Source organism: Bacteroides sp. AM32-11AC, assembly GCF_003603515.1.
GTDB lineage: Bacteria > Bacteroidota > Bacteroidia > Bacteroidales > Bacteroidaceae > Bacteroides > Bacteroides uniformis.
This window is the reverse complement of the sequence record NZ_QTNH01000010.1, coordinates 147,762-205,432: the sequence shown is the minus strand read 5'-3', so window position 1 is coordinate 205,432 and position 57,671 is coordinate 147,762. Positions and strand designations below refer to the sequence as shown.

Here is a 57,671-nt window from a genome sequence, read left to right as displayed (position 1 = left end):
ACGAAAAAGAAAGGCTGGCTCAGGTAGATGGAGTAGTCCATGTCCGGATTGTAGAGGGGATGGGTACTGGCTTCTACGGGGAGCAGAAAGGTCTGTATCTGTTCTCCGCTGACTCCCAGAGCTTCGGCCTGCATCACGATGGGCGAGAGCGCCACGGGGGCAAGCGTATTCTCGAACGCCGCCATCAGCTCGCTGCCTACCGAAAGAAGGGCATAGTGGTAATAATAGGTGAGCGTTGCGCCAGTTCCCGTCACCGCCTTCTGTTCGAAGCGGGGCGGGATGACGAGGTAGCCGTATATGTCCTTCTGTTGCAATGCCCGGCGGGCGTCGGCTTCGTCGGTGAAGTGCTCCGTCACACGGAAGGTGGGGGCGGCAGAGATGCGCCGGGAGATATTGCGCGAAGTGGCAGTGTTGTCCAGGTCGACGATACCCACGGGAATGTTCTCCATCTGTCCGTTTCCGAAGATGGTGGCCATGAAGAACAGACAGAGTAAGGGTAGCACGACGCAGACGCCGAGGTATAGCCGGCGGGAGGTCATGCGGTGCCATTCGCGACGGATAACCATGCGAAGCGCTTTCATTGCGCAGCCAAATTCTTTATCTTTCATTTTTCATTCTTCATTTTTAAAAGTACGGACATCCCCGGTCTCAATCCCTCTACCTGCTGTGTGGGACGTGCGTGTATCTCGAACGTCTGCATGTCATAGCTGCCCGTCTGTTTGGTGGATTTCCAGGTGGCGAAGCTGCCCAGCGGACTGATGTAATAGATGCGGAATTCAATGTCCTTGCCGTCGATGGCGGGGACATCGACACGGAAAGTGCCTCCCATCTTGAACTGCGGCATCAGGTCCTCGCGTATGTTCAGTACCACGTGTGCATCGTCCATCACGACAAGGCTCATGATGGGAGTGCCGGGGGCCACCAGCTCTCCGCGTTTGGGGAAGATGGTGGCTATCTGGCCGTCTTCGGGAGCAGTCAGGCGGGAGTCGACGAGGAGGGAGGAGACTTCATCGACGGTGCTTCGCGCCGCTTCCACCAGGCTGCGGGCCGAGGCGCGGTCCTCGCTCTGCGCTCCGTCCACGGCCATCTGGTATTGCTCGTAGGCGGCACGTTCGGCGGCTTGGGCGGCTTTGTACATGGCTTCCATCTCGTCACGCCGCTGGGAGGTGACGACACTGTCCTTATAAAGCGTTACAATGCGCTGGTAAGTGGTCTTGGCGAGGGCAAGGTCGCTCTGCGTCTTGTTCCAGAGTTGCCGGGCGGTGGCCACAATCTGGCGGCGGGTACCGGCGTCTATCTTCTTGTTCTGCTCCTGGGCCACCTGCTCCAGGGCATTCACCTGGCGGTATTTGGCTTCGATGGTGGGGCTGTTGATGACGACAAGCGTATCGCCTGCCTTCACCCAGTCGCCCTCTTGTACGAGGAAGGAGTCCACACGTCCGGGTAGCTTTCCGCTGATACGTATTTCCGTTGCTTCCACTTGTCCTTGCAGGACCAGGGGCTGCCGGCTCATGAGTAACATGCCGGCAAGTGAAATGATGACCGTTGCAGCCAGGATAATGACGAATGCAATGCTGATGCTTTTATTATTGATTTTCATAAAGGGTAGGTTTTAATAAGTTGTCTCGAAATATTTCTCGAACCGTTCCGGCGTTCCGCAGATAGCCAGCAGGTTCATCAGTGCCACATCATATTCGTAGTAGGCTGCCAGACGCGCCACGCGGACGGTTGCCAGCATCGTTTCCGCATCTACGACCTCGGTACTGGTTGCCATGCCTTCGGCAAAGGATTTCTTGCGGATTCGCACCAGCTCTTCGCTCAGCTCGATGGTGGTATTCAGGGCGCGTACGTTGTCTTGTGCCTTTTGCAGTTGGGTGTAGAGCTTGTCGATGCCTACGCTCAGGTCTTCTTTGGCTTTTTCTTGTCCCAAGGCGAGGGTTTGCTGGGCTATCTTCGACTGGCGGATGCGCTTCTCACGCGCCAGTCCGTCGAACAGGTTCCAGGTGAAGCCCACACCTACGATGGTGCGGGGGACAAGATTGCTTTGTATGCCGTGGGCATAGAGGGTCTGCTTGCCGAATACGGCGATGTCCGGCAGGTAGCCGCTCTGGTCGATGCGGAGCTGCTGGCGGGCAATCTGTGACTGCAGTTGCAGTTGGTTCACGGTGTAGTTCTCCACCCGCATGGCTTGCAGGAACTCCTCTTTAGCGGGCAGTTGGTCGTTGATGAAAAGCTCCGAAGTAGGATGGATGCTGCATGTGTCTTGCAGGTTGAGCAGGGTGCGCAGGGCACTTTGTACGACGGAGGCCTCCTTCCGGGCAGCCTCCAGTGAACGGGCAGCTTCATCCATATTCACTTGGGCAAAGAGCCGGCCTGCCTTGTCTATCATGCCGGCAGCTTCCAGTTTAAGGGCATTCTGGTAATGGCGTTGCAGGCTGTTGTAAGTCTCCTGCCGCACGCGTACTACCTCTTGCGCAAGTTTCAGCCCGAAGTAGCTTTCTGCCAGCAGGGTGCGTTGCGTGGCATCGGTCTGTCCCCGGTTTTCGCGGGCAATGTCTATCATGGTGTTGCCTATCTTCGAGGCCCGGATGCGCTTGCCGCCGGAGAATACGACCCATTCGGCGGTCAGGCCGACGGAAGTCAGGTTGCGTGGAGCCAGTGGAAAGGCAAGGGTATGGGAGCCTATCTGGTCGAGTATGCTGCTGATGAATTGGTCGTCCGGCACGATGTTGTGCACAAAGTCCTTTGCCGGGTCGGTGAACTGGGAAAGGGGCTGTTTTACCTCTATCTTTTCGGAAAGATGCACGAACGTACCGGCACCTTGCAGGGAGGGGTACCAGAGGGCATTCAGTTTGTCACGTTCCGCACGGGCGGCTTCAATTCCCTTGTCAGCTATTTTCAGGCTGCGGTTGCCGTTTTGCATCTGCCTTAGGGCATCACCGAAGCTAAGGGGAAGGGAGGTTTGTGCAGCCACTTCACCGATGGCAAGCAGCACGCAGGCAGCAACCGGAAAAAATCTCCGGCATGATAGATTATTCATAAGTTCGTTCGGTTTAGGGGTTCTTGTTTCTCTAAACAAGAGGAGGTGGGAATTGTTCAGTAGTCATCTTTTTGAATAGAACGTTACAAATATAGGAATAGTTTCCGAAGATATGGCTTATGAATGGGAGAGATATTCGGATTTGCACTATCTTTGCATTCGCTAAAGTGGAATTTATGGAGAAACTTCATCCGATTATGTTTGCCGGGACGGGCAGTGATGTGGGAAAGAGCATCATTGCTGCCGCCTTCTGCCGCATCTTCAAGCAGGACGGCTATCAGCCCGCACCGTTCAAGGCACAGAATATGGCGCTCAATTCATTTGCCACTCCCGAAGGGCTGGAGATAGGCCGTGCCCAGGCTGTGCAAGCAGAAGCCGCCGGAGTGCCTTGCCACACGGACATGAATCCGCTACTGCTGAAACCACAGTCGGACCATACCTCGCAGGTTGTTCTTAACGGGCGTCCTATCGGCAACCGCAATGCTTATGATTATTTCCGCAAGGAAGGACGCGACGAACTGCGCCGGGAGGTTTGTGCTGCCTACGACCGCCTTGCCGCCCGCTATAATCCCGTCGTGCTGGAAGGCGCGGGAAGCATCTCCGAAATCAATCTGCGGGATACCGACCTTGTCAATCTGCCGATGGCCCTGCATGCCGGAGCCGATGTAATTCTTGTGGGCGACATTGACCGTGGCGGTGTGTTTGCCAGCGTCTACGGTTCGCTGATGTTGCTTCGTCCCCATGAGCGGGAGCGAATTAAAGGAATTCTTATCAACAAGTTCCGGGGGGATATACGTCTCTTCGAGTCGGGCATTACGATGCTGGAGGAGCTTTGCGGCATTCCCGTTGTCGGGGTGGTGCCTTACTACCGTGATATCTACATTGAAGAAGAAGACTCCGTGGCGCTTGCCGCAAAGTCTGTCCGTGCCGAGAAGGGAAAGGTGAACATCGCCGTCATCCTGCTGCGCCACCTCAGTAACTTCACCGATTTCAATGTGCTGGAGCGTGACCCGCGCGTACATCTGTTCTATACCAACAATGTGGATGAGCTGGCAAAGGCCGACGTCATCCTGCTGCCCGGCTCCAAGAGCACGCTTGATGACCTTTACGAATTACGCCGTAACGGTGTGGCGGCTGCCATCATCCGTGCCCACCGTGAAGGTGCCACCGTGATGGGTATCTGCGGCGGCTATCAGATGATGGGGCAGGAGGTGCTCGACCCTGAGCATGTGGAGGGGGACATTGAACGCCTGCCCGGACTGGGGCTGTTGCCCATCAGTACCCGCATGTCGGGAGAGAAGGTGACCCGCCAGGTGAAGTTCGGTCTGTGCAGTCCCCATTCTCCATCTTCCACTCTCCATTCTTCATTAATGCAGGGTTATGAAATCCATATGGGAGTGACCACCCCCGTGGAAGGTACTCCCGATTCTCCCCTGAATCTTTTGGAGAACGGCTCTACCGACGGTTACTGCGTGGACTCCACCTGCATGGGGACCTATATTCATGGCATTCTCGACAATCCGGAATTCATAGATTTCCTGCTTGCGCCTTTTGCAGACAAACTGTCCGGGAATGCCGGCGCTTTCGATTACCATACATTCAAAGAAGAACAATACGATAGGCTTGCCGAGCACGTGCGCCGCCACGTCAACCTGCCGCTTATCTACCAAATATTGACAAAGAACCATGATTGAAGGACACGGAGACGATTCCTATAAATACAGCCGTCCCATTACGGCAAACTTCAGCTCGAACGTTTACAGCAGGGTAGACCTCTCTGCCTTGAAGGCGCATCTGTGTGCCCGGATTGACGGCATCGGCAACTATCCCGAACCGGAGCCTTACACGTTTGAGGCCTGCCTTGCCCGCTGCCACCGTCTTCCTGCCGAGGCAGTGTGCGTGACGAACGGAGCTACCGAAGCCATCTATCTTACCGCACAGACTTTCCGCGGGACAAACACCGCCATTGTGCAGCCCACTTTCAGTGAATATGCCGATGCCTGCCGCATGCACGGCCATCGGGTCACTTCCCTCTACCGGCTTCCTGCGGAGAGCGAGGGGTATCGCTTGCCGGAAGAGGTGCGCATGCTGTGGCTGTGCAATCCCAATAACCCTACCGGAACGGTTGTGGAGAAGGAATATCTGGCAACACTTATCAGTCATAATCCGCAGGTCTGTTTCGTCATCGACCAGTCCTACGAGTTTTTCACCTTGCGTCCGCTTTTCTCTGCTGCCGAGGCTGCGGAGTTTCCCAACGTCTTGCTGCTGCACTCCATGACCAAGCGTTATGCCGTTCCCGGTCTGCGACTGGGATATGTCACCGGCGCCCCCCACCTGCTGCACCGTCTGCGTACCAACCGTATGCCCTGGTCGGTCAACCAGCTTGCCATTGAGGCAGGGCTCCATCTGCTGGAACATGATGTTCCCAATCCGCTGGATGTGGCGTCTTACTTGCAAGAGGCTGCCCGCCTGCGCAGTGCGCTCGAGGCATTGGGAGGACTGGAGGTATGGGCCACCGAAACCCATTTCATGCTGGTGTGCCTCCGTATGGGTAGGGCTTCCGCTTTGAAAGACTATCTGGCAGGGGAGCATGGTATCTTGATTCGGGACGCCTCCAACTTCGACGGACTGAATGAGCATTTCTTCCGTATAGCCGCCCAGAGCCGGGAGGAGAATGACAGGCTTGTAAAAGCAATAGGACAATGGCTTGAGGAGGAATAACCGATGGAAGAAGATGTGCTTATACTTTTGGGTGTCGCCTTCAACTTGAACCTGCCGCTTCTCACTGCCTGGCTGCTCGACCATTGGCTGGGCGACCCGGCGTGGCTACCCCATCCGGTGGTGGCTTTCGGCAAAGCCATTTCTTTCTGTGAGCACCGGTTGAACCGGGGCGATTCGCGTTTCCTGAAAGGTGCGTTTGTGGCGGTGTCTCTTGTCTTGGGGGTATATGTCATTACGCTTTTGTTGCTCCGCTTGGCGGCACTCTTTTCTCCGGGCATGCTTCTGACGGTGCAAATATTGCTGATATTCTATTGCTTGGCGGGCACTACGCTGGTTCGCGAGGTGCGTATGGTGTTCAAGGCGGTGGACCGTTCCTTGGAGGAAGGGAGGATGCAAGTGGCACGTATCGTTGGGCGTGATACGTCTGCGCTCTCGGCGCAGGAGGTGAGAACCGCGGCATTGGAGACTTTGGCAGAGAATTTGAGTGACGGGGTCGTTGCTCCCTTATTCTGGTATCTGCTGTTGGGAGTTCCGGGCATGCTTGCCTATAAGATGGTGAACACGTTGGATTCCATGGTCGGCTACAAGAACGAGCGCTATCGTCGGTTCGGCTGTTTCGCCGCCCGTCTGGATGATGTTGCCAATTATATTCCTGCTCGTCTGACAGCCTTTCTGATGGTACTGGTTTCCGGTCGCCTTTCCTTGTTTGCTTTTGTGGGCAGATATGGCAGCCAGCATGCCAGTCCCAATTCCGGTTATCCGGAAGCCGCCCTTGCCGGTATTTTGAATTGCCGTTTCGGGGGGCCGCACAACTATTTCGGCGAGGAGGTATGGAAACCTTATATCGGTTCTAATGAACGGCCTCTGAAGACAGAAGATATGCGTGTGGCTGTCCGCATCAACCGGCGTGTGGAGTGGTGGATGGTAGTTGCCGTAATAGTGACATCGACCTTGGCTTCCTTTTGTTTTTAAAATGTTGTTATTTTAACTGATTCTTTGTCCGTTCCAAAAAGATATAATATCTTTGCAAGACCGCGTTGCATTAAAAATGTAACTTTTAAAGCAGACAAAGTCTTATAAATGAGGATAAAGCAACTATATATATTCCTTTTCTTTATTTGGTTCGGGAGCACAATAATTGCATCGGCAACAGATAAAGCGGATTCTTGGACTAAAGAAAAGGAAAGTATAGTCCATGAGGTCATCTCCACTTTTCACAACAGCCTCGGTTTCGACTATCTGACCCGGGAGGAGTGTGACTCGCTGAATGCCGACGGCCTTTTGTCCCAATTGGATGAATCCCAGCGCTATTACACCTATTTCGAACTGGAAAGAATACTTATAAAATCCTCCCTTTTCCGTGGAGAAATCCGTATGGCTATTGCCCAGAGCGACCAGATGTACTCCAAAGCCCGCGCGCTTGCCTACCCCTTCGGCAATGCCCTTGCGCTGAATGCCATGGGAGAGGTGTACAGCTATACCGGCAGGCTCCGGGAAGCCGGTGTCGCTTATGAAGAGTCCTTGAGACTGCTGGATGGGATGGACGGGGAGGATGTGCATATCCGTATGCTACTGGTGGAACTGATAGATTATAACCTGCGCATACGGAATGTAAACGGTGCCTCGCGTTATCTTGCACGTCTGAACCTCTATCCGGAAGACCGGCTTTCTCCGCTGGAGCTGGCCATGCGTCACATCTCCAATGCTTCCTGCCAATTATTCAAGGGTGACTTGAAAGCTGCCAGCCATTGTCTGGTACAGATAGGCCAGCTTGAAACGCAGCTGATTCCGGAGATACGGCAATACCTTCTGATTATAGATGCCCGTTATCTGGTGGCCACCGGAGAGCATGAGGCAGCCTTGACCGCCTACAATGATTTCCTTCAAACCGAATATGCCCGGATAAACCATAACATCTACAAGGAAGCTCTGCTCGAAAAGGCGGATTTACTGGTGAAGATGGGAAATAAGGAAGAAGCCTACGGACAGTACGGCAAGGTCTTTTCGTATATCAAGACTTCGTTCGAGAAGAACTATCCCAAGGAGATAGACCGGCTCTGTACCCGTTTCCAGGCCGACCAACTGGCCTACCAGAACGAACGCGACCGCATTGTATCCATGCGTTTCTATCTGGCAGGCATCATTGTGTCCGTACTGTTTCTGATATTCCTCCTGGTGCTGGGCTGGAAGAAGATATTCCGTTTGAAGCGTTCCCAGATGCGGCAGGAGGCGATGAAGGAGAAAGCGGTGCAAGCCATACAACGGAAGAATATGTTTCTTTCGAACATGAGCCATGAGGTACGTACGCCGCTGAATGCCATTGTCGGATTCTCGGCGGTACTGACGGATGAGGACGAGTCGTTCGATGACGAATCGCGCCGGGAGTTCTCCGAAATTATCAAGGTGAATTCCTTTCAGTTGCTGAAACTTATCAATGACATTCTGGATTTCTCGGATTTCGAGAATGACAATATAACCTTCAACATCCGCACGCATGATGCCGTGAAGTTGTGTAATGAGGTCGTGGAGACCGTGATGGCCTCGCGCAAGCTGGAGGTTGAAATGCGTTTTGACACGGATTTGTCCGTCCTGATGCTGGATACGGACGATGCGCGCCTCCGCCAAGTCTTGATAAACCTGCTGGTGAATGCCACCAAGTTTACGGAACAAGGCTCCATCGTGCTGGAACTGAAGATGGCTGATGCCGGTACGGCACTTTTCTCCGTGACGGATACCGGATGCGGCATTCCACCGGAGAAGCAGCACTTGATTTTTGAACGCTTTGAAAAGCTGAATGATTTTGTGCAGGGAAGCGGACTGGGCCTTTCCATCTGCCAACTGATTGTGAAATATATGAACGGCAAGCTGTGGGTGGACAGTGGGTACACCCGTGGCGCGCGTTTCTGTTTTACGCATCCTTTGAAGTATAATCCCGCATTACACGGAGGAACGGCGCAATGAAACGAATACTGATTCTCATCCATGTTTTGTTTTGCGGATATATCTGTCCGCTGCTGGCAGAAGACACGGGGGCTGTCCGGTATCAGGACAGCATCCTGAAGGTTGCCGATACCCTGCCGGCCACCCTTGTCCGGCTGACGTATCTCCGTGACATGGCCTACAAGCACCAGTATGCTCCCTATAACATGACTTTTTCCACCCGTCTGTACGAGGAGGCGCGGCGGCAGAAGAACGCTTTCTATGAGAATATGGGCGCTTACTATCTGGCGGCATGTTATGACAAGAAACACGACCCGGACAGTCTGTCGTATTGGGTGGATGTGCTGAAGGATTTTGTCCCCCAGGTAGGCACTTACGATTATTATCTGGAGCAGAAGGCTGCCATCAGCCGCGCCCTGGCTTCCAAGAGACAGATAGAGAAAGCGGTGTATGTGGCTAAGGAGACGTTGGAGGAATCAAAACTCCGCCATAGCAATAACGGGATGATAGCAGCGTATAACAGTCTGGGATGTGCCTACGGAGTGTCCAGCCGCCCGAATGAGGCACTGGACTCTTTCTTGGAGGCTTACCGGAATTTCTCTCCCCAGACAAAGGCCAGCCTGAAGGTGGATATACTGTCGCGTATTGCCCAGGTATACGGCAATGGCGGTAAAGACAGCCTGAAGCTGCCCTATTTGCATGAAATGGACACGACGTTGCAGGCGGTCATTTCCAAAGAACCCGAGACACGGAAGAACTGGAGCAATTTCGAGATTGACTGCGAAGTGAAGTATATCCTGCACTACATGAACCAGAAGAACTTTACAGTGGCGCACGAGCATATCGAGAAAGTAAAGAAACTGCTTGAGCCGCATGTAGATCCCGTCTTCTGGCTGAATGTCCAGTTGATACAGCTTCAATATTATGCCAAGACCGATGAGTATGACAAAAGCATCGCATTGATAGACGAGGTGACCCCTACGGTACTGAACAACTACGTCTCCACCTTTGCCACTTTGATAAACTACAAGGCGAGTACGCAATATGACAAGGGGGACATTGACGGGGCCATCGAGACCCGGCGCTACCTCATACGCAAGCAGGATTCGCTGAACAATGCCTTCTCGGCCAACCAGTTGAAGCAGGTGAAGGAGATTTACCACATTGACGAGCTGTTGCTGGAGAAGCAGAAGATTCAGGACATGAATTACCGTATAGGATTTATATTCCTGGGTGTCTGCCTGCTGCTGATGCTGCTTTTCTATCTGTATACGCGCTATGTCTCCGGAAAGATTGCTGTCGTAGAGAAGAAGACGGCTGAAGCCGCCTTGCAGGCAGAGACGGACAACATCGCGAAGGAGCGTCTGAAATCGGAAATCAGCCATGATATACGTACCCCGCTGAATGTGGTGGTGGGCTTTGCCGAATTGCTGATCGGGAAAGAGGAGCTGGATAAAGAGACTAAGAAGGAGTACGGACAGATGATTCAGACCAATGCGGAAAGTCTGCTGAATTATGTCAACAGCATTCTGGAGTTGTCCCGCTTGGAGTCCGGCAAGATTCAGTATGAGGACGAGGAGTGTGACGTTATTCAGTTGTGCAGTGAGGTGCTGGATAAAGTGAACGGTCGTGGGGAGAGCACTGTGTCTGTCAGCCTGCAGACCGATCTCAAGGAACAGCTTGCAAGGACGGACCGGAGGTGGTTCGATACATTGCTTGTCAGCCTGCTGACTCCGTCAGAGAATGACACTTCCCGTTATGAGGCGATTATCCGCATCAGACGCGACCGGAGTAAACCGCTCCTTTATTTCGACGTGGTCAACGCCCCGTTTGCAAAGGTACATTTTGAGAATAAAACGAGCTTGATTCGCCATGAAATCAATGCCCATTTTATTCATTATTTTGGAGGTATCTACAAGGTGCAAACCGAAGCGGAGGAAGGCCCTACTATTTCGTTCACTATTCCTTGTCGAGATTGATGCGGACGATGCCGCCGTAGGGCGTCAATGCGTCGAAGGCTTCTTCGGCTTTAAGGATTCCGGCATAGAGTTGTGCGCAGATTAATACGCCTCCGTGTGCGAAGATGGCAACGCGTGTATAGGGCTTCTTCTTTAATTCGTCCAAAAACTGGCTGACACGCCGGTATTGCATAGCAAAAGATTCTCCACCGGTAGCTGCCACGTTTATGTAGTCGGCATACCATTCCTGCAGGCGTGGGTCCTCATTCTGCTCGAACGGCTTCATCTCCCAGTCGCCAAAATTGATTTCCATAATCCGTTTGTCCCGTTCTGCATCGGGATAGCCGCAATAGGTGGCGAGGCGCACGCAGCGGGTCAGGGGACTGGTGTAGACGTGGTCGAACGGAAGGTATGCCTTCAGGTTTTCTGCTGTCACGGCGGCTTCCGCTTCAAACGTGGGTTTCAGGGGAACATCGGTCTGTCCGTAGCATACGCCCGGAGGAACATCTACCGAAGTGTGTCGAATGAGTATTACTTCCATCTTTAATTTTTGGTTTTAATTTATAATTAGGATAAGGCTTCCCAAGTAGAAGGACAGTTCGCATAGCAGGAAAGTAGCCCCGCAGCAGTCCCCCGTATATCCTTGCAGGCGTCGCTTCATCAATCGGTAGAGCAGGAAGAAGGTGAGCAGTGGGAAGAGGGTGGCAATCCACAGTTTTATAGGCAGCAGCAGTACGAAAGGAAGCAGGCCGCAAAGAAATCCGGCCAGTAACTCGTGCCGACTCATGCGGTTGTAGACGGTTTTGCTTTTGCTGTCTTCCTCTTTCCGGGCATAGGGCAGGTAGTTGACAATCTGGGAGGCACAGAACTTGGACCAGCAGTCACCGCTGAGCACAAGGATGCAGAGAAGTCCCAGTGGCAGGTGATGAAGTTGGAGCAACAGCAGGAAATAGCATATCAATCCGATGACACCGTAGCTTCCGATGTGGGAATCCTTCATGATGGCAAGAGTCCGTTCTCGGGTGGTGCCGCCACCAAAGCCGTCGAAAAAGTCCGCCAGTCCGTCTTCGTGCAGGCAACCGGTGACAAGCAGGCGTGCGATGAGGGCAAGAATCCATGCCAATGACACCGGCATAATCTGTCCGGCAAGCCACAGCACTGCCGCCATCACGCCTCCCGTCAGCCAGCCTATAAGCGGCCAATAGGGAACCACATGCTTGAAACATTCTGCCGGTACTTCCTTGATTTTCCAGAAGGGCAGTCGGGTGAGCATTATGAATGCAGCCAAGACATTGTTCATGTTAAAAGTATTTGGTGATGGAGGCATGTACAAAGTTATCCATTTCATTGAGCATCCGCACGGCCGAGTCGACAATGGGATATGCACAGATGGCCCCTGTTCCTTCTCCCAAACGCAGCCCCAGATTCAGCAGCGGACGGGCATGCAGGGCGTCGAGCACCAGTTTGTGGCCCGACTCGTCTCCGCAGTGTCCGAAGATGGCGTAATCCGTCACTTCCGGGTAGAGCCTGGCGGCGGCAAGCAGGCAGTTGGTCATGATGAATCCGTCAACAAGGATAATCATCTTCAGCTCGGCAGCTTGCAGCATGGCGCCTATGGCCATTACCATTTCCAGTCCACCAAAGTAGCGGATGATGTCCCGGGGAGAGCCGTCGCCTTTGTAATTCTCCATAGACTGTTTCAGCACTTCGTATTTGTGGCGGATGCCCGCGCTGTCGAGTCCGCTGCCTGCGCCGACACATTGTTCCAGAGGAATACTGGTAAAGCAGGTCATCCACAGGGAGGATGAAGAGGTGTTTCCGATACCCATTTCACCGAAGCTGAGGACATTGCTGCCTTCTTCATGGCATTGGCGCACCACCTCGGCACCCCGTTCCAGGCACATCTCCATTTCCTCTTCCGTCATGGCTGCCTCGTGCAGATAATTTCTGGTACTTTTGCGCACTTTCATATTGATGATGCCTTTCTCGTAGGGGAGGTCGTAGTCTACTCCTGCATCTACTATTTTCAGGGTAAAGCCGTGCTGCCGGCAGAGGAAATTGACACCTGCCCCTCCATGAAGGAAGTTGCTGATTTGCTGCCAGGTGATTTCCTTTGGAGACAGACTGACACCTTCTTCTACAATGCCGTGGTCGGCGGCGAAGATAATGTTTTGCGGATGTTTCAAGGCGGGGGATAATGTCTGTTGTATGAGTCCGATTTGGAGTGCCAGTTCTTCTAAAATGCCCAATGAACCTTTGGGTTTGGTCAGGTTGTTGATTTTGTCAATCAATGCGGGACGGATTGACTCGTCCGGACGGGTGATATGAAATGTTTTCATCAGTCTGTTGAATTTTAATTGTTTGTTGTTTTATGAATGAGTGTTTTTTACGGTAAGTGGGATGCCGGATACCATCAGTATCACTTCGTCGGCACGGGCGGCTACATATTGGTTCATCCAGCCTTGCATGTCCGTGAACTTTCGTTGCAGTTCGTTCTCGGAAGCTCCTCCCATACCTATTTCATTGGTTACAAAGATGAAGGTTGCGTCTTGTGCCGTGAAGCGGTCGAACTCTGCCTTTACTGCGGCAAGTGCCCGGTCGGTATCTGAATGCAGGTCGAAGAAAAAGTTGGTACACCATAAGGTGATGCAGTCTATCAGGACGATCCGTCCCTCCAGCCGGTGGCGGCTGAGTTCTTTCTGCTCTTCGATGTTTGTCCATTCCGGTCCCCGGCGTTCCTGATGCCGGATTACCCTCTGGCGGAATTCTTCGTCCCAAATGCGTGCTGTGGCAAGATAAACGGGAGTGGGAGAGAGCTTGAGTGCCAACTTTTCCGCATAGGTGCTTTTGCCGGAACGTGCTCCTCCGGTGATGAGTATGATTCGTTTCATTGGTATTTAGTCTGTATTTTGAAAGAATATCTTTGTTTTCCCGAGCAAAAATAGGAAATATTTGACGAAACGTTTGTTTTTTTAGGAAGGAATTTATTAACTTTGCCACCGTTTTTAAGGCATGACCTTGGAAATGTTTATGCGGCAGTAGCTCAGTTGGTAGAGCATCAGCTTCCCAAGCTGAGGGTCACGAGTTCGAGTCTCGCTTGCCGCTCTTTATAAAAGGCTGAATACTTAGTTATTCAGTCTTTTTCTTTTTTAAGAACATTCATTCTCAGGTATTAATAATTCTTCTAAACTATTTTTTAAGCTGCACTTATATTGTTTTTCCCCTTTTTCTGTTTTTCTTATTGTTTGTTCGCATATGTAATATAGCCGAAATATATATTACATCGTGAATAGTAAATTTACAAAAATGCAACACTTTAAAAGTTAATAAATATAAAAGAAGTAATAATATATTCTTTATATGTTGCTTTTATTAAAAATTATCCATTTATTTGTCTGACAAATAATACTAATAGGACTAATAATAACACGATTTAATATATGGAAAACTTAAAAATTGATGGGCAGTCGATTACTTTGGTAGACCAAGTGGAAGACAAGTTATTGAATTATTTCAGAAGTCAGGACTTGAAAGTGGGTGATTCTATCCCTAACGAAATTGAGTTGTCGTCAGCGTTGGGGGTAGCTCGTAGTGTTCTTCGGGAAGCTCTTAGCCGTCTGAAAATGATGGGAATGATTGAAAGCCGTACACGTCGTGGAATGATATTAACTGAGCCTTTCATCTTAGGGGGAATGAAGAGAGTGGTTGATCCCCGTATTATGAGCCAGGAATCACTTCTCGATCTTTTGGGATTCAGGGTTGCCTTGGAGATAGGAATCAGTAGTGACATATTTCATAATATTAAAGAGCAGGATATTATGGAACTGGAAGAGATTGTTAATGCAGGCGTTGCATTGGGGAACAACGAATATGCCAATCTCAGCGAATATACTTTCCATTCAAAACTATACGAAATAACGGGGAATAAGACGATTGTACAGTTCCAAAGCATCATTCATCCGGTTATGAACTTTGTAAAAACCAATTTGAGGGAACGGGTGGAAGCTATAAATATAGAACTGGAGAAAAAGGGAAAGATTGTAACTCACACCGATTTATTGAACTTTATCAAGAATAAGGATGAAATGGGCTACAGAAATGCTATCGAGCAACACTTTTATGTCTATAAGAAGCTGATTTATGATAGGGCAGTGTTAGGAGAACAGAATAAGGGTCAATCACAATAAAAATATGACAAATGACACGGATTGTAAATAATTGTGTTGCATTGGTATGCCTTTGTTTGTTTTGGGGTCAAAGCCTGAGAGCTGCAGATGCTTCTCATTCTGAGCAGATAAAGTGGGGCAACGAGAGTGTTTTTAATGAGGAACACAACACTTTGGGACTCTTTTCCGGAGTACTTGGCGGACAAATTGTATTGGCAGGCGGCACTTCCGACGATTATAGCCGATGGGGAAGAAATGCGGTATGCCTTTCTGAAAATGCCGGATTCGCTTTGTATGAAGATGTGTTGTCCAAGCCGTTGGCTTATGGCGCTTCCATAACACTCTCTGACGGTATCTTGTGTATTGGAGGGCGTGATTCTTCCCAATGCTACGAAGATGTATTTTTTGTCACAATGCAGCAGGGCAAACTGAATGTTTCGGAAGATTGGCCGCCACTTCCTTTTCCGTTGTCTAACGCGGCAGGAGCACTACTGGACAATAAGGTATATTTGTTTGGAGGCAGGAAGTCGGTAAGTCCGTCCAGGTTATCGGATTCTTTTTTTGTGCTGGACTTGTCGAACAAGTCCAGAGGATGGAAAGAACTACCGGGCTATCCGGGATGCGTCCGGGAAGATGCAATTCTCGTGGTACAGAACAACGGCGTTTCCCCTTGTCTGTATTTATTGGGTGGACAGACGGAAACGGAAGAAGGGTTGTCTTCTTGCTTGACTGATGGATATGTCTATAACCCCCAATTGGGTAAATGGAGTTCATTAGGTTCGGATTTTCCGAAAGGAATATGTGCTGCTGTCGCCAGCGGAGCCAACCATATACTTCTTTTTCAGAAAGAGCCGGAAGATACACAGCATCTTAAAAAAGAGAATGCTTTATGGAAATACCATACAATTACGCAGACTCTTGTCAAGTCTGAATGTATTCCAGGTACCTATGACACTATGCAAGTCTTGCAAAGAAACCGTTCCTTCGTTATACTCGGTAGCAATGCCAGTTCCGGAACGAATAGACTGTACAGCCTTCAAGGGGATATTGTTCCTTTGGAAAAGGGGTTGGGACTTGTCAATATCCTTGTGATTATCGGTTATTTTGCCGTATTGGCCGGAATTGGAATTTACTTTTCACGGCGCCAGAAAAGTACGAATGACTATTTCAAGGGTGGAGGACGTATTCCGTGGTGGGCTGCCGGGCTGAGTCTTTTCGGAACCGCGTTGAGTGCCATCACCTTCATGGCTATACCCTCCAAGGCATATGCCACTAACTGGAGTTATGTGTTGTTCAATACCGGTATTGTGTTTGTTGCCCCCGTCATTGTTTATGTCTTTATTCCTTTTTTCCGGAGATTGAATATAACGACTGCCTATGAATATCTGGAGATACGTTTCAATGTCTTTATCCGGGTTATTTGCAGTCTGGCCTTTATTATTTTCCAGGTAGGGCGTATGGGCGTTGTGCTTTTTCTGCCCTCCATTGCTTTGAATGTGGTGACTGGATTGGATATATTCCTATGTATCGGTATTATGGGAGTTTGTAGTATTCTATATACAATGATAGGGGGAATAGAGGCGGTTGTATGGACAGATGCCATTCAAGTAATTGTACTGTTGGGAGGAGCGATATTTGCAGTGATATACATCTCGTGTTCTCTTCCCGGTGGATTGGGTGAAACGATTGATATTGCCGTGGCAAACGGTAAGTTCGATTTGGGAGCGACGAACTTTGACTTGAAGGATGCTACGATGTGGACTGTCATTATTGCCGCATGTTTTACCCATCTTACCACCTATGGGACGGACCAAAGTATGGTGCAGCGCTATCTCACTACCTCTTCGATGAAAGAGGCACGGAAGAGTGTATGGACCAATGCGATACTGACTGTTCCCGCCACACTGATTTTCTTCTTTATAGGCACTGCGCTTTATGCCTATTACAAGGTGTATCCTGAGAATCTGAGTATCAGTATTCCTAACGGCGATGCTATTTTTCCGTGGTATATTTTTACCCAATTACCGGTCGGTATTGTAGGGTTGTTGATTTCGGGCATCTTCGCTGCGGCAATGTCCACTTTGAGCGGCAGTATGAATTCGGCAGCCACAGCTTATATAGTAGACATTTATTCACGTTTCTTTCATAAGGGAGAGGGTGGCAATGAATTGCATGCGGCACGTATGGCAACTTGTGTGATAGGAATCATTAGTCTATCTTTTGCTTTTCTTATGGCAACATGGAATATCGCTTCATTGTGGGACGAATTTAACAAGATACTCGGGCTCATATTGGGCAGTATGGGAGGACTGTTCATGTTGGGCATGCTTACCAAACGCGCCAATTCCGGAGGAGCAATCATTGGTATAGTCGCAAGTATCATCGTACAATTGTTTGTTGCCAGATTCCAGACGTTCCATTTGCTTTTGTACACGGCATCCGGCTTTATCTCATGTTTTGTCATAGGTTATCTGGCAAGCTTGTTCTTTAAGAAAAAATAGGTTTGAACCTATCATTAATTATAATATAATTTTATTTATGAACAAACGACTTTTAACAGGATTAATCGCTGCACCATTTACGCCAATGCACGAAGATGGTTCCTTAAATTTGCAGGTGATCGGGCCGTATGCAGAGTTTCTGATGCAAAAGAAATGTGTGACGGGAGTGTTTATTTGTGGCACGACGGGAGAATCCGTTTCTCTGACAACAGAAGAACGAAAGGCTGTTGCGGAAAAATGGATGGAGGCAGCCAAGGGAAAACTGAAAGTGATAGTGCATGTAGGTGGCATGTCGCAGGTTCAGTGTGCCGAGCTGGCAGCCCATGCGCAAGCTATTGGAGCTGATATGATAGCAGCCATGGCGCCCTGCTTTTTCAAGCCCGGTTCTGTAGATGAGCTGATAGGTTTTTTCAAGCCGATAGCTGCATCGGCTTCCCGCTTGCCGTTTTATTACTATAACATGCCGTCCATAACCGGGGTTTCCTTGCCGGTACACAAGTTCCTTATAGAGGGCAAGAAGCAAATTCCCAATCTGGTGGGAGTCAAGTTTACTCATAACAACCTGATGGAGATGCAGCAGTGCATTCATGCGGACGGTGGGGCGTTCGAAGTCTTGCACGGTTTTGATGAGATACTGATTACCGGATTGTCGGTTGGAGCTAAGGCTGCCGTAGGCAGTACCTACAACTATGTTCCGGGTATATACAAAGCTGTGATGGAAGCCATGGAAAAGGGAGACCTTGAAACAGCCCGTGAAATGCAATGGAAATCTGTTGAAATCATTGATGTGCTGATAAAGCATGGGGGAGGAGTCAGAGCTGGTAAGATATTCATGAAACTGGCAGGAATAGACTGTGGACCATGTCGATTGCCGATAGCTCCTTGTTCTGAAGAAGAGCTGGAGGAGACAAGAAACGAATTGAAAAATACGGAATTCTTCAAATACATTAATTAACTAAAAACGATTGCCTATGGAGATATTGCAACAATACATCCAATGAAAAAACTCATTGGCCAACTTAAGTTTGACCCCCGAAAAGGGAGGGGAAACGAGTATTGGCACTTCTCGTTTCCCCTTAAATAAATTACTGAAACAATTTATTATTAAAATCGTAACAAAGATGAGAAAAATATTTCATTTTCACCTCATAACTTTTCTACTATTTTGCCCATTTTTGCTTTGGGCACAAGAATTTAACCTATCAGGTGTAGTAGTGGACAATACTGGTGAAACTCTTCCAGGAGTTTCCATCGCTGTGAAGGGTACGACTCGAGGAGTTATTACGGATATGAATGGCGCTTTCCAGCTGAAAGTAAGCAAGGGGGAAACTCTTGTATTTTCCTATGTGGGCTATGATGAACAGCAAATCCTGATTACTAATCAAAAGATTCTTAACATCCGGATGGAACCGACCACCATGGGGCTGGATGAAGTGGTGGTTGTAGGTTATGGTACCCAATCCAAGCGTACCGTAACATCCGCTATCAGTAAGGTGGATGGAGAAACATTGAAGGCAACTCCTATCAATACTGTGGGAGAAGGGCTGAAGGGTAAAATTGCGGGTGTACGCGTGTACAATGAGAACAATACTCCGGGTGCAGAGGCTACGTTCTTGATTCGTGGTGGTTCATCTATCAGTCAGAGTAATTCTCCTCTTATATTAGTTGATGGCGTAGAGCGCAGTACAGCGGGTATCAATCCCAATGACATCGAATCTATCGAAGTCTTGAAGGATGCCGCTTCTTCTGCTATTTATGGTTCGCGTGCATCGAATGGAGTTGTCCTGATTACGACAAGAAAAGGAAAAAGCGGTGCTCCTCGAGTGACGTTTGAGGCTTCCTTTGCAAACGAGAATGTGGAGCGGATGATTGAGTATCTGGATGCTACCCAAGCTGTTACTATCATGCGCGATCGTTGGGCTTCCGGACCCAGTCCGGAAAAGTTATACCTTGACGGATATGCTTATAGTTCCGGCAATACGGATGCTTCCAAGTTTTCTACCCGTTACCTGAGGGATGGAGAGAGCATTCCGGCAGGATGGAAGTCTGTGGCTGATCCGTTGGATCCCAGTAAGACTTTGATTTTTGAAGATAATGATTGGGCCAGTACTTGTTTCAAGAATGCTCTTTGGCAAAATTATTATGTGGGGATAGAAGGAGGTACGGAGAAATTGAGCTATGTGGGCAGTATTGGCTATATGAAAGATTCCGGTGTAGGTGTAGGCACGGCATTCGACCGTTTCAATGCCCGTACTAATGTAACTGCCAAAATCAGAGAGAACCTGACTTTCAGTAGCAACATAGATTACAGCCAGACGAATAGCGAAGAGTATGCCAGTCAGTATCAGGTGATTTCCCGTGGACTGATGACCCCGGCTGTTCAACGTAAATATTGGGTGTCTGACAATGAATGGTACGGAACCCCGACGCCAGGTCCAAACTCTTCGTCTCCGAATCCGAGCTTCTACTCGTATTTTAATGATAACAATCAGCGTACCAACCGTTTGGGGTTAGTCGGCTCTCTTGATTGGGAAGTTTTGAAAGGATGGCATGCTGTGGGCACCGCTTCTTTGTTTACGCAAAACAGCCATGGAGATACATTCATGCGTGCCAACCCGATGAATGGAACGCGGAAGGCGACTACCAACATGACGGATGAGCAACGGAAGAAACTGGAATTCTACACCAGCTATACAAGAACGTTTGCCGATAAACACAGCATCAGTGCGATGGTAGGATATTCCTATCAGCAATATTTGTACAAGTATGTGTATGCTGCCACTACCGGACACAGCTCCGACAAGATACCGACATTGAACGGAGGTTCTGTTTATTCCGATGCAACGTCGACCAAGCAGGAAGATGTGAATATCGGTTATTTCGGCCGATTGAACTATGATTATCTGAAAAGATATATGTTGACTGCTACTTTCCGTGAGGACGGCTCTTCCCGTTTTGCCAAAGGCAACCAATGGGGATTCTTCCCCGGATTGTCTGTCGGATGGGTTATGAGTGATGAGCCTTTTATGCAGAATATCGGTTTTATAAGTAATTTGAAGTGGCGTGGCAGTTATGGGCAGACCGGTAACAACTCCATCGGCTATTACGATGCATTAGGATTGTATGCCATTACCACCAGTTACGATCAAAGTGCTGCGACCGTTTCTTCGGCCATGCCTAACAAGGCTCTTGAATGGGAGACTTCCACACAATTGGATTTAGGTTTTGATTTAGGCTTGTTCAAGAACCGCATCATTCTGGGTATCGATTACTTTAATAAGATTACGGATAACCTGATTACTTCCAAAGTATTGCCCAATACGTCGGGATACGGTTCCATCCTTACCAATCTTGGAAAAGTACGTTTCCGTGGTTTCGATGCTGAAATAACAACACGTAACATTGTCAAGAAGGATTTCACGTGGGAATCTAAATTCACCATTACTTACGTAAAGAACAAGGTGCTTAAACTGCCCGAAAACGGACGGGACAAGAACCGCCAGGGAGGATACTCTGTAAAAATGCAGGATGGCACGACCAAAGAATTCGGAGGTGTTGCCGAGGGTGAACCGTTGGGGCGTTTCTATGGATATAAGAAAGACTTTATCATTACAACTCCCGAGCAGGCTGCCAATGCCCGTTATGACACCTCATCCAAAGGTTGGGACTGGACCACGAAACAGAAACTGGGTGTCGGAAAAAAGACTATTGGAGACTATGAGTGGAAAGACCTGAACGGAGACAATATCATCAACAGCAATGATATGTTCCTGCTGGGAAATACGATTCCCCATACCACCGGAGGTTTGAACAATACTTTCACTTACAAGGGCTTCACTTTGAATGTCTATCTTGATTTTGCTTTGGGGCACTCCATTTCCAATGGTTATCTGCAACGCCAGATGTGTAATTTCATGAATGGAAACACCAGCCTGCCTGCTGAAATCCTAAAATGCTGGAATGTGGGGGATGACCCGAGTAAGGCCAAGTATGCCCGTTTCTCAGGCAATGACTCCGATGAGTTGAATAAGAATTTCCGGGACAACTCCGATGTTTTCACCCAGAAAGCCGATTATCTCTGTATCCGTGAAATCTCTCTGCAATATGCTCTGCCTCAGGCATTGCTGGCAAAGATTGGTCTGAAAGGGCTGGTATTGACCCTGGCCGGAAACAATCTGCATTATTTTACGGAAGTAATAGGCCTTTCTCCCGAAGTAGGTGCATCAAGTACCTATTCCGGTAGTTTCAACACCTATCCGCCTATCCGTAAGTTCTCTATCGGATGTAAAGTTACTTTGTGATAAAAGAAGTTTAATACGAAAAATAAGAATTATGAAAATAAAAATATTATCCGGCATTCTTCTTATAAGTGGGGTCTCGTTTTTTACATCATGTCATGGAGACCTGAATGTGATACAGCCCAGCCAGTTCACCAGCCTATCCATGTGGACAGAGGAGAGCGATGCTACGAGTGCGGTAAATGGAGCATATACTCAATTCCGTTCCGCCTTTTCCGATTTGCTCAACATCTATGGAGAGATGCGCTCAAACTGGTATGAGAGTGGGGCGGTAAATGATGCGTTTTTTAATAGAGTGGGTACAAACGTATTGCTGAGCGGTGATGCAGGTACAAATTGGAGTAGCATATATACTACCATTAACAGTGCAAATTTGATTCTGAAGCATACTCCGGAAATCTCTTTCACCAATGAAGCTACACGCAGTGAAGTGATGGCCAATGCCTATTTCCTACGGGCATATTGTTACTTTACTCTGGTGCGGGTATTCGGTGACTGTCCGTTACTGACTTCCGGCTTTGAGTCAGAAAAGCAGGAGGACATGTATCCCAGCCGTACGGCGGCCTCTGAAGTATATGCTCAGGTCGAAACCGATATAGAAGAAGCTTTAAGGTTGATGCCCGCTTCTTCCAAGCTTCTCCATAAGGCATCTCCGGCAGCCATCAACATGTTGCGTACTGAATATTACTTATGGAAGGCAAAGCGTCTGGGAGGAGGGAATGCGGCTCTGAGTACGGCGCAGTCTTCTGTTGATGCGGTATTGAAAGCCGGATATACACTTCTTCCCACGTTTGCCGATATTTTCAATTTAAACAACGAAGCCAATTCTGAGCTTATCTGGACATTGCCCTATATCGTCAATGAAAATGTGACTCCGGGAACATCCCCCAACTTTTTCGCCTATTATCTGGCACCTAACGGTGACAGAACCCGGCTGAGGGAAGCCGGATATACCGAGGATGAGGTTCCTGCCGGTTCCCATGCCCAGTATGTTGTGCCCACGCAAGCCTATTGCGATTTCCTGGCTGAGGATGCACGTGACACGCGTACGGATGTTTCAGTACGGGTATTCGAGGATAAGTTCCTGACGGAAGAAGTACAGATTAAAAGGATGGTTGTGAAGTTCAAAGGCTCCTTTGCCAATGATACGCGTAGTTTTGACAGTGATGTCCCCGTCTATCGTTTGGCCGAAGCCTATCTTTTGAAAGCTGAAGTGGAAAATGCCTTGGGAAATACGGATGCCGCTTTGCAGAATCTGAATGTAGTGGCCAAGCGTGCTTATGGGGTAGACAACTACTACACGGCAAGGACTCAGGATGCCATAGACAATGCCATTATCAGCGAAATACTGAAAGAGTTTGTCGCAGAATCAAAAGCATGGTGGGCATACCTTCGCTTTAATAAGGAATTCGAGCTTATTGAGACCTTGAAGGGGCGTGAAGGGGAGAAGAATGTTACCTTGTGGCCTATTGCTCCTGCTTGTCTCAATACTAATCCGAATATAACACAAACGGAAGGTTACAAATAAATATTGGGATGATATGAGATATAAGACTATACTTTTACTGGTCTTGTCTGCTTGGGGCATCATGGCATGCCAAAATTATACGGATAAGATAGCGGTGGAGATTCGGCAACCGGTATATCCGGTGTTGACATTGAAGGAGCATAATCCGGTATTGTGTCTGCGTCTGATTAGGAACAGCGGCGTGGCATATCAGTTGGAAAAGATAAATTTCACTTTGGATGGAACTGTCCGTTCCGGTGATGTCGTTTCCGCTTCGCTGTTCTTGGATGAGAATTGTGGGCAGGTTTGTGCAAGTGCCAAACCGGTGAACAAACAATTGAGTTTTAAGGTAGGCCGGCAGATAGAGGAAGATACACTGACATGCTGGGTGGCACTCCGACTGAGGGATGATGCGGCGCAGGCTACAAGCAAGATTGAAATCTCATGCAGCAGTGTCCAGACAGACTTGGGGCTGGTGGGCATCCGCCAGTTGCCCGCAGTAAAGCCGCTCCGTATAGGAGTGGCCCTGCGGCAGCCGGGTCAGGACGGGGTACACACTTCCCGCATTCCCGGATTGGTGACTTCGACGAAAGGTACCTTGCTGGCCTTGTATGATGCACGCAATGAAAGAGATGACGATTTGCAGGGTGACATTGATATTGCCATCAATCGCAGTGAAGATGGAGGGCGGACTTGGCAACCCATGCAGACTGTTCTGGATATGAAAGAATGGGGCGGGTTACCTCAGAAATATAATGGAGTGAGTGATGGTTGCATCTTGTCGGATGATTTCACCGGAGACCTCTATGTCATAGGGTTATGGATGCACGGAGTCTTGGACCCCAAGACGGGCAAATGGATAGAGAATCTTACCGATACCTCGACCGTATGGAACCACCAGTGGCGTGCGCACGGTTCTCAGCCGGGATATGACGTTAAACAGAGTTCCCAATTCCTGATTAGTAAGAGTACTGACGACGGACTTACCTGGAGTGAGCCGCGTAACATTACCCGCCAAGTAAAAAAGGAAAAATGGTGGCTGCTTGCTCCCGGACCGGGTCGTGGCATCACAATGGAAGACGGTACATTGGTATTTCCGGTAGAGGGGCGAAACGAAGACGGGCTTCAGTTCTCTACAATCATGTGGAGTAAAGACAAGGGCGAAAACTGGACCGTAGGCGAACCGGCCTACTACAATACCAACGAATGTCAGGTGGTAGAACTTTCAGACCATTCCTTGATGTTGAACATGCGTGAGCGCAGCAACCGGGGACGTCAGGAAGGTAATGGGCGGGCTATTGCCGTCACTGCCGATTTGGGGAAAACGTGGACGGAACATCCCACGTCGCGCAGAGCTCTCATTGAACCGGCTTGCCAGGCATCCTTGCTGCGCCATGATTATATTGAAGACGGAGAAGAACGTCATGTATTACTCTTTGCCAATCCTAATTCAAAAGAGCGCCGTAACAACATTACCATTAAGGTGAGTTTCGATGACGGGCAAACTTGGCCCGAGGAGTATTGGATGTTGTTGGATGAAGGTAGGGGGGCGGGGTACTCTTGCATGACTTCCATTGACGAGCATACCATAGGTATCTTTTATGAGGGGAGTCAAGCCGACATTCAGTTCCAGGCTATCCCGCTGAAAGAATTATTGAAGAAATAAAAGTATAACACCTTAAAAAATAGACAAATATGAAACGCAGTGAAATCAATCAATATATCCGCGAAGCCAAAGCATTTATGACAAAGTATCACTTCATGCTGCCGCCATGGGCGGACTGGACTCCGGACGACTGGAAAAGCAAAGGACTGGAATGTAATGATATCCGGGAAAGAGCCATGGGCTGGGACTTGACCGACTTCGGCTGGGGCGATTTCCTGAAAATCGGCCTGACTCTGGTAACCCTCCGTAATGGAAGTCTGCAGAAGAAAGACAAACCCTATTGTGAAAAGATTATGTTTGTCCGCTGCGGACAAGTTACTCCTACCCATTTCCATTGGCTGAAAACGGAAGACATCATCAACCGGGGCGGAGGAATCCTCTGCATGCGTCTGTGGAAGGCCGACAAGGAAACTGAAATGCTGACTGAAGAACCGCTTGTCGTTTCCATCGACGGAGTCAGTACACGGGTAGCTCCCGGAGAAACGGTGCGTCTTGCTCCCGGACAAAGCATTTGTTATGAGCCTTATCTCTACCATACTTTCTGGGCCGAGGACGACCATTGTCTGGTAGGCGAAGTCTCTACAGTGAACGATGACATGAGAGACAACCGTTTCCTCACCCCCAAGGGGCGTTTCCCGCAGATAGAAGAGGATGTTCCGGCCGAACATCTATTGTGCAACGAATATCCCGAAGTTTAGAAAGTATGAAAGATAAGACCAACCTGACGGGATTGAATCCTGATAATTTCCGGTCCGTAATCAACGGAAAGGATACCGGCCTTTATATACTGCGCAATGGCAGCGGTATGGAGATGTGCGTCACGAACTACGGGGCCATCGTCTTATCCATCATGGCTCCTGATAGTCATGGTAAGTTTGAAAATGTCGTCATAGGCTTCGATACGCTGGAAGAGGCCCGCAGGCAAAGCAAGGACTATTATATAGGAGCTACTATAGGCCCCGTAGCCGGACGCATATTGCACGGCGCTTTCCGTGTAGGAGAAAAAGATTATCACTTACAGCTTAACTCTGTTTCTAATACTCTGCACAGTGGTGATAACGGTTTTCACACGGTGGTGTGGGAAGCACAGCAACCGTGTGAAAACCAACTTCTCCTCCGGCATTTCCATGCCGATGGAGAAGCCGGTTTTCCGGGCAATGTTACGGTAAGGATGATGTATACCTTGACGGACGACAATGGGTTCCGTATAGATTATGAGGCGGAGACAGACCGCGACACCTTGTTCTGTCCCACCAATCATGCCTATTTTAACCTGGCGGGCATGGAAACTCCCACTACCTCCATTGAAGACCATCTGGTGAGGATAAACGCGGATTTCTACCTGCCTATCGACATGAATACGAACAATACCGGTGAAGTCAGGGCAGTGGGCGATACGCCTTTTGATTTCCGCGACTACCATTCCATAGGCGAACGCATCAACCGGAAAGACTTGCAGTTGCTCAACGGCCACGGTTATGACCACTGTTTTGTCTTGAAGAAACCCGCGCTGCATGAGCTCTCTTTCGCCGCCACCTGCATCAGTCCGTCCAGTGGGCGCAGAATGGATATCTATACCACAGAGCCGGGGCTTATCATGTACACCGGCAATTATTTGCCGGGCTTCACGGGCATGCATGGCACTGTGTATCCGCGTCGTAGCGCCGTCTGCTTTGAAACCCAGTGCTTTCCCGATACACCGAACAATCCGCATTTCCCCTCCATCGTATTACGTGAAGGAGACCTTTATAAACAGACATGTATTTATCAATTCAGTACGCAACCATGAAAAACAGAATCATTCTTTGTTTGGGATGCCTGCTGGCATTCCTCCAGCTCCGGGCACAAGTCAATACCAACCAGCAGCATTTGTGCAATCCTAATTCTTTTTCCATCGTCCTGCTGGGCGACCCGCAAAACTACGTGAAGTATGACTATAACCAACCGGTTTTTGAGCTGATGACGGCGTGGACCGCTCATCATATAGACTCCCTCCGTGTAAAGGCGGTGCTTTGTACGGGCGACTTGGTAGACCAGAATGAATGTATTCTACCTCCCTTCCCACGTTTCGGGAATCTTACGAGCCGGGAGCAGTGGACATTTGTGTCGCGGGCTTTCGGGCGGTTGGACAACAAGGTCCCTTATCTCATTTCTACCGGAAACCATGATTACGGCTACACCCGTTCGGAGAACTCGATGACCCGTTTCCCGGAATATTTCCCGATAGAGCGCAACAGCCAATGGAAAAAGACCATCGTGGCTGCAACCAATAATAGAAACGGCCTGCCTACGCTGGAAAATGCCGCAATGGAGATAACGGACGAGCATTGGGGGAGGATTTTGATTATTGCCGTTGAATTTGCCCCACGTGATGAGGTCTTGTCATGGGCAAGGGAGCTGGTGGCTACCCCACGCTTCAAAAACCACACAGTGATTCTCATCACCCATTCCTATCTTACCGGCTTCGACAGCAAGCGCATCACCAAAGAAGGCTATAAGATAACCCCGTCCAATACGGGCGAAGGCATCTGGCAGAAGCTGGTGCAACCTTCTGCCAACATCCGTCTTGTGCTGTGCGGACACTATGCCACTCCGAATGAACGGTTGGACTATACCACGGGATTCCGTACCGACAAGAATGCAGCCGGACACGATGTGCACCAGATGATGTTCAACTGCCAGGCGTTGGGTGGCGGCATGAGTGGAAACGGGGGAGACGGCTGGCTGCGTCTGCTCGAATTCCTGCCCGACGGACATACGGTGCAGGTCAGGACCTATTCTCCGCTTTTCGGCTTTTCTCCTCAAACCAAGGACAAGGCATGGCGTACGGAATCTTATGACCAGTTTCAATTCACGATAAAATAAAAAATATGAAGCGTATATCAATTATTTATTCATTAATACTCTTTTGTATGTATTTATCAGCACAGACAAGTCCGGAGTGGACTTCCGGAAATGCGAAGAAATGGATGAAAAGTGCCGTTTGGTCCAATGGCTGGACTGTCTCTCCCCATAAATCAGTCAATGCTGTTGAATTTGCCTGCCAATATCATAAGAACAAGGATGTCTGGGATGCTGCATTCCGCTTTCTTGCCGAACATGATTTGGAAGCGCTGTCCATTGGCAACCATGTCATTCTGGAGGGGAAATGCTGGGCTACGGTCAGTGAATACATTCCCAAAGAGGTGGAGAAAGGGAATATTGAAAGCCACCTCCGTTTTGTCGACCTTCAGTATGTACTCTGGGGAAATGAAAAGATGGGGCTGGCAAGTGACGTCGAAGTACGCCAGGCGTATAATTCAAAAAAAGATGTTGCTTTTTATACCTCTTCCCGGATAAAACACTACTCTGCCGATGCCGGCAGTTTCTTCTTGTTTTTCCCTTCGGACATTCACCAGCCTTCTGTCCGGGGAAAGGGGGAACTTGTTAAAAGCAGGAAGATTGTGATTAAAATAGAATATGTAGATTAGTGTGTTTTGGGTTCTACTAAAAATACTATTTGTTTTTCAAATAAATTTCCTTTAAAATTTGTACTTTTGCCGACTGTTTAGAGAAATCAACGAAAACTTTAAAAAACGAAATAGAATGGCAGTAGAATTGAAAGACCTTACCAAACGTAGTGAGAACTATTCTCAGTGGTACAACGAGTTGGTGGTAAAAGCCGATTTGGCAGAACAATCGGCTGTACGCGGCTGTATGGTGATCAAGCCCTACGGATACGCTATCTGGGAGAAGATGCAACGTCAGTTGGACGATATGTTCAAGGAAACGGGACACGTCAACGCTTATTTCCCCTTGCTTATTCCGAAATCATTCCTCAGCCGTGAAGCGGAACATGTGGAAGGCTTTGCCAAAGAGTGTGCCGTCGTGACGCACTATCGTTTGAAGAACGATCCGAATGGCGGCGGTGTGGTGGTGGACCCTGCTGCAAAACTGGAAGAAGAGCTGATTATCCGCCCCACTTCCGAAACCATCATCTGGAACACCTACAAGAACTGGATCAATTCATACCGCGACCTGCCTATCTTGTGCAACCAGTGGGCAAACGTGTTCCGTTGGGAAATGCGTACCCGTCTGTTCCTCCGTACCGCCGAATTCCTCTGGCAGGAAGGACACACGGCACATGCCACTCGCGAGGAAGCCGAAGAAGAAGCGGTAAAGATGCTGAATGTATATGCCGAGTTTGCCGAAAAATACATGGCGGTGCCCGTGGTAAAGGGCGTGAAGTCTGCCAACGAGCGTTTTGCCGGTGCCCTCAACACCTACACCATCGAAGCGATGATGCAGGACGGAAAGGCTTTGCAGAGCGGTACTTCCCACTTCTTGGGACAGAACTTCGCCAAGGCGTTCGATGTACAGTTCGTCAATAAGGAGAACAAGCTGGAGTATGTTTGGGCTACCTCCTGGGGTGTTTCCACCCGTCTGATGGGAGCGCTTATCATGACGCATTCCGATGACAACGGTCTGGTACTTCCTCCGCACCTGGCTCCGATACAAGTAGTCATCGTACCTATCTACAAGAATGCGGAGATGCTGGCTAAGATTGACGAGAAAGTGGCAGGCATTGTTGCCAAGCTGAAATCGATGGGCATTTCCGTGAAGTACGACAATGCCGACAACAAACGTCCGGGCTTCAAGTTTGCCGACTATGAGGTGAAGGGTGTTCCCGTTCGTCTGGTGATGGGTGGCCGCGACCTGGAGAACAATACAATGGAAATCATGCGTCGCGATACACTGGAGAAGGAGACGCGTTCCTGCGAGGGTATCGAAGAGTACGTGAAGGATTTGCTCGAGGACATTCAGGCAAATGTCTACAAGAAAGCGCTCGATTACCGTAACAGCCGCATCACCAGCGTGGACAGCTACGAGGAATTCAAGGAAAAGATTGAAGAAGGCGGCTTCATTCTGGCTCATTGGGACGGGACTACCGAAACCGAAGAGAAAATCAAGGAAGAGACCAAAGCAACCATCCGTTGTATTCCCTTCGATTCATTTGTTCCGGGTGACAAGGAACCGGGCAAGTGTATGGTTACCGGCAAGCCTTCTGCCTGCCGCGTGATTTTCGCACGTTCCTATTAATAATACCCACCCCGGATTACGCGGATTAACACAGATGATTTTAGGAGTTCTGATAATCAGAAACTTTTATCTGCGTTAATCCGCGTAATCCGGGGTGATTGTATATCTTGATACGTCCTCTCGGTTTTAAATTTATAGAGTTATCTCTCATCATGAATTGATGAACAGCTATTTATATTGCTTCAGAAATTCTGAGATTGTTTTACGTACAGTTTCCGGAGATTGTTTTGAATGAAGCATTGCTGCAATGACAATCCTATTCTCATCAATCAAATAATATATCACGTTAGGGGAAAGTTTTAAATGACGGACAGTAATGTTGTTAAATAGAGTAGAAAAATTACTGTCTATAATTCCTATATACGGATGTTTTGCTAAAAGATTTACTTTGTCTTGTATCTTTTGACGTGTTTTCTGTGCCGTCAACATGCCAAAATTATTCTCTACATAAATAAGTATCTCTAAAAAGTGCTCATAAGCCAACTTAGACCAGACTATTTCCATCCCATGCGTTCATTTATCATACTCTCTATTTGGGAGTTTGATATACAGTGTCCTGCTTTATTCTCTTCTAAGGCAAATAGAAGGGCTTCAGCCAAAGCATCTCGGGGAATACTGTTGATAAAGTCGTCCATCGGTATGGCTGATTGATGATAAGTTGCCATCATCGGTTCTTGTGCCGTTTGTTTGGAAGAGTCCTGCTCTTTATATGGTTTAATTTTACCCATTGCTTTTATTTTTAATCAAAGGTAAACTGAATAAATGAAAACTCCTAATATTCAATCCATTTATTTTCCACTGCATCAAAGCCAACCAATCTACATACTATTGTAACCTCCTTCACATCTCCTCGTAACAACTTTCCCTCATTTTTGCAGCGTAAAAAAAGAAAGGAGGCCCGAATATGAAACTGAACAGAAATGACTATACCGTAGAGGCGGCAGCCGGCGGTGGTTTTTACGCTTATTTTATGAATAATGTGTTGTGCAGCGCCTACGGTGAAACGCCTGACGAAGCCTGCGAAAACCTGGAATAGATTGTTGACGATTTTGTCAGTGATATGTATATGGTCGAGGAATTTGTCTGATATTCCGGCATCATATGCCGACCGAATTATCCTTTTTACGTATTTATTCCATAAATTCTCTTGAAGTCATGTCTGCGCGATGCCGGTGTGACTTTTGTCATTTATAACCGAATTGTCACATTCTTCACATTCTGCCGTAACACGGAGGTGCGATATTTGCATCAACTAAATGCAACGTCATGTGCTGCATGTGTTTCAACAGTAATTTGTAAATCATCAAGTCGTCTCAATGAAAGTCCTTTTTATCGTTCAAGGAGAAGGCCGCGGGCATCTGACCCAAGCCATTACAATGGAAGAGCTGCTGCGCCGCAACGGTCACGAAGTAGTGGAAGTGTTGGTGGGCAAAAGCAATTCGCGCTGTCTGCCCGGTTTCTTCAACCGCAGCATTCAAGCTCCGGTGAAACGCTTTCTCAGTCCCAATTTCCTGCCTACGCCTGCCAACAAGCGGGCAAGTCTTGCGCGCAGTGTGGCCTATAATCTCACCCGTCTGCCCGTCTATCTGAAAAGCATGCACTATATACACCGCCGCATTGAGGAGAGTGGCGCCGAACTGGTCATCAACTTCTACGAACTGCTCACGGGGCTGACCTATCTCTTGTTCCGTCCTTCCGTCCCTCAAATAAGCGTCGGGCACCAGTACCTGTTCCTGCACCGCGATTTCGAGTTTCCCGGTAAGAACGGCTTCCATCTGTGGCTGCTCCGCCTTTTCACCCGCCTCACGTGCATAGGTGCCCGCGAAAAACTCGCCCTTTCCTTCCGCGAGATGGAGGATGACGAAGAAGCGCATATCCGCGTGGTTCCGCCATTGCTGCGGAGGGAGGTGCTGTCGTGCGAAGGTACGGAAGGGGATTATCTCCACGGATACATGGTAAACTCCGGTTTTGGCGAGAATATCCGTCACTGGCACAGTGCCCATCCGGAAATACCCCTCCACTTCTTCTGGGACAAGCAGGACGAAGCCGAGGTGTGCCGTGTGGACGACACCTTGAGTTTCCATCAGCTCGATGACGTCAAATTCCTGCGCTACATGGCAGGCTGCAAGGCCTATGCCACCACTGCCGGCTTCGAGTCGGTCTGCGAGGCGATGTATCTGGGCAAGCCTTTGCTGATGGTTCCGGCGCATATCGAGCAGGACTGTAACGCCTACGATGCATTCCGTAGCGGTGCCGGTGTCATCTCCGAGGAGTTCGATTTGGAACGTCTGCTGGACTTCTCGGAGCATTTCCGTCCGAACATGGCTTTCCGCTATTGGGTGCGTAGCTGCGACTGGCGTATCCTGCGCTGTATAGAGAGGGAAGAAAAAGAGGAAACCTTTTTCGGGGTTTCCTCTTCCTGCCGTCCTTTCTTTCCGGCGACTTAAATGCTCACGTTCATCGCATTGGCTCCCAATGCCCCTAAGATGGCGGAGGCTACTGCAATTACGACTTTCAGAATTTTATCCCAGATACTTTTTTTCATGCTATATACGTTTTAAAAGTTGAACATACGAATCGGTAGTAAAATCAGTCATATTTATCCCAATGGATTTTCACCCTGGTCTCCGTCCGAACCGCCTCCGTCTCCCGAGCCGGAACCGCCGCCGGAGCTTCCTCCTTCACCGTCTCCCTTGTTCACCAATGCTTCCAAGTCGTAGAAGTCAATCTTCTGCCCGGCACGCGTGGCGGCGATGTCCGGTCTTACGGTGCTGGAAGGCCGGAAATTGATTTTCACCGCCTTGATGTTCTTTGCGGTGCACTCCTTTACATCCAGTACGCCTGCCGTACGCGCCGACAGACTGAATACGCCAAAGTTCTTGATATTCACCGACTGGCCACTGTAGAGGGTCGTAATCATGGCCTCCACAAAATTGGTCAATACACTCTGGATGTCTCCCAGCGTCAGCGAACTCTTCTCTTTCATCACATACGCAATGTCGTCCAGCGTCGCATTGTCGCCCAGTGTCACCAGCTGCGGGTAGAACTTTGCCACCGCATCTGCCTTTCGAGGATCTTTCCTCGCAATTTTCTTGAATGGTACTCCCATAAACAATTAAATAATTAAAAATTAACAATTAACAATTAGAAATTAAAGTCCCGTATTGCAATACTCTTCTCTTTCTCCTTTAGGGGGGGAAGAGGGGTGCTGCAAAAGTACTTCTCCGGCTTTTTCTGCTCATGGCTTTCTTCGGGTTACGCCGTCTCTTTCCCGTTTCCTTTCTGTTCAGGAAAAGTTCTTCGTCCGATGCCCGTTTATGTCTGTATATGCTTGGTCATATCACTGATATTCAGTATCTTTATGGTGTAATAATCAACCAATAACATAAAGAATGAAAACAGAAAAAGAAAAGAGGGAAGAGGAGGAGGAAGACCTTCGTCCGTTCCGCATCCACGCCTATTCGAAGGAGGAGCTTGCCATGCTCTACAACCCGACTTACTGCATCAGCAATGCCATCTATACCCTGGCGGCATGGATACGCCACAACAAGGCACTGAAGGGTGAGCTGGAGAAGGTGGGCTACAACAAATACCGGCGCACCTTCACTCCGCTGGAAGTGAAAGTGCTGGTGAAGTATCTGGGAGAACCCTGACAGGATGCCGGCCGGAAATAGGGAAGCCGTGTAAAGAAAACGCCAATATATGTAAAGCCCCGTAACAATATATGTTGTCATGCACAACAATATATGTTACGGGGCTTCTCTCTTCTCCTCGAATACCGGTTACTGATATAGCTGGATGTCCACTACCTCATATTCGGTCGTCTCCTGCTCGTTGGTCCGTGTACCGAATCCGTACTTTTCCAGTGCCTGCACCAGTACCAGCTGGGTGTGCGGGTTCACCTGCACCTTCCCGAATATGCTGAGCTTGGTCAGTATGACGCTGGCAGGGAGCCACTTTGTCTGCAGGTCCTCGGGCAGCGGTTTGCGGAAGAAGACGAAGAGGTTCTCCTCCACGGGGTCTTTCATGCGGTGCCGTTCGTTGTGCTTGTTCAACTGTTCTATCTCCTCGCCCTCGTACCAGTATCTGAATCCGCCTTTCAGCAGGGCGAGCGCCTGGGCGTAGATACCGGGATGGTTCACCGGGGTGTGGTAGTCTATGCCGGTGATGGTGATGGGGAGGAAACGCCGGTTTCCGCCGATGTCCTGCAGGCACTGCCGGTTGTTGGTGCTCGCGATGAAGGAGCAGTGGCGGGGCAGGGTGAAGGCTTCGATGTCGTAGGCCTTGCGCTGCGTCACGTTGTCCTGCGCGATGATTCGCTTCAATGCTGCCAGCTCGCCGGGCTTCACGCCTTCGAACTCCTCCATGTTGATGATGATTCGCGTGGCGAGCAGGCGGGCATCGTCCTTGTTGCTCGGGTCTATTATGCCGTTGTAGAAGTACTCTTTCCACTCGGGCGGCAGCAGGCGCCGAATCCAGCTGCTCTTTCCCTTTCCCTGCTCGCTGTAGAGGATGATGACGAGCTGGTTCATGTCCTCGTCGCTCAGTGCGCAGGCCACCAGGCCCACTATCCACCGTTTGAAGCCCTTCTGCCATAGCTCCCGGTTCTCGGTCGTCAGGGTGTCGGCAAGTTGGGCGATGTAGTCCGTCCCGTCCCAGGGGGGAAGCGCGTACAGATAGTCGGTGTAGGGGTTGAACTCCTTGGCGTAGTTGGAGTCTATCACGGCTCTGAGGAAATTCTGGTAGCAGGAGATGCCGGCCATCTGCAGGTCTACGAACATGGTGTTGTAGTCCTTTCCGCGCATGGGGCGGTAACCTTTTCCGGCATCTGCCGACGGGGTGTAGGGCATGAATTCGAGGCGGTCCAGGATGAGGTTCCTGCGGATGCCGTAGTGCTCTTCCAGAAAGCTCATCACTTGGTTGATGACGGGCTTTTTCTCTTCCTTCTTTGTGGCGGCTTCGCTGGTCTTGTCGGTATAGATGTAGGCATTGTGCAGGGGGGATTCCACGTCGGGGTACTCTTGTCCGAACTCGTTTTTCGCCAGTCTGATGGCTGTCTGCTCGTCCAGGCCCTTGCTGTAGCATTTGTTGCCCAGGGCGAAGAGGAAGTTGTCGCGGTTGCCTGCCCGGAACCTGGTGGTGCGCTTCACGGCGGTCACGGCTTGGGAGAATATCAGCTTCTCCCAAGGCTTTGCGTCCTGCGGCGTGGCGGCAACGGAGGCGGGGAGGGGGTGTACCGTTTCGGCAGCCGTCCTCTTCTTGCCGCTTTCCTTCTTCGCAGGCGGGATGATGCGTGCCGGCAACGGGGAAATCTGTTCCAGCAGTGCGGCATTGATATAGGCATGCGGGTCGAAGGACATGAAGTATCCCCGCGAAATGTCCTTTCCGCTTCCGTCCACCTCTACTCCGAGAAGGGCCTCGTAGTGCTCTTTGGCGGCGCTGTACAGCTTCAGGTGTATCTCCTCGAGCGTGGCGTAGGTCACCTCGCCCTGCCGGAGACGGTCATACAGACGCCGGGTGTATTCCGTCTGCATGAAGACGAACAGCTTGTAGCCGTGCCTTTTGGGGGAGAGGAAACTGCCCAGGGTGTGCGGGTCTTCGTTGATGAGGGTCCGGGTCTGCTCCAACTGTCCTTCTTCCAGGTCGTCGATGTCGAGCGTGATGACGGGGTTGTAGCGGGTGATGCTCGGTGCGAGCCTTCTTTCCCGGTAGTTGGCCGTGAGGGTCCTGAAGGGAAGCTGCTTCTTGACGTGGTTGGCTTCCTCCACCTTTCCCTGTGCCACGAGGCTGGCGATTTTGATGATTAACTTGGCATGCTTGCCGTTTCTTATGTCAGCCATGTCCTGCGTGAAGGTTGTCTCCCCGCTGACGGCGCTGAAACCACGGTAGGTGGTAACTGGAATGTTTTCCATTCTACTTGTATTAAGTTTGCCTTATTGGCGGCGCAAAGATGCCGCTTATTTCCTTAGGAAGCAAAAACGGCCATCCGCAGTGGGACAGCCGTTTTTTTACAATTTGAATTCCTTGGTCCGTTTTACTCCTTGGGATATAGCTCATTGAAGAGCTTATATATCTCATCCTCAATGCAATCGGGGTTCAGCGTATTGCCGCTTCCGTCCGCGTCCATAAAGTTTACAAGTAGATGCAGCAGCTTGGCGAAGGGGCTTACGCCCTTCAGTCCGTGTTCCTTTTGGGGATTTATCAGCAGTGGTATGAAGGGTGTCAGGAAAGCCTTCCGCTCCTTGTATTCCACGGTTAACGACTTGTGTTCTACCATAGAAAGCAGGTCGATGGCCACTTGCACCTCTTTGCTCTCTTTGGTGTACAGCACTTGGTAATCTCTCCCTTTGATTTGCATCACGCTAATTGGCGTTTTTTTGTTCTCATAACTACAATTTGAAAATACAATTTTATATTAAGTTAACGAATCGGGTGCAAAATTAATAAAAAAGAGAAGTCTGTGCACTATGTATTACACGGATTGGCACGGATTTTTGTAGTTTCTGTGCGTATCACTTTTGTGTATGTCCGTGCGTATCATCCTTTTGTTTCCGTGAGTATCCGTCACTCAGAACGTAGCGAAGAATTCTTCTCTGTGCTCCTCTGTGCCAATCTGTGTAATCTGTGGTGCCCCTCTCCGTGAACAAGTGAAGCGTGTGTGTAGTCTGTATGTATAGGGTGAGGTACCGGAACCTATGGTTATATATGTAACACACTCTTTCTTTAAAAAAATAAGAAATGACGCGCGTGCGCGTGTATCTTACCTAATAGGCGTAATTCTTTGATATATAGTGTGATGATGTCTGCATTAAAAAAGATTATCATTTTATCAATCAGAATATTTTGTACTTTCATTTCTTGACGTTACCTTTGCGTTCATTAAACGGAACGTGTTATAAAACATTTCTTTCATCATAAACGTTTCGTTGATAACGGCTTATCGCAAGATAGCTTGAATATAACTATTTCGTCGCCTTCCTTCCGAGATGGTGGAGGGTTTTGAAATAAAATGAATGCATATAGCCTATTTAAAGTAACCGCATTACATTACTTGACCGGGAGGTACTTCGCTACTCCGGTGTCCCCCAATCATATTTTTTCGTGAACGAGAATGCAGAAATGCACTGGTATGCAGTGCGTGTCACCTATAGCCGAGAGCTTTTTTTCAAGGAATACCTGGATGCAGCGGGCATTGAAAACTATATACCCATGCGCTATGAGTATGTCGTGAGGAAAGAGCGCCGCCTGCGCAAGCTTGTTCCTGCGGTCCATAACCTGGTCTTCGTCCGCTCCACCCGCGAGCGTATGGACGAAATAAAGAACGAACCGGGCATGAACATCCCCATCCGCTATATCATGGACCGCGAAACCCGCCAGCCCATCGTCATCCCGGACTCACAGATGCGCAGCTTCATCGCCGTGTCTGGCACCTACGACCAGGCTGTGCTCTATCTTGAACCCACCGAGCTGAACCTCTCCCAAGGAACACGGGTACGCATCACCGGCGGCATCTTCGAAGGAGTGGAAGGGGTGTTTGTGCGTGTGCGTCATGACAGGAGAGTGGTGGTGAACATCGAGGGGGTGATGGCGGTGGCGACGACGTTTGTGCATGCGTCGCTGGTGGAGGAGATAGGAGATAAGTATTCAAATTAGGGTTCAAGTGTGACAGACAGCGTGAAGTCCTGAATTATTCTCACAAGTTCTGGAATGAGGCCTTCTTATATAAAGGACGGCTGTTATCCAATCTCGAACAATCCAGGCGGAGAGGCTAGTCCGTCCCTTTTATAACCCAACGAAAGAACTCCCTGCATTTCGAAAGCGATGAGGGAGTGGAGATTGCTGCCGTATATCATATATAATCAGCATGGTGAAGCTGCAAGGTAGGTCCGCATGGGATTATCTTGGCAAATTTTTTACCGGAATTTTTAACGGTTGCAGAGATTTTTTGAGTCTGACATCGCCAAATATAGACTCGGTTGTATGCCAATAGTTAAAAATCAATCAAATTTGATAACATTTTTTGTGGGGTACTCATTTTTGTGCCTTATAAAAAGGAAATGCTCTAAATTGGGTATTAACTGTACTTGCATAATTTGTTTAAAAGAAAACCGCCTCTGGGTGGTATTCTCTATGCGATAGTCAAAATTTGATGCTAACTACCGATGCCTACTGTTTCTGAAAATAACAAGCGTATAGCTAAGAATACTCTCTTCCTTTATTTCCGGCAATTACTAGTGATGGCGGTTAGCCTTTATACTGTAAGGGTAGTATTGGCAGAACTGGGTGCCGAGGATTATGGTATATACAATGTGGTAGGTGGTTTCGTAGCTATGTTTTCCATTATATCTGGAAGTATGACTTTGGCGGTCAACCGTTTTATTACGATTGAAATCGGAAAGGATAATGTCTTGCAGGCAACCCGGATATTCTCAACCTCCGTGATTATCCTTTTGCTTTTCTCAATTCTGGTTTGTATCGGCTTAGAAACTTTTGGCGTATGGTTCCTAAATGCTCAAATGGACATACCAGACGGGCGTACTATAGCAGCCAATTGGGCTTTGCAGCTTTCGCTTTTAGCCTTTGTTATCAACTTGATGAGTGTGCCCTACAACGCTGTAATTATCGCCCACGAGCGGATGTCGGTTTTTGCTTTGATTTCCATTTTGGAAGTTACTCTTAAACTTGCTGTGGTTTTCGTACTTAAGTGGATACTCTTTGACAAGCTGATTACTTATGCATGCCTCACCACGTTGGTGGCACTTATCATTCGTACGGTGTATGCCGTTTATTGTAAGCGCCATTTTGAGGAGTCCCGTTTTAAGTTCACTTTCGACAAGGGATTATTGTGCGATATGCTGGGATTCACAGGCTGGGCTTTTTGGGGAAATTCGGTTATCTTACTCAAAGACCAGGGAGTGAACGTGCTGCTCAACTTGTTTTGTGGTCCGGTAGTGAATGCGGCGCAGGGCATCGCAATGCAAATCAATGCTGCAGTGTACAGTTTTGTATCTAATTTTATGATAGCGATAAGGCCGCAAATCATCAAGAACCATGCTTCCGGAAACTTTCAGGCCATGCATATCCAGATTATAAAAAGCGGGAAATTCGGTTTTTTCATAATGCTGCTCATCCTGCTGCCGCTTTGCGGTAATATTGATTATGTGCTTGGACTATGGCTGGTGGATGTGCCAGCACATACGGCAAACTTTGTCGTGCTGGTGTTGTTGTATTCCTTGTTGGACGGTATTTTAACTCCGATTGCAATAGGAGTTTTCGCTCAGGGTGAAATCAAGGCATACGAGATAGCTTTATGTATCATTTATGCAGTTAATTTCATTGCTTCATACGTGTGTCTTAAACTGGGTATGGCTCCAGAGACGGTCTTTGTGCTCAATATTGCTTTTAAAGCATGCGTGTTGGCAGATTTGCTGGTGCATTCCAAGGCGAAGTATGCTTTTCCTGTTCATGCTTTCTTGAAGCAATGTCTGCTACCTTCAGCGGTGGTTTTCGTCTTATCAGGAGCTTTTACTTATTTCATGCCGTGGGAAACACCAAATAGCTTTTGGGAATTTCTTCTGCACACACTGGCGATAATAATCTGTACCTCGTTGATGGCACTTGCTATAGGCATGACGAAAGGAGAGCGGCTCTTCCTAAAAAAAAACTTGCGGGATAAGATTACAGTGAAATTATATCGTAAAATATAAATTCTCATCTAAACACACAATTAGTATGAAAAGAACCATTGAGTTGACCCGTATCGCGGTCGATGGAGACACTGTCAAGTATGAGATTCACGATAACACAGGACTTGGTCTGCTTCGGAAAGAAAAAGTGGAGGCTCAGATACAGTTCCATAATGCTGATGCTTTCGGTTTTGAGCCGGATAAATTGCCGGAGTCTGTACTAGCTTTACCCATTACGCTTTATCTGCTTCCAGTAACATTTTTCTACCATATAGAACTCATATTGTCATCCATAGACAATACTCTTTATCATAATATACCGACACTATATGCAGCTTATTCTCAGATGTATGGTCCTTTTAAGGAGGAATGGCGTGGAAAAATTGTTGCAAAAGAGATTGTTGCAAACCAGATGCCCGATGCAAGATATGACCGTATTGTATTCTTCTCCGGTGGTGTTGATGCCATCCATGCAGGAATAAACAACCCTGGTAAACGGAATGTTTTAGTCAGTGTGCCAAGCATAGAGGTACATTCCAGAAACGAAGGTGCCTTACGGAATGAAAAGTTTGTTATGATAAAAGAGTTCTCCCGTGTTATAGGAAGCGATTGGCTTTTGGTTGCCAATGATTTCAACCAAGTTATTTTCGATGATGAAATAGGAAGAAATGGTAAAATTACGAGGTACCTTAGGAACACTCTCCAGCTGAATACGGTAGCATTTAATCATTCAGGCTTTTGGGGAATGAGGTATATTCCCAATTTGTGCTCAGTGGCTCCTTTTGCATACGCTATGGGAATAAAAGAACTCATCATGGGGTCTTCTTTGATAGAAGATAAACTTGAACCAGCTTTGGATGGAACCAACCCATTGTTAACCAATGGGTTCAAGTTCGTAGGCATTTCTTTTGCGGAACAAGACGGGCTTTATACCCGGCGTTCCCAAAAAGTGAAAAATATAGTTTCTACTTTTAAGAACCAAGGTAAACATGTCAGGATTTGGGCATGTTTTGTAGACAACAGCGAACAGTGCGGTGAATGTGCCAAGTGCGTTAGGACGCAACTCAATATCCTTTGTACCGGAGAAAACCCGAAGGATTGGGGATTTGCTCGCTTTGATGAAAAAAAGTTCTCGCAACTGGTGCGTTCTTACTGTTGGTTTGAAAATAGTATTGATGATGTATGGGGTATTATTGACTCCATAGACGACTCCCGTACTTATCCTTATAGTAACGAACTGCTGCATTGGCTTAAGCGAGTAGGTTATAAACGGTATTTCAACCGTTCCCGATGGATGCGCAAACTGATGTTGAACATAATTTTTAAGTTCAGTAAATACCCGCATTATATTTGTGTTGCTTGGCACAAAATGATAGGAAGATGAAAACGGCAATAAACTCGTAGAGCTGATTCTTATACATCCAAATTACAATCAAGATATGAAAGCAGGTTAAGAAAAATATAAAATAAAAAATATGGCTAAGGAAAAATTTTATACATCAGAGAGGAATGTACAAATCGTGTTGTCGTTGTTGAAAGCCAATGGTATTAGAAAGATTATAGCTTCACCGGGTGCTACTAACTTCACATTTGTAGGTAGTGTGCAAAATGATCCATTCTTTGAGGTCTATTCTGCTGTGGACGAACGTTCGGCAGCATATATGGCTTGTGGCATGGCGGCTGAAAGTGGAGAAGCTGTAGCTTTGAGTTGTACGGGTGCGACCGCCTCGCGTAATTACTATCCGGGATTAACAGAGGCTTTTTACCGCAAATTGCCAGTGCTTGCCATCACTTCGCACCAAGGGACAGATAGGATAGGACAACTTATTCCTCAGAACATAGACAGGCGTATTCTTCCGAATGACATAGCACGGCTTTCGGTAGAACTGCCAGCGGTCAAAGATTGTAGGGACGAAGACTATGTCGTGATGGAAGTAAACAAAGCCATGCTTGAGTTGCGCAGGAATGGAGGAGGACCGGTTCATATAAATTTGATAACAACCTACAGTCGTGATTTTTCGGTGAAAGAATTGCCTCATGTGAAAGTCATACGCCGCTTCCAGGCCTGGGATGAACTGCCTGTGCTGCCTGAGGGAAGAATAGGTATTTATGTGGGTTCTCATACACATTTTTCTGAAAAACAAAATAGGGCTATTGATCGCTTTTGTGCCACTTATGACGCTATAGTGATTTGTGACCATACGAGCGGCTATTACGGTAAATACAAGTTACTTCCGACGCTGGTCCAGTTGCAATCCGATATCACTTCACCATTCCCTCCATTGGATTTGATGGTTCACATCGGGGAAATATCAGCAGCTTCTTTCAACGATACAATCCCAGCAAAGGAGGTTTGGCGAGTAAGCGAAGATGGGGAATTGCGTGATCCGTTTAAAAAACTGACAACGGTATTTCAAATGTCCGAAGAAATGTTTTTTCTGCATTATGGGAAAGATGGTTGCAATCGGCACGTTTTGATAGATGAATGCCGAGAACTGTTTGGTGAAATCTATGAGCAAATTCCTGAATTGCCTTTCTGCAATATTTGGACTGCCATGCAGCTATCTTCGAGACTTCCCAAAGGAGCGTTGTTCCACATGGGCGTTTCCAATACCCGGCGTTGTTGGAATATGTTCCAGTTGCCGGAAAGTGTTGAGTCTGCTTGTAATGTAGGTTGTTGTGGTATTGACGGTTGTGTCAGTACATTGGTCGGGGCTTCATTAGTCAATCCCGATAGGCTTTGCTATGTCGTAGTGGGTGATTTGACTTTCTTTTATGACCTGAATTCCTTGGGCAACCATCATATAGGGACGAATTTACGTGTTATGCTTGTCAATAACGGGAGGGGTACGGAATTTCGCTTGGGCATTCATCATTGCAATGTTTTTGGCGATGATGCCGACAAGTATATGGCTGCAGCTGGGCATTTTGGTAATAAATCTCCTCTGCTGGTTAAGCATTATGCTGAGGATTTAGGTTTCCACTATTTGTCTGCTACTACCAAAGAAGAATTTATGACTGCATTGTCTAATTTCACCAATCCACAGTTAAGTGATCATTCTATGATATTGGAAGTCTTTACTGACTCGAAAGATGAAAGCGAGGCTTTGTATCTGATGAGCCATATTCAAAGCGATGCCAAAGGCATGGTACGTAGTAAGCTGAAAGATGCGGTAAGGAATGTGGCAGGAGAAAAAGGCATTAATGCTATAAAAAAAATTTTGAAAAAATAAAAGATGGAAACGTATTGTTGGTAGGAATAGGTGAGGCTACAACTACGGCTGCAAAGCCATCGGGTGTGGGACGGTGAATATCTTGGAGCAGGTAGATTTCACGTTTCTTTTTTGCAACTTGTGAAATTTGAATATATCTATATGAATAATAACTGTTTAACAAGCGAAAAGGTAGAAAATATTCAACTACTGATTCGCATTATTTAAGAAATAGTGCATATCTTAATAATTTCTCTTCCTCTTCATACCAATATAGGAGGTATATTACAATCCTATGCCTTACAGACTGTTTTATCTCGCAATGGTCATGATGCAATAGTTCTGAACAGACCATTTTGCAGTAAGCCCAGTGTTGCGAAAGTTCTAGCCAAGGCTTGTTGTAGATTGCTTAAGAAAATGCTTGGTCGTGAGACTGTACCATTATTTTATGACTTCAAGCATTATAAAGAATATACTGTCATCAGTCAGCATACTGAGGCATTCATAGAGAAGAATATCCATTGTCGTTATTACAAACGCTATACAGATATACGGGAAGCGGATTGGGATGCTCTCGTGGTGGGTAGTGACCAAATCTGGCGGCGCAACTTCAATCAAAAGATTGAGAATGTATTTTTCGATTTTGCTTGGGACTGGAAAAATGTGAGACGGATTGCCTATGCTCCTTCTTTCGGACTGGATACTTGGGGATATTCAGATGTTGAAACGAAAAATTGTGCAGGGTTGGTGAAGAAGTTCAATCTTGTTACAGTACGTGAGGAGTCTGCAGTGGGGCTTTGCGAGAAGCATTTAGGCGTAAAGCCTATGCATGTCTTGGATCCAACGATGCTTCTCGATCGAAAGGATTATGAAGCACTGACATCAGAAGTTAAAGAAAAGTCTGATGGTGATATGTTGGTCTACTTGCTCGATCCGATGGAATCAAACCTTGTTACGGTAAAGGAGGTGTCTGCAGTGCTTCATCATAAACCTTTCTATGTATTCTCAAAGGTCAATGACACAAGTCTGCCACTCAGTGAACGTATACAGATTCCGGTAGAGAAGTGGCTAAAGGGGTTTCAGGATGCTAAGTTCGTGATTACAGACAGTTTCCATGGCTGCATATTCTCTATTATCTTCAATGTGCCTTTTGTGGTGTTGAGAAATGAACAAGGTGGATTGGCGCGTATTTATTCTCTTTTGAGCATGTTCTGTTTAAAAGACCGTTTAGTAGACTCAGTTGATGATCTGAAGCAGTTGAAGATTATTGATTGGAATAAGGTCAATGCCATCCGAGAAAAAAAGAAGTATTTTGCATTGGGATTAATTGATAAAATACTAAGATAAACCAACAGCTTCCTTTACAATAATAAATATGTCTTTATGCTCTCAATAATTATTCCCCTTTATAATAAGCAAGCTGTAATAGCGCGCACCATTGAGTCGATACTCAGCCAATCCTATATCAATTGGGAACTGATTATCGTGGATGATGGATCTACCGATGGCAGTGATGAAGTGGTGAGACTGTATCTTGGTGATCAGCGTATACGGTATATACGTAAGCCTAATGGTGGGGTGTCATCAGCCAGAAACCGGGGTATCAAGGAGGCTAAAGGGGAGTGGATATGCTATATTGATGCGGATGATTATTTTCTGCCGGAGGGATTGAAGACAATGGTTGAATTGGCAGAGAAATATAATGTAAAGGTGGCTGCAGGACGTTTTTTGATAGAAATTAAAAAAAAGAGATTTCCGGGAGTGAATGGTAAAAGAGAAGGCGTATTGGAAGATAATTTTAAAGAGTGGTTTTTTAATAGGGTGATACCTCGTGCAGGAGCTGCTGTCTTTCATGCCGAATTATTGAAGAATCATTTGTTTGATGAGACATTGAGTCGATATGAAGATGCAAAATCTCTTTTTGAAATTTTACGTGAAAACAGAATGGCTTATACTCCTATTGATGTGATGACTTATTCTCTTGATAATCTCGGTCTAAGTGGTAAGGTGGCTGATTTTTCAAAGGATTTTATATTTAGTATGAACTTTGATGGAAAGTCTTATTGGGAAAAAATGCTTTTGGGGGATATGCTCAACCAGGGATTAAAGCTATATCCCGAATATAAACAATTCTTATTGAATAAATATGGCAACGATTTAATGTGGAGTAATAAGGCTAAACGATGCAATTTTATGAATAGGATAATATTTATTCCGAGAAAACTAATAATGAAGTTAAAGTTTTATTTGTCAGGTCCTTTAGCGGGGTAAGCTATTGATAATGAGCTTATTATTGGTGAATTTTGTTGTTTTGTATAAATCTGATTTCTTGCCTAAAGTAGGTAAAAGGCTAAACCTTGATTGAAGTTAGTCCGACTGACGCACCCGATTACTGGGCTATACGTGGTTGGACAAATACATTGCAAAAAATGAGTTATGATGCGGATATTTGCTTTTTGGGTAATTCAATTACGTATGCGAGTAATTTTCAAACTTATTTCACGGATAAGAAGATTGTAGAACTAGGCTATCCTGGTGATACCATGATTGGCATGATGCGACGTATGGATATGCTGCGTGCTGTTTGTCCTGAAAAAGTGTTTTTGATGGCAGGTATCAATGACTTGGCAAATCAAAGTATGGATATGGATGAGTTTGCTGAGCGGTATAATGTTTTAGTGGATTCTATAACTAACGCTTGTCCTCATGCAGAAGTCTATTTGGAATCTATACTTCCAGTCAATCGTAGTCATAGAATGTATAGAAACTGTGACAGAATTATTCAAGCTAATCAAATTATTACTCGTATAGCAGGTGAAAAAGGAATGATATATATTGACCTATTTTCTCTATATTGTATAGATGGACAGCTGCCTGATGAACTAACTAATGATGGCATTCATCTTTTACCAAAAGCTTATGATAGATGGGCTGAAGCTATTCGTGAGTATGTAACAAGTTCTCTCAAATAAAAGTATATAAGACCACTAATACTCTTTGTGCTATTGATATATGGTTGTTTTGATATGGTGAATAAGAAAAACAATAGGAGTTCATTTTTTTGTGTATTTAAATACTTGATATTTATATTACAACATTTTCTAAGATGGATTTTTATTAATAGTTTATCTAGAGGATTTTATTATAGTATTAAATATTCTAGTACGGTTACAATAGGTTATGGAGCTAAGGTTACCCGTATATCTAAGTTTGAAGGATGTAATAGAGTTTGTGCGCACAGTACATTTAATGGCACATTAGGTTATGGATCTTATATAGGATTCAATTCAAGAATAAGTGGAGAAATTGGACGTTTTACTTCTATTGCAGATGATTGTATGGTTGTTCGTGGACGTCATCCTTACGAGTATCCTTATGTAGCCACAAGTCCTATGTTTTTCTCTATGATGAAGCAAACTGGATATACTTTTGCTGATAGGCAAATTTATAATGAATTTAAATTTGTAAGAGAATGTGTTCCAGTGGTTATTGGTTCTGATTGTTGGATAGGAGCAGGAGCAAAAATCATTGAAGGAGTTACGATAGGTATAGGGGGCATGGTACTTGCTGGCGCTTTAGTTACTCATGATGTACCCCCTTATGCAATAGTGGGAGGGGTTCCCGCTAAAGTCCTCCGGTTTCGATATAATGAAGACGCTATACAAATGCTTCTGAAATCTAAATGGTGGGAGAAAGATGAAAAGTGGTTCAAGATAAATTGGCGTTTACTAAATGACCTAGATGCTTTTGAAAAGTATTTTGCTAATGAAAGTAAATGAGATGGGGAATTCACTAACTAAAACAAGATGCTGATATATATATTACTGATTATATTGTCTACCATAATATTTATTTCACACATATATGTGAAAGATGAAAAGGTCAATTTTGTGACAGCATTTGTGTGGGTATTGTTGATGACACTCTTTGTTGGTTCACAAGATGGTATAGGAACAGATCACAGTAATTATATTGCTCAAATAGAGAGCCCTTGGGTTGTTCCATCAGAACCTTTTACGATTTTAGTTTTTGCAATAATTCGTTCATTTGGAATATCTTCATATGCCTTTTTTTATATATATGCTTTCTTGACTTATTTTTATTTAGCAAAAGCAGTGCTATTATCTGATCGAAATATTAGGTTTATTGTTGTAATCATGATATTACAATCATTGTTGTTTTTTCAATCATTCAATTTGGTTCGTCAGATATTAGCTTGTGCCATTTTCTTGTATGGCTTAATGTTAATTTCTTGTGGGAAGAAACATTACATAGTTTTTGTTTTGGCTTTTCTAGTGCATTATTCTGCATTGTTCGGGATATTGATGATTGTATTAGCTAAAATGATAAAGGTGAATATTGTAGTGTTGATGATATATATAGGATCCGTTTGTATCTTACTATGGGGAGGATTTATGAGTGGCTTTATATCAATATTTGAGCCTATAATTGGAAAAACGTATTATGGCTATTATTTGGAATCAGCACTTATAAATGAAAATCAAACAGCTCATTTTGGTGTAGTATATCAAGTGATATTTGTATTATCTCTTATTGTTTATGCGAAGAGAAATTATTATGTATCGAATAATTTAGAATTGATTTTGAATGTTTTTTTTCTTGGTCAGATAATGTATAATGTGCTTTCTGCTAATATAACTTTACAAAGAATTACATATTATCCCTATGTCTCTATGGTTTTTGTAATTCCTTTATTGGCTAAGTCTTTACATTCTTATTGGACGACTAGAAATGCTTTATTATTATACTTGATTTATTTTGTTTTCATCTTGGCTTCTTTATCTTCCAAAGGAAGCCCGTATGTACCATATAAAAGTATTTTATAAATATTTGCAAAATATAAAGTGATGAAAGTTCTTTATTTAGGTTGCTTTTGTGAACCTACAATTTCTACATTTATAAAAGAATGTACAAAAGGGGTTATTACAGTAAGCGCAACTACATTTCAGAAAGCTCTTTTAGCGGGATGTAACGAGTGTGGTATAAGACCTGATTATATAGTGAATGTACCTGATATTGGTAGTTTCCCATTTCGTTGTAACAATTTGTTTTTTTCAAAATCTAAGTTTGAATATGCTTCAATAAAAGGGGTAAATGCATCTTTTTTTAATGTCACATATTTAAAAAAATGCAGTATATATCATACCATTATGAGAGAAGCCAAATTGTGGCTTAATAAAAATAGGGAGGAAAAAGTAACAATTTTAGTTTATTCTTTGATTTATCCTTATTTGAAAGCTGCTATTGATTTGAAAAAAATGTACCCAAATGTTCAAATTTGTTGTATCGTATTGGATTTGCCTGAATATTTTGGAGATAGCACTTCTTTATTGTACCGTTTTTTAGGTAATTTGGAAACTAAACGAATATATTCATTAGTACCCTCTGTTGATTCCTTTGTTCTTCTTACCAAGTATATGAGAGAAAAACTTAATGTTGGTTTACGTCCCAGCTTACTCTTAGAAGGAATATATAATCCAGTATGTATAGTTCCTCAGAAAAAGCGGAAAAAAACTATTTTATATACAGGCAAGCTAGACATTCGTTTCGGGATTAGAGATTTAATCAAAGCTTTTAACGATATTGATGATTCAGAATTTGTTTTGTGGATATGTGGATTTGGACTTGATAGAATCTTTGTTGAAGAAGCTGCAAAAAAAGATAAGAGAATAATATATTGGGGAGTTGTAGAACAGAAGCATGTTTTTGAAATGCAACAACAAGCTACATTGTTAGTTAACCCTCGTAAAGGGCATGAAGAATATACCAAATATTCATTTCCATCAAAAACAATGGAGTATATGGCTTCGGGTACTCCAACTATAATGTATAAACTTCCAGGATTACCTATAGAATATGAAGAATACCTTGTTCTATTACCAGATAATTCACAAGAAACATTGACTGCTATTTTAAAACAATGGGGAAGTAAAACACAAGCAGAACTATATGAGTTTGGAGAGAAGGCGAAACGGTTTATATTAGAGAATAAAAATTCTGAGATTCAGGCCAGTCGACTAATGAATTTTATAAAACATAGCTAAGGTGTGAAAAGAATTTTATTTTATTCGAGTGTGAATTCACTTGAGTTATTTAAGACTCAGAAATTCTATCAGATAGATATATCAATATTGAAAGATTTAGGATATGACGTTTTACTATCTAATCGAATATTCGATAGCCTTTTATTTTGGAAATATGATATTCTGTTTTCTTATTTCTATCGATATTCATTTTTTGCTGCATTGTTAGCAAAATGTTTTGGTAAAAAAACATATTTTACAGGAGGTATTGACTCTTTGGATTCGGATTATGCATCTGCTTTTAATTATAAAATACAAGCATTGTTTTTTAAACTTTGTTATTGGGTGGCTGATTCTTGTATAATTGTGTCGCAATCAGATTTGAAAAACATCTTTAAGGTATCATCATTAAAGAAAAAATTGAGTTATAGCGAGCATGTTATTAACACAAAACTTTTTATTGCTGATGTTCCAAAAGAAAAGATATTTACTTCTATAGTTTGGATGGGAGATGAAGGTAATGTGGTAAGAAAGGGGGTGGATAAGGCTTTACAAATTTTTGCTGAATTGAAAAAAATACCGGAGTTTGTTGATTATCGATTTGTAATTATAGGCAGAAAAGGAGAAGGAGAAGTCTTGGTTCGGTCAATAATAGATAAATATAATTTGAAAGGCTCAGTTGAATTGAAAGGAGAAGTGTCTGAAGAGGATAAAATTAATCTTTTGAAACAATCTAAATATTATTTTCAACTTTCATTGTATGAGGGATTTGGTTTAGCTGCATTGGAGGCATTATGTGCTAATAATATCATAATTCATTCAGGAAAGGGTGGTTTGGCTAATCCTATTTATAAAGAACAGTTGTTGTTTGACATAGATAATGATTTCGATAGTGAATTGCTTAAATTGGTTAATAAATTAGCTTGTTTTACTCCAATAACTTCATATGATAATCTTCTAGAATATTATGATATTCAAAGGCGAAAAGATGATTTTGAAGCTATAATAGTTAATGGGAAAAGCAATTATAAATTAAAATAGTTATGTCTATATTCAAAGACAAAGTTTTATTAATCACTGGCGGTACCGGTTCCTTCGGTAACGCCGTATTGCGTCGTTTCCTCGATTCAGATATCAAGGAAATTCGCATCTTTAGTCGTGACGAGAAAAAGCAGGATGACATGCGTCATCACCTGCAAAATCCCAAAGTAAAATTCTACATTGGTAATGTCCGTGACCGCCAGTCTGTGGACGGTGCCATGATGGGAGTGGATTATGTGTTTTCTGCCGCCGCTTTGAAGCAGGTTCCCAGCTGCGAGTTCTTCCCGTTGCAGGCTGTGCAGACCAATGTGATCGGTACGGACAATGTGCTGGAATCAGCCATAGCGCATGGGGTGAAAAACGTAGTAGTGCTTTCTACCGACAAAGCGGCTTACCCCATCAATGCCATGGGTATCAGCAAAGCCATGATGGAGAAGGTTGCCATAGCCAAGGGCCGTGCGTTGGGTGAGGGAGCCGGTACAACCATCTGCTGTACCCGTTACGGCAATGTGATGGCAAGCCGCGGTTCTGTAATTCCCTTGTGGGTGGAGCAGATAAAGAACGGCAGGCCCATTACGGTAACGGACCCCAACATGACCCGCTTCATGATGACGCTGGACGATGCCGTGGATCTGGTAATCTATGCGTTTGAGCACGGGCATAACGGTGACCTGTTCGTGCAGAAGGCTCCTGCCGCCACCTTGGATGTACTGGCGCAGGCCTTGAAGGAAACATACGCGCAGGTTGATCCGAAATACGGTGAGACGGAGGTGAAGACCATCGGCACGCGCCACGGCGAGAAACTGTATGAGACACTGGTAACCCGCGAAGAGATGGCAAAGGCTGTCGACATGGGCGACTACTACCGCATCCCCTGCGACACCCGTGACCTGAACTATGACAAGTTCTTCACGGAAGGCAATGAGGATATTGCCCGTATAGAGGACTATCACAGCCATAACACCGCCCGCCTGGATGTGGAGGGCATGAAAAAGCTTCTTTTGAAACTCCGTTTCATCCGCGAAGACCTCGGGATGGAGGAAAAGGCGAAGAGCGCGGAAATCAAGAGTGAATAAGTCTTTAATTTGAATAATACAACAGGAAAGAAAGAGGGAATGTATTGTTCCTTTAGAAAAAAAAACTATCTTTGCCATATTGAAACTAATAATTGAGAATATGGCAGCAACAGTATTAAATTCAGTTCAACAACATCTTTTGAAGATGTTTGCTTTTGATGGTTCGGAGGAGCGATTGAATGAAGTTAAAGAAGTGTTGACCAAATATTTTTCTCAGAAGTTAGATGACCGCTTGAATGACTTATGGGATTCGGGAGTTTTAAACCAAGAAAAACTTGATGAACTGAGAAAAATTGATGTCCGTACACTTCCGAAGAGATGAATAGAATTGTATTAGATACAAATAGCTTGATACAGTGCATTTCTCCCAAAAGCAGGTACCGTAAGATTTGGGATTGCTTTTTGGATGGAACGAATCAGTTATGCGTTTCTGATGAAATTCTTAATGAATATGAGGAAATATTAGAACGTTTGGCAGGTGTGGAAATAGCTAAGCTGGTGATTGATGTCATTCTCAATAATCCTTATACTTTGTTCTTTACTCCTTATTATAACTTCAATCTGATAAAATCAGATCCGGATGATAATAAGTTTGTGGACTGTGCAATTGTGGCTAATGCCAAGTTTATTGTTACGGAAGATCATCATTTTCATATATTGAAGCAATATAATTTCCCAAAAGTAAGTTTTATAGGTTTGGATGATTTCTGTCATTCACTATGAATATCTTCTCTTTTCTGTGACAAACAGAACCCATTAGTTTATGAAAATCTTAGTAACCGGCTCCCGAGGGTTTGTCGGCCGGAACCTTGTATCCCAGCTGCACAACATCCGTGACGGGAAAGCCCGTAATTACGGTATTGCGAGTGAGGAACTTGCCATTTACGAATATGACATGGACAGTGACCCTGCCGAACTGGATGTCTATTGCAAACAGGCTGACTTTGTCTTCAATCTGGCAGGCGTGAACCGTCCCCAGGATGCGTCTGAGTTTATGAAAGGGAACTTCGGCTTCGCCTCCACGCTGCTTGATACATTGAAGAAGTACGGCAATACCTGTCCGGTAATGATTTCCTCTTCCACGCAGGCCGCACTCGACAACCCTTACGGTGAATCGAAGCGGGCAGGGGAGCAGCTGTTGTTCGAGTACTCCAGGGAAATGGGTGCAAAGGTACTGGTGTACCGCTTCCCGAATGTTTTCGGCAAATGGTGCCGCCCCAACTATAACAGCGCGGTGGCCACTTTCTGCAACAACATCGCCCATGACTTGCCCATCCGGGTGAACGACCCTTCGGTGGTGATGCATCTGGTTTACATAGACGATGTGGTGGACGAGCTTATCTCTGCCCTGAGCGGCATGGAACACCGCAACGGGGATTATTGCGAAGTGCCCGTGGTGCATACCATTACCTTGGGCGGCATTGTGGAACTGATAAGGTCTTTCAGGCAAATGCCCGGTACCTTGTCCGTTCCGGATTTGAGCGATGCCTTTACAAAGAAACTCTATTCCACATACCTCTCATACCTGCCTGAAGAACGGTTCAGCTATCCCCTGAAGATGAATGTGGACGACCGCGGCAGTTTTACGGAGATTATCCGTACTTCCGACCGCGGGCAGTTCTCGGTGAACATCTCCAAGCCGGGCGTTACGAAAGGCCAGCACTGGCACCATACCAAGAACGAGAAGTTTGTGGTGGTGAGCGGACACGGTCTGATACAGCTCCGCAAGATAGGTACGGAGGAGGTTGTCAGCTTCGAGGTAAGCGGCGGGAGGATGGAGGTCGTGGAGATGATTCCCAGCTATACGCACAACATTGTCAACCTTTCGGAAACGGAAGACCTGGTGACCTTCATGTGGTGCAACGAGTGTTTCGACCCGGCACGTCCGGACACTTATTCTGAAAAAGTCTGAAACGAGTTAAAGAATATAGGAACAGATGGAACTAAAATTGGATTATTCGCAAGTCAGGTTTCAGGAGAACGGCAGACTGAAACTTCTGATTATAGTGGGCACCCGTCCGGAAATCATCCGCCTGGCGGCTGTCATCAACAAATGCCGCAGTTATTTTGACTGTCTTCTGGCCCACACCGGCCAGAATTACGACTATAACCTGAACGGTGTCTTCTTCCGTGACCTGAAGCTGAAAGACCCCGATGTGTATATGGATGCCGTCGGCGATGACCTCGGTGCCACGATGGGGAATATTATCAACGCCGGCTACAAGCTGATGGTGCAGGTGAAACCTGATGCCGTACTGGTGTTGGGAGACACGAACTCCTGCCTGAGCGTGATAGGCGCGAAACGTCTGCATATCCCCATCTTCCATATGGAGGCAGGCAACCGCTGCTTTGACGAGTGCCTGCCTGAGGAGACCAACCGCCGTATTGTGGACGTCATTTCCGATGTGAACCTCTGCTATTCGGAGCATGCCCGCAGATACCTGAACGCTTCGGGCGTGGCGAAAGAACGTACATACGTAACCGGTTCGCCCATGGCGGAAGTCCTGCATGAGAATTTGTCCGAAATAGAGTCTAGCGATATTCATCAGAGGTTGCATCTCCAGAAAGGTAAATACATCCTGCTCTCCGCGCACCGGGAAGAGAACATTGACACGGAGAAGAACTTCCTGTCCCTTTTCAGCGCGGTTAACGCTATGGCCGAGAAATATGACATGCCCATACTTTACAGTTGTCATCCCCGTAGCAGGAAACGTCTGGAATCAAGTGGCTTTGCACTTGACAGACGTGTGATTCAGCATGAACCTCTCGGTTTCCACGACTACAACTGCCTGCAGATGAACGCCTATGCAGTTGTGAGTGACAGCGGTACCCTGCCTGAGGAGAGCAGTTTCTTCACTTCTGTGGGGCATCCTTTCCCGGCTGTATGCATCCGTACCAGTACGGAGCGTCCCGAGGCTCTTGACAAGGGTATCTTTGTCCTTGCCGGTATTGATGGGAAATCCTTGCTTCAGGCTGTAGATACTGCCGTGGAGATGAATAGGAATGGGGATCATGGTCTGCCGGTGCCCAATTATACGGATGAGAATGTATCGGCCAAGGTCGTGAAGATAATTCAGAGCTATACGGGGGTGGTGAACAAGATGGTTTGGAGAAAATAATGGTGAGACATGCCTAAGAAAATCTTGATACATAGCCTGATTTTCAGTCCGGATGGAGTTTCGACAGCCTATCTTTATAATGATATTGCTCTGAAATTCCAAGAAAACGGTTATGAAGTATTGGTATTGACAACTACGCCTCATTACAATGTTGTGGAATCACAACTGGCAGCACAACCTCTGAAATGGAAGGTTTGGGGGATTTGTAAAGAAAGCTGTTTTCATGGAATCAGAGTTCTTCATGTACCCCAGAAGAAATTCAGAAATACATTTCTGCGTGTCCTGGGATTTGTCTATTGGCATATTATCTCTTTCCTGATTGGTTTGTCCCAGAGAAATATAGATGTCATACTGTCACCTTCCCCTCCTTTGACTATCGGTGTAATCAACATTTGGCTGGCGAAAATCAAGGGATGTAAAACCATATATAATGTGCAGGAAATATATCCTGACATCTTGAAACGAAAGGACGGGCTTGTTATAGAACAGCTACGTAGGATGGAACGGTATGTTTATAATAACTCAACGGCCGTAACGACAATAGACCAGGTTTTTTATAATGTAATAGCCGGAAGGTTTAAGGATAAGTCCAAGCTTTGTATAATACCTAATTTTGTAGATACAGAATTGTATAATTCTCAAGGTGGAAATGTAGAATGTCTGAATCCCCATTTTTTCCCTGCCACAGATTCTTTGAAATTGCTTTATGCCGGGAATATTGGTTATGCCCAGGATTGGGAGCCTTTAGTCTGTCTGGCAGAAAAGACGAAAGGGGTTTCCATTGAATACTTTATCATCGGTGAGGGAGTCATGAAACCCGTTCTTGAGGAGAAAGTACGTGAGTTGGAGCTGGATAATGTGCATATTTTGCCCTATCAGCCCAGAAGTTTGATGCCGTCCATTCTTGCCTATTCAGACATCCAGTTTATTTTCATGAACCCTGAAATGGAGATGCAGGGATTCCCTTCCAAGGTTTATACAATCATGGCATGTGGTAGGCCTTTATTGGTCTGCTCGGGAAAGGATACGCCTATCATCAATTTCCTGCAGGAACATGGCTGTGCAAAATTGATTACAGAGAAGAGTTTGGAAAAGAAGGTGGGAGAAATGGTGGATTGGCTGAATTCCGTCTCAAGAAGCGAACTAGCTTTACTGGGTCGAAATGGTGTAGAGGTGATTAAGCGATTATATTCAAAGGATGTGGTAACTCAAAAATATGTAGACTTAGTTGAAGCTTTATGAACATACGATATTTATCAGTCAATGATTAGGATAACTTGATATTTCCGGGTATCTTTGTGGAAAGATTGGATGTATGAGGAAGATTAAGCCATATAAGGAACAAGAACCGATGGTGCCGAATGTTGGTGAACCGGTAGTTGTATATACGGGTAATGAGAATAATCCGAATATCGTTACGGAAGGACGTGATGACATTAGGCATGCTATTTCTGGTGAAGAATTATTGGATAGACTTTGCCCTCGTATAAAGGCTTTGTTTGGATGAGAGTCGTATTCGCTCCCGAAGTAGAGGAGGATTTGTATGGGCTTATAAAAATACTTGTTGAGAAGGAGTATTTGGGTACTTATCCTTTTGCTATTTCTTATGTGGAAGAACTGATAGCTGATATTCAACAGAACATTCATTCTAAATTAAAAAAGAAAGCGCCCGCTTTTTTTGAACGTTATGGTAAGGATATGTATTACATCACTTACCAACGTAATTCTAATACGACGTGGTATGTTTTTTTCTCTCTCATTGGAGATACTTATTTTATTAAATACATAACTAATAACCACGTTTCCGGTCAGTATATTTTTTAGCATATTTCAATGAACATACTTATCACTGGAATCCACGGCTTTGTGGGGTCTAATCTCGTTGTTGCCCTAAAGGAACGTCATAGCCTTTACGGGCTGGATATTGTTGCTCCTGAAAAGGAGGGGGTGGTAAAGACTTTCTCCTGGAAGGATATTGAACCAGCTTCTTTTCCGATGCGGAATCTTCCTGAATTCGATGCCATTATTCATCTGGCTGGTAAAGCCCATGATACGAAAAACCGGTCCGCAGCCCAATCCTATTTTGATATTAATACGGGATTGACCCAAAAGATATTTGATTTCTTTCTGGAATCGTCTGCGAAGAAGTTCGTATTCTTCAGTTCGGTAAAAGCTGCTGCCGACAGTGTGGTGGGTGATATGCTGACTGAAGATGTGGTGCCTGCCCCGGTAGGGCCGTATGGGGAAAGCAAGATAGCTGCGGAGAATTACATCCTTGGCCGGTTGAAGGCCGAGGATGGCAGATTGAAAGCTAATCTATATGATGGCAAAGATGTCTATATCCTGCGTCCTTGCATGATTCATGGTCCCGGCAACAAAGGCAATCTGAATCTTCTTTATAATGTGGTGAGGAAAGGTGTTCCCTGGCCTTTGGGGGCTTTTGAGAACAGAAGGTCTTTTACTTCGATAGACAATCTCTGCTATGTGGTGGAAGGGCTGTTGACCAAGGAGGTGGCGAGTGGTATCTACCACATGGGAGATGACGAGGCCTTGTCCACAAATGAGCTGATAGCTTTGATGTGTCGGGCTTTGGACCGTAAACCGCATATCTGGAAGATAAACAGAGGACTGATGGAGTTCTGTGCCCGGCTTGGGACTCTGCTCCATTTGCCTTTGAATACAGAGCGTCTGCGCAAGTTGACAGAGAATTATGTGGTGAGTAATGCGAAGATAAAGGCTGCCCTGGGAATTGACAGAATGCCGGTGAGGGCAGAGGAGGGGATAGTGAGAACGATAAAATCGTTCTCAAATTAAAAGTTAAGAATTAAAAATTGATAATTAAAAATTAAAGAGGAAAATACTGTTATGTATTATCTGCTAATACTGGTTCTGCTGTTTTTAGCAGAACTTTTTTATTTTAGAGTGGCTGATAGGTGCAATATCATCGACAAGCCCAATGAGCGGAGTTCTCATACGAAAGTGACTTTACGCGGTGGTGGGATTATTTTCTATTTCGGAGCGTTGGCCTATTTCCTGACGAGTGGCTTTGAATATCCCTGGTTCCTGCTTGCCTTGACACTGGTGACGTTCATCAGCTTCGTGGACGATATAAAATCCACCGGACAGATGACAAGGCTGCTTTTTCATTTCTCTGCTATGGCTATGATGTTTTATCAGTGGGGACTTTTCTCCTTGTCCTGGTGGTGGATAGTCATAGCCTTGATAGTCTGTACGGGCATCATCAATGCCTACAACTTTATGGATGGCATTAACGGCATAACCGGTGGTTATTCTCTGGTTATTCTTGCTGCGTTGGCCTATATCAATAAGGAGGTGGTTACTTTTGTGGAAGCGGATTTCATCTATACCGTTATCTGTTCCGTTCTAGTCTTCTGTTTCTTCAATTTCCGCAAGCGTGCTAAATGCTTTGCCGGTGATGTGGGGTCGGTGAGCATTGCCTTTATCCTTCTTTTCCTGATAGGCAGGCTCATCATTGAAACGGAAGATTTCAGTTGGATAGTCCTTTTATCCGTTTATGGTGTGGATAGTGTACTGACTATCATTCACCGCCTGATGCTTCATGAGAATATCGGGCTGCCGCATCGCAAACATCTGTA

General features: G+C 46.2%; 53 protein-coding genes and 1 tRNA gene (1 of these 54 only partly in view). 41 read left to right on the top strand and 13 right to left on the bottom strand.

Annotated features, from left to right (window positions below; genetic code table 11):
- The 3 genes in view from DW800_RS12700 to DW800_RS12690 are tightly spaced (at most 12 nt apart) and all read right to left on the bottom strand, a layout consistent with a single transcriptional unit that may run on beyond the window.
- Positions 1 to 608, bottom strand: the 5' end (the start) of a protein-coding gene (locus DW800_RS12700) for an ABC transporter permease (protein WP_117703339.1). The gene continues 1,783 nt to the left of window position 1, outside the view; the window shows 608 of its 2,391 coding nt (coding positions 1-608); the start codon lies at positions 606 to 608; the stop codon falls past the left edge of the window.
- On the bottom strand, positions 605 to 1,600 hold the full coding sequence (locus DW800_RS12695; protein ID WP_117703338.1) for an HlyD family secretion protein: 996 nt from the start codon (positions 1,598 to 1,600) through the stop codon (positions 605 to 607). Before DW800_RS12695 ends, DW800_RS12700 begins: the two co-directional genes overlap by 4 nt.
- Before the next feature lie 12 nt (positions 1,601 to 1,612).
- Positions 1,613 to 3,040, bottom strand: a complete 1,428-nt coding sequence (locus tag DW800_RS12690) for a TolC family protein (protein WP_057281156.1) — start codon at positions 3,038 to 3,040, stop codon at positions 1,613 to 1,615.
- A 176-nt stretch (positions 3,041 to 3,216) separates the two neighbouring features.
- Between DW800_RS12690 and DW800_RS12685 the strand changes: the two genes are divergently transcribed.
- The 5 genes from DW800_RS12685 to DW800_RS12665 all read left to right on the top strand — a co-directional run bounded on the left by DW800_RS12685 (position 3,217) and on the right by DW800_RS12665 (position 10,680).
- A complete protein-coding gene (locus DW800_RS12685; protein ID WP_207814331.1) occupies positions 3,217 to 4,734 on the top strand; it encodes a cobyric acid synthase in 1,518 nt (505 codons plus the stop codon).
- Positions 4,727 to 5,761 (top strand): threonine-phosphate decarboxylase, encoded by a 1,035-nt coding sequence (locus DW800_RS12680; RefSeq protein ID WP_009038531.1) that lies wholly within the window; start codon positions 4,727 to 4,729, stop codon positions 5,759 to 5,761. The genes DW800_RS12685 and DW800_RS12680 overlap by 8 nt, the downstream gene beginning before the upstream one ends.
- 3 nt (positions 5,762 to 5,764) lie before the next feature.
- On the top strand, positions 5,765 to 6,733 hold the full coding sequence (cbiB, locus tag DW800_RS12675) for an adenosylcobinamide-phosphate synthase CbiB (RefSeq protein WP_005829281.1): 969 nt from the start codon (positions 5,765 to 5,767) through the stop codon (positions 6,731 to 6,733).
- A gap of 108 nt (positions 6,734 to 6,841) precedes the next feature.
- Entirely contained in the window at positions 6,842 to 8,722 is a 1,881-nt protein-coding gene (locus DW800_RS12670) for a sensor histidine kinase (protein WP_117652725.1), read from the top strand.
- Positions 8,719 to 10,680, top strand: coding sequence for a sensor histidine kinase (locus DW800_RS12665; protein WP_009038528.1), 1,962 nt, complete (start codon positions 8,719 to 8,721; stop codon positions 10,678 to 10,680). The genes DW800_RS12670 and DW800_RS12665 overlap by 4 nt, the downstream gene beginning before the upstream one ends.
- Here DW800_RS12665 and cobC read toward each other — a convergent pair.
- The 4 genes from cobC to cobU are packed head-to-tail and all read right to left on the bottom strand — an operon-like array spanning position 10,661 to position 13,550.
- Positions 10,661 to 11,200 (bottom strand): alpha-ribazole phosphatase, encoded by a 540-nt coding sequence (gene cobC, locus DW800_RS12660; RefSeq protein WP_009038527.1) that lies wholly within the window; start codon positions 11,198 to 11,200, stop codon positions 10,661 to 10,663. The genes DW800_RS12665 and cobC overlap by 20 nt on opposite strands.
- Before the next feature lie 15 nt (positions 11,201 to 11,215).
- The gene (gene cobS / locus DW800_RS12655) at positions 11,216 to 11,959 is read right to left on the bottom strand and encodes an adenosylcobinamide-GDP ribazoletransferase (protein ID WP_009038526.1); all 744 of its coding nucleotides are present in this window, start codon (positions 11,957 to 11,959) and stop codon (positions 11,216 to 11,218) included.
- Between the two features lies 1 nt (position 11,960).
- A complete protein-coding gene (cobT, locus tag DW800_RS12650; RefSeq protein ID WP_009038525.1) occupies positions 11,961 to 12,998 on the bottom strand; it encodes a nicotinate-nucleotide--dimethylbenzimidazole phosphoribosyltransferase in 1,038 nt (345 codons plus the stop codon).
- A gap of 30 nt (positions 12,999 to 13,028) precedes the next feature.
- Positions 13,029 to 13,550 (bottom strand): bifunctional adenosylcobinamide kinase/adenosylcobinamide-phosphate guanylyltransferase, encoded by a 522-nt coding sequence (gene cobU / locus DW800_RS12645; RefSeq protein ID WP_009038524.1) that lies wholly within the window; start codon positions 13,548 to 13,550, stop codon positions 13,029 to 13,031.
- Positions 13,551 to 13,691: 141 nt separating this feature from the next.
- Between cobU and DW800_RS12640 the strand changes: the two genes are divergently transcribed.
- The 12 genes from DW800_RS12640 to proS all read left to right on the top strand — a co-directional run bounded on the left by DW800_RS12640 (position 13,692) and on the right by proS (position 29,876).
- Positions 13,692 to 13,764, top strand: a tRNA-Gly gene (locus tag DW800_RS12640).
- A gap of 335 nt (positions 13,765 to 14,099) precedes the next feature.
- Entirely contained in the window at positions 14,100 to 14,846 is a 747-nt protein-coding gene (locus DW800_RS12635; RefSeq protein ID WP_005829254.1) for a FadR/GntR family transcriptional regulator, read from the top strand.
- 11 nt (positions 14,847 to 14,857) lie between these two features.
- The gene (locus DW800_RS12630; protein ID WP_009038523.1) at positions 14,858 to 17,326 is read left to right on the top strand and encodes a sodium:solute symporter family transporter; all 2,469 of its coding nucleotides are present in this window, start codon (positions 14,858 to 14,860) and stop codon (positions 17,324 to 17,326) included.
- A 37-nt stretch (positions 17,327 to 17,363) separates the two neighbouring features.
- Positions 17,364 to 18,281, top strand: a complete 918-nt coding sequence (locus DW800_RS12625; protein WP_005829247.1) for a dihydrodipicolinate synthase family protein — start codon at positions 17,364 to 17,366, stop codon at positions 18,279 to 18,281.
- A 166-nt stretch (positions 18,282 to 18,447) separates the two neighbouring features.
- Positions 18,448 to 21,627, top strand: a complete 3,180-nt coding sequence (locus DW800_RS12620) for a SusC/RagA family TonB-linked outer membrane protein (protein ID WP_016273669.1) — start codon at positions 18,448 to 18,450, stop codon at positions 21,625 to 21,627.
- Positions 21,628 to 21,658: 31 nt separating this feature from the next.
- On the top strand, positions 21,659 to 23,152 hold the full coding sequence (locus DW800_RS12615) for a RagB/SusD family nutrient uptake outer membrane protein (protein ID WP_009038521.1): 1,494 nt from the start codon (positions 21,659 to 21,661) through the stop codon (positions 23,150 to 23,152).
- A 13-nt stretch (positions 23,153 to 23,165) separates the two neighbouring features.
- Positions 23,166 to 24,797: a sialidase family protein gene (locus DW800_RS12610; RefSeq protein ID WP_009038520.1), complete on the top strand. Its 1,632-nt coding sequence runs from the start codon at positions 23,166 to 23,168 to the stop codon at positions 24,795 to 24,797.
- Positions 24,798 to 24,826: 29 nt separating this feature from the next.
- Positions 24,827 to 25,495 (top strand): D-lyxose/D-mannose family sugar isomerase, encoded by a 669-nt coding sequence (locus tag DW800_RS12605; RefSeq protein ID WP_009038519.1) that lies wholly within the window; start codon positions 24,827 to 24,829, stop codon positions 25,493 to 25,495.
- Between the two features lie 5 nt (positions 25,496 to 25,500).
- On the top strand, positions 25,501 to 26,586 hold the full coding sequence (locus DW800_RS12600) for an aldose epimerase family protein (protein ID WP_009038518.1): 1,086 nt from the start codon (positions 25,501 to 25,503) through the stop codon (positions 26,584 to 26,586).
- Positions 26,583 to 27,662, top strand: a complete 1,080-nt coding sequence (locus DW800_RS12595) for a metallophosphoesterase (RefSeq protein ID WP_118067024.1) — start codon at positions 26,583 to 26,585, stop codon at positions 27,660 to 27,662. The genes DW800_RS12600 and DW800_RS12595 overlap by 4 nt, the downstream gene beginning before the upstream one ends.
- 47 nt (positions 27,663 to 27,709) lie before the next feature.
- Entirely contained in the window at positions 27,710 to 28,267 is a 558-nt protein-coding gene (locus DW800_RS12590; RefSeq protein ID WP_005829228.1) for a YhcH/YjgK/YiaL family protein, read from the top strand.
- 115 nt (positions 28,268 to 28,382) lie between these two features.
- On the top strand, positions 28,383 to 29,876 hold the full coding sequence (gene proS, locus DW800_RS12585; RefSeq protein ID WP_005829226.1) for a proline--tRNA ligase: 1,494 nt from the start codon (positions 28,383 to 28,385) through the stop codon (positions 29,874 to 29,876).
- Between the two features lie 168 nt (positions 29,877 to 30,044).
- Here the strand turns inward: proS and DW800_RS12580 are convergent, their stop codons facing one another.
- Both DW800_RS12580 and DW800_RS12575 read right to left on the bottom strand, forming a co-directional pair.
- Positions 30,045 to 30,380, bottom strand: coding sequence for a type II toxin-antitoxin system RelE/ParE family toxin (locus DW800_RS12580; protein ID WP_005829225.1), 336 nt, complete (start codon positions 30,378 to 30,380; stop codon positions 30,045 to 30,047).
- A complete protein-coding gene (locus DW800_RS12575; RefSeq protein ID WP_005829224.1) occupies positions 30,371 to 30,604 on the bottom strand; it encodes a hypothetical protein in 234 nt (77 codons plus the stop codon). The genes DW800_RS12580 and DW800_RS12575 overlap by 10 nt, the downstream gene beginning before the upstream one ends.
- A gap of 176 nt (positions 30,605 to 30,780) precedes the next feature.
- Here DW800_RS12575 and DW800_RS20060 point away from each other — a divergent pair, with 176 nt between their 5' ends.
- Together DW800_RS20060 and DW800_RS12570 are read left to right on the top strand one after the other, a co-directional pair.
- Positions 30,781 to 30,912: a hypothetical protein gene (locus DW800_RS20060; RefSeq protein ID WP_262703349.1), complete on the top strand. Its 132-nt coding sequence runs from the start codon at positions 30,781 to 30,783 to the stop codon at positions 30,910 to 30,912.
- A 280-nt stretch (positions 30,913 to 31,192) separates the two neighbouring features.
- Positions 31,193 to 32,323 (top strand): glycosyltransferase family protein, encoded by a 1,131-nt coding sequence (locus DW800_RS12570; protein ID WP_005829221.1) that lies wholly within the window; start codon positions 31,193 to 31,195, stop codon positions 32,321 to 32,323.
- On the opposite strand, the gene DW800_RS19660 is transcribed toward DW800_RS12570, so the two are convergent.
- Positions 32,320 to 32,421, bottom strand: a complete 102-nt coding sequence (locus DW800_RS19660; RefSeq protein WP_005829220.1) for a smalltalk protein — start codon at positions 32,419 to 32,421, stop codon at positions 32,320 to 32,322. The two genes, DW800_RS12570 and DW800_RS19660, sit on opposite strands and share 4 nt — an antisense overlap.
- Before the next feature lie 54 nt (positions 32,422 to 32,475).
- Positions 32,476 to 32,985 (bottom strand): HU family DNA-binding protein, encoded by a 510-nt coding sequence (locus DW800_RS12565; RefSeq protein WP_005829218.1) that lies wholly within the window; start codon positions 32,983 to 32,985, stop codon positions 32,476 to 32,478.
- Positions 32,986 to 33,268: 283 nt separating this feature from the next.
- On the opposite strand from DW800_RS12565, the gene DW800_RS12560 reads away from it, so the two are divergent.
- A complete protein-coding gene (locus tag DW800_RS12560) occupies positions 33,269 to 33,529 on the top strand; it encodes a DUF4248 domain-containing protein (RefSeq protein ID WP_005829216.1) in 261 nt (86 codons plus the stop codon).
- Between the two features lie 129 nt (positions 33,530 to 33,658).
- On the opposite strand, the gene DW800_RS12555 is transcribed toward DW800_RS12560, so the two are convergent.
- Positions 33,659 to 35,788, bottom strand: coding sequence for a VapE domain-containing protein (locus DW800_RS12555; protein ID WP_044468508.1), 2,130 nt, complete (start codon positions 35,786 to 35,788; stop codon positions 33,659 to 33,661).
- A gap of 122 nt (positions 35,789 to 35,910) precedes the next feature.
- A complete protein-coding gene (locus DW800_RS12550) occupies positions 35,911 to 36,234 on the bottom strand; it encodes a hypothetical protein (protein WP_005829213.1) in 324 nt (107 codons plus the stop codon).
- Between the two features lie 761 nt (positions 36,235 to 36,995).
- Here DW800_RS12550 and DW800_RS12540 point away from each other — a divergent pair.
- The 21 genes from DW800_RS12540 to DW800_RS19815 all read left to right on the top strand — a co-directional run.
- Entirely contained in the window at positions 36,996 to 37,529 is a 534-nt protein-coding gene (locus DW800_RS12540) for a UpxY family transcription antiterminator (RefSeq protein WP_022400855.1), read from the top strand.
- Positions 37,530 to 38,038: 509 nt separating this feature from the next.
- Positions 38,039 to 39,583, top strand: coding sequence for an oligosaccharide flippase family protein (locus DW800_RS12535; protein WP_057087641.1), 1,545 nt, complete (start codon positions 38,039 to 38,041; stop codon positions 39,581 to 39,583).
- Between the two features lie 25 nt (positions 39,584 to 39,608).
- Positions 39,609 to 40,946, top strand: a complete 1,338-nt coding sequence (locus DW800_RS12530; protein ID WP_119958121.1) for a hypothetical protein — start codon at positions 39,609 to 39,611, stop codon at positions 40,944 to 40,946.
- A 91-nt stretch (positions 40,947 to 41,037) separates the two neighbouring features.
- Positions 41,038 to 42,795, top strand: a complete 1,758-nt coding sequence (locus tag DW800_RS12525) for a thiamine pyrophosphate-binding protein (RefSeq protein WP_119958120.1) — start codon at positions 41,038 to 41,040, stop codon at positions 42,793 to 42,795.
- Between the two features lie 213 nt (positions 42,796 to 43,008).
- Positions 43,009 to 44,121 (top strand): polysaccharide pyruvyl transferase family protein, encoded by a 1,113-nt coding sequence (locus tag DW800_RS12520; RefSeq protein ID WP_034525766.1) that lies wholly within the window; start codon positions 43,009 to 43,011, stop codon positions 44,119 to 44,121.
- A 36-nt stretch (positions 44,122 to 44,157) separates the two neighbouring features.
- A complete protein-coding gene (locus DW800_RS12515; RefSeq protein ID WP_005829197.1) occupies positions 44,158 to 45,045 on the top strand; it encodes a glycosyltransferase family 2 protein in 888 nt (295 codons plus the stop codon).
- An 86-nt stretch (positions 45,046 to 45,131) separates the two neighbouring features.
- Positions 45,132 to 45,746, top strand: a complete 615-nt coding sequence (locus tag DW800_RS12510) for a GDSL-type esterase/lipase family protein (RefSeq protein ID WP_022400854.1) — start codon at positions 45,132 to 45,134, stop codon at positions 45,744 to 45,746.
- Positions 45,747 to 45,800: 54 nt separating this feature from the next.
- Positions 45,801 to 46,553, top strand: coding sequence for a CatB-related O-acetyltransferase (locus tag DW800_RS12505; RefSeq protein WP_117589526.1), 753 nt, complete (start codon positions 45,801 to 45,803; stop codon positions 46,551 to 46,553).
- 87 nt (positions 46,554 to 46,640) lie between these two features.
- The gene (locus DW800_RS12500) at positions 46,641 to 47,621 is read left to right on the top strand and encodes an EpsG family protein (protein ID WP_057258535.1); all 981 of its coding nucleotides are present in this window, start codon (positions 46,641 to 46,643) and stop codon (positions 47,619 to 47,621) included.
- Positions 47,622 to 47,642: 21 nt separating this feature from the next.
- Positions 47,643 to 48,839 carry a glycosyltransferase gene (locus DW800_RS12495; protein ID WP_005829189.1) on the top strand — a complete coding sequence of 399 codons (1,197 nt, stop codon included), beginning with the start codon at positions 47,643 to 47,645 and terminating at the stop codon, positions 48,837 to 48,839.
- Positions 48,840 to 48,842: 3 nt separating this feature from the next.
- On the top strand, positions 48,843 to 49,859 hold the full coding sequence (locus DW800_RS12490) for a glycosyltransferase (protein ID WP_034525763.1): 1,017 nt from the start codon (positions 48,843 to 48,845) through the stop codon (positions 49,857 to 49,859).
- A gap of 2 nt (positions 49,860 to 49,861) precedes the next feature.
- Positions 49,862 to 50,935, top strand: coding sequence for a polysaccharide biosynthesis protein (locus DW800_RS12485; protein WP_117748796.1), 1,074 nt, complete (start codon positions 49,862 to 49,864; stop codon positions 50,933 to 50,935).
- Between the two features lie 100 nt (positions 50,936 to 51,035).
- Positions 51,036 to 51,257, top strand: a complete 222-nt coding sequence (locus DW800_RS12480; RefSeq protein ID WP_005829183.1) for a hypothetical protein — start codon at positions 51,036 to 51,038, stop codon at positions 51,255 to 51,257.
- The gene (locus tag DW800_RS12475; RefSeq protein ID WP_005829181.1) at positions 51,254 to 51,658 is read left to right on the top strand and encodes a putative toxin-antitoxin system toxin component, PIN family; all 405 of its coding nucleotides are present in this window, start codon (positions 51,254 to 51,256) and stop codon (positions 51,656 to 51,658) included. Before DW800_RS12480 ends, DW800_RS12475 begins: the two co-directional genes overlap by 4 nt.
- A 40-nt stretch (positions 51,659 to 51,698) precedes the next feature.
- On the top strand, positions 51,699 to 52,847 hold the full coding sequence (locus tag DW800_RS12470; RefSeq protein WP_117748795.1) for a capsular polysaccharide biosynthesis protein CapF: 1,149 nt from the start codon (positions 51,699 to 51,701) through the stop codon (positions 52,845 to 52,847).
- Between the two features lie 25 nt (positions 52,848 to 52,872).
- Positions 52,873 to 54,054 carry a non-hydrolyzing UDP-N-acetylglucosamine 2-epimerase gene (gene wecB, locus DW800_RS12465; protein ID WP_008663530.1) on the top strand — a complete coding sequence of 394 codons (1,182 nt, stop codon included), beginning with the start codon at positions 52,873 to 52,875 and terminating at the stop codon, positions 54,052 to 54,054.
- Between the two features lie 9 nt (positions 54,055 to 54,063).
- On the top strand, positions 54,064 to 55,296 hold the full coding sequence (locus DW800_RS12460; protein ID WP_117748793.1) for a glycosyltransferase family 4 protein: 1,233 nt from the start codon (positions 54,064 to 54,066) through the stop codon (positions 55,294 to 55,296).
- A gap of 73 nt (positions 55,297 to 55,369) precedes the next feature.
- Complete coding sequence (locus DW800_RS12455; protein WP_035457993.1) at positions 55,370 to 55,561, top strand: hypothetical protein; 192 nt, start codon at positions 55,370 to 55,372, stop codon at positions 55,559 to 55,561.
- Entirely contained in the window at positions 55,558 to 55,878 is a 321-nt protein-coding gene (locus DW800_RS12450; protein WP_057258528.1) for a hypothetical protein, read from the top strand. Before DW800_RS12455 ends, DW800_RS12450 begins: the two co-directional genes overlap by 4 nt.
- A gap of 9 nt (positions 55,879 to 55,887) precedes the next feature.
- Positions 55,888 to 56,868, top strand: a complete 981-nt coding sequence (locus DW800_RS12445; RefSeq protein ID WP_119958119.1) for an NAD-dependent epimerase/dehydratase family protein — start codon at positions 55,888 to 55,890, stop codon at positions 56,866 to 56,868.
- A gap of 51 nt (positions 56,869 to 56,919) precedes the next feature.
- Positions 56,920 to 57,671, top strand: a 752-nt coding sequence (locus DW800_RS19815) for an MraY family glycosyltransferase (protein WP_207814333.1), incomplete at its 3' end; no start/stop codon positions are given.

Coding starts and splice junctions, on each gene's coding strand:
- DW800_RS12695 (WP_117703338.1), bottom strand. CDS start 1,600: ATGAAAATCAATAATAAAAGCATCAGCATTGCATTCGTCATTATCCTG.
- DW800_RS12690 (WP_057281156.1), bottom strand. CDS start 3,040: ATGAATAATCTATCATGCCGGAGATTTTTTCCGGTTGCTGCCTGCGTG.
- DW800_RS12685 (WP_207814331.1), top strand. CDS start 3,217: ATGGAGAAACTTCATCCGATTATGTTTGCCGGGACGGGCAGTGATGTG.
- DW800_RS12680 (WP_009038531.1), top strand. CDS start 4,727: ATGATTGAAGGACACGGAGACGATTCCTATAAATACAGCCGTCCCATT.
- cbiB (WP_005829281.1), top strand. CDS start 5,765: ATGGAAGAAGATGTGCTTATACTTTTGGGTGTCGCCTTCAACTTGAAC.
- DW800_RS12670 (WP_117652725.1), top strand. CDS start 6,842: ATGAGGATAAAGCAACTATATATATTCCTTTTCTTTATTTGGTTCGGG.
- DW800_RS12665 (WP_009038528.1), top strand. CDS start 8,719: ATGAAACGAATACTGATTCTCATCCATGTTTTGTTTTGCGGATATATC.
- cobC (WP_009038527.1), bottom strand. CDS start 11,200: ATGGAAGTAATACTCATTCGACACACTTCGGTAGATGTTCCTCCGGGC.
- cobS (WP_009038526.1), bottom strand. CDS start 11,959: ATGAACAATGTCTTGGCTGCATTCATAATGCTCACCCGACTGCCCTTC.
- cobT (WP_009038525.1), bottom strand. CDS start 12,998: ATGAAAACATTTCATATCACCCGTCCGGACGAGTCAATCCGTCCCGCA.
- cobU (WP_009038524.1), bottom strand. CDS start 13,550: ATGAAACGAATCATACTCATCACCGGAGGAGCACGTTCCGGCAAAAGC.
- DW800_RS12635 (WP_005829254.1), top strand. CDS start 14,100: ATGGAAAACTTAAAAATTGATGGGCAGTCGATTACTTTGGTAGACCAA.
- DW800_RS12630 (WP_009038523.1), top strand. CDS start 14,858: ATGACACGGATTGTAAATAATTGTGTTGCATTGGTATGCCTTTGTTTG.
- DW800_RS12625 (WP_005829247.1), top strand. CDS start 17,364: ATGAACAAACGACTTTTAACAGGATTAATCGCTGCACCATTTACGCCA.
- DW800_RS12620 (WP_016273669.1), top strand. CDS start 18,448: ATGAGAAAAATATTTCATTTTCACCTCATAACTTTTCTACTATTTTGC.
- DW800_RS12615 (WP_009038521.1), top strand. CDS start 21,659: ATGAAAATAAAAATATTATCCGGCATTCTTCTTATAAGTGGGGTCTCG.
- DW800_RS12610 (WP_009038520.1), top strand. CDS start 23,166: ATGAGATATAAGACTATACTTTTACTGGTCTTGTCTGCTTGGGGCATC.
- DW800_RS12605 (WP_009038519.1), top strand. CDS start 24,827: ATGAAACGCAGTGAAATCAATCAATATATCCGCGAAGCCAAAGCATTT.
- DW800_RS12600 (WP_009038518.1), top strand. CDS start 25,501: ATGAAAGATAAGACCAACCTGACGGGATTGAATCCTGATAATTTCCGG.
- DW800_RS12595 (WP_118067024.1), top strand. CDS start 26,583: ATGAAAAACAGAATCATTCTTTGTTTGGGATGCCTGCTGGCATTCCTC.
- DW800_RS12590 (WP_005829228.1), top strand. CDS start 27,710: ATGTATTTATCAGCACAGACAAGTCCGGAGTGGACTTCCGGAAATGCG.
- proS (WP_005829226.1), top strand. CDS start 28,383: ATGGCAGTAGAATTGAAAGACCTTACCAAACGTAGTGAGAACTATTCT.
- DW800_RS12580 (WP_005829225.1), bottom strand. CDS start 30,380: ATGGAAATAGTCTGGTCTAAGTTGGCTTATGAGCACTTTTTAGAGATA.
- DW800_RS12575 (WP_005829224.1), bottom strand. CDS start 30,604: ATGGGTAAAATTAAACCATATAAAGAGCAGGACTCTTCCAAACAAACG.
- DW800_RS20060 (WP_262703349.1), top strand. CDS start 30,781: ATGAAACTGAACAGAAATGACTATACCGTAGAGGCGGCAGCCGGCGGT.
- DW800_RS12570 (WP_005829221.1), top strand. CDS start 31,193: ATGAAAGTCCTTTTTATCGTTCAAGGAGAAGGCCGCGGGCATCTGACC.
- DW800_RS19660 (WP_005829220.1), bottom strand. CDS start 32,421: ATGAAAAAAAGTATCTGGGATAAAATTCTGAAAGTCGTAATTGCAGTA.
- DW800_RS12565 (WP_005829218.1), bottom strand. CDS start 32,985: ATGGGAGTACCATTCAAGAAAATTGCGAGGAAAGATCCTCGAAAGGCA.
- DW800_RS12560 (WP_005829216.1), top strand. CDS start 33,269: ATGAAAACAGAAAAAGAAAAGAGGGAAGAGGAGGAGGAAGACCTTCGT.
- DW800_RS12555 (WP_044468508.1), bottom strand. CDS start 35,788: ATGGAAAACATTCCAGTTACCACCTACCGTGGTTTCAGCGCCGTCAGC.
- DW800_RS12550 (WP_005829213.1), bottom strand. CDS start 36,234: ATGCAAATCAAAGGGAGAGATTACCAAGTGCTGTACACCAAAGAGAGC.
- DW800_RS12540 (WP_022400855.1), top strand. CDS start 36,996: ATGCACTGGTATGCAGTGCGTGTCACCTATAGCCGAGAGCTTTTTTTC.
- DW800_RS12535 (WP_057087641.1), top strand. CDS start 38,039: ATGCCTACTGTTTCTGAAAATAACAAGCGTATAGCTAAGAATACTCTC.
- DW800_RS12530 (WP_119958121.1), top strand. CDS start 39,609: ATGAAAAGAACCATTGAGTTGACCCGTATCGCGGTCGATGGAGACACT.
- DW800_RS12525 (WP_119958120.1), top strand. CDS start 41,038: ATGGCTAAGGAAAAATTTTATACATCAGAGAGGAATGTACAAATCGTG.
- DW800_RS12515 (WP_005829197.1), top strand. CDS start 44,158: ATGCTCTCAATAATTATTCCCCTTTATAATAAGCAAGCTGTAATAGCG.
- DW800_RS12505 (WP_117589526.1), top strand. CDS start 45,801: ATGGTGAATAAGAAAAACAATAGGAGTTCATTTTTTTGTGTATTTAAA.
- DW800_RS12495 (WP_005829189.1), top strand. CDS start 47,643: ATGAAAGTTCTTTATTTAGGTTGCTTTTGTGAACCTACAATTTCTACA.
- DW800_RS12485 (WP_117748796.1), top strand. CDS start 49,862: ATGTCTATATTCAAAGACAAAGTTTTATTAATCACTGGCGGTACCGGT.
- DW800_RS12480 (WP_005829183.1), top strand. CDS start 51,036: ATGGCAGCAACAGTATTAAATTCAGTTCAACAACATCTTTTGAAGATG.
- DW800_RS12475 (WP_005829181.1), top strand. CDS start 51,254: ATGAATAGAATTGTATTAGATACAAATAGCTTGATACAGTGCATTTCT.
- DW800_RS12470 (WP_117748795.1), top strand. CDS start 51,699: ATGAAAATCTTAGTAACCGGCTCCCGAGGGTTTGTCGGCCGGAACCTT.
- wecB (WP_008663530.1), top strand. CDS start 52,873: ATGGAACTAAAATTGGATTATTCGCAAGTCAGGTTTCAGGAGAACGGC.
- DW800_RS12460 (WP_117748793.1), top strand. CDS start 54,064: ATGCCTAAGAAAATCTTGATACATAGCCTGATTTTCAGTCCGGATGGA.
- DW800_RS12455 (WP_035457993.1), top strand. CDS start 55,370: ATGAGGAAGATTAAGCCATATAAGGAACAAGAACCGATGGTGCCGAAT.
- DW800_RS12450 (WP_057258528.1), top strand. CDS start 55,558: ATGAGAGTCGTATTCGCTCCCGAAGTAGAGGAGGATTTGTATGGGCTT.
- DW800_RS12445 (WP_119958119.1), top strand. CDS start 55,888: ATGAACATACTTATCACTGGAATCCACGGCTTTGTGGGGTCTAATCTC.